40 protein-coding genes (1 of these 40 cut by a window edge) are annotated in these 40,704 nt (G+C 46.3%); 31 read left to right on the top strand and 9 right to left on the bottom strand.

Annotation, left to right across the window (positions count from 1 at the left end; translation table 11 throughout):
* Nucleotides 1-273 precede the first annotated feature (273 nt).
* The 11 genes from FGT79_RS11950 to FGT79_RS11900 all read left to right on the top strand — a co-directional run bounded on the left by FGT79_RS11950 (nt 274) and on the right by FGT79_RS11900 (nt 12,807).
* A complete protein-coding gene (locus FGT79_RS11950) occupies nt 274-1,227 on the top strand; it encodes an ABC transporter ATP-binding protein (protein ID WP_138752861.1) in 954 nt (317 codons plus the stop codon).
* Nucleotides 1,220-1,999: an ABC transporter permease gene (locus FGT79_RS11945; protein WP_246096289.1), complete on the top strand. Its 780-nt coding sequence runs from the start codon at nt 1,220-1,222 to the stop codon at nt 1,997-1,999. Before FGT79_RS11950 ends, FGT79_RS11945 begins: the two co-directional genes overlap by 8 nt.
* Nucleotides 2,000-2,042: 43 nt before the next feature.
* A complete protein-coding gene (locus FGT79_RS11940) occupies nt 2,043-2,417 on the top strand; it encodes a GntR family transcriptional regulator (protein WP_138752860.1) in 375 nt (124 codons plus the stop codon).
* A 13-nt stretch (nt 2,418-2,430) separates the two neighbouring features.
* Entirely contained in the window at nt 2,431-3,129 is a 699-nt protein-coding gene (locus FGT79_RS11935; RefSeq protein WP_171056187.1) for an ABC transporter ATP-binding protein, read from the top strand.
* Nucleotides 3,126-3,881 carry a hypothetical protein gene (locus tag FGT79_RS11930; protein ID WP_138752858.1) on the top strand — a complete coding sequence of 252 codons (756 nt, stop codon included), beginning with the start codon at nt 3,126-3,128 and terminating at the stop codon, nt 3,879-3,881. Before FGT79_RS11935 ends, FGT79_RS11930 begins: the two co-directional genes overlap by 4 nt.
* A 137-nt stretch (nt 3,882-4,018) precedes the next feature.
* A complete protein-coding gene (locus FGT79_RS11925; RefSeq protein ID WP_138752857.1) occupies nt 4,019-5,770 on the top strand; it encodes a sensor histidine kinase in 1,752 nt (583 codons plus the stop codon).
* Nucleotides 5,763-7,376: a helix-turn-helix domain-containing protein gene (locus FGT79_RS11920; RefSeq protein WP_246096287.1), complete on the top strand. Its 1,614-nt coding sequence runs from the start codon at nt 5,763-5,765 to the stop codon at nt 7,374-7,376. The genes FGT79_RS11925 and FGT79_RS11920 overlap by 8 nt, the downstream gene beginning before the upstream one ends.
* Nucleotides 7,377-7,494: 118 nt before the next feature.
* Nucleotides 7,495-8,472, top strand: coding sequence for an ABC transporter permease (locus FGT79_RS11915; RefSeq protein WP_138752855.1), 978 nt, complete (start codon nt 7,495-7,497; stop codon nt 8,470-8,472).
* A gap of 51 nt (nt 8,473-8,523) precedes the next feature.
* Complete coding sequence (locus FGT79_RS11910) at nt 8,524-9,462, top strand: carbohydrate ABC transporter permease (protein ID WP_138752854.1); 939 nt, start codon at nt 8,524-8,526, stop codon at nt 9,460-9,462.
* 84 nt (nt 9,463-9,546) lie between these two features.
* Nucleotides 9,547-11,091: an ABC transporter substrate-binding protein gene (locus tag FGT79_RS11905; protein WP_138752853.1), complete on the top strand. Its 1,545-nt coding sequence runs from the start codon at nt 9,547-9,549 to the stop codon at nt 11,089-11,091.
* A gap of 153 nt (nt 11,092-11,244) precedes the next feature.
* Nucleotides 11,245-12,807, top strand: coding sequence for an ABC transporter substrate-binding protein (locus FGT79_RS11900; RefSeq protein ID WP_138752852.1), 1,563 nt, complete (start codon nt 11,245-11,247; stop codon nt 12,805-12,807).
* A gap of 68 nt (nt 12,808-12,875) precedes the next feature.
* Here the strand turns inward: FGT79_RS11900 and FGT79_RS11895 are convergent, their stop codons facing one another.
* Nucleotides 12,876-13,424: a C40 family peptidase gene (locus FGT79_RS11895; RefSeq protein WP_138752851.1), complete on the bottom strand. Its 549-nt coding sequence runs from the start codon at nt 13,422-13,424 to the stop codon at nt 12,876-12,878.
* A 262-nt stretch (nt 13,425-13,686) separates the two neighbouring features.
* Here FGT79_RS11895 and FGT79_RS11890 point away from each other — a divergent pair, with 262 nt between their 5' ends.
* The 6 genes from FGT79_RS11890 to FGT79_RS11865 all read left to right on the top strand — a co-directional run bounded on the left by FGT79_RS11890 (nt 13,687) and on the right by FGT79_RS11865 (nt 17,833).
* Nucleotides 13,687-13,983, top strand: a complete 297-nt coding sequence (locus FGT79_RS11890) for a LiaF transmembrane domain-containing protein (protein ID WP_138752850.1) — start codon at nt 13,687-13,689, stop codon at nt 13,981-13,983.
* 174 nt (nt 13,984-14,157) lie between these two features.
* Complete coding sequence (locus FGT79_RS11885) at nt 14,158-14,844, top strand: PspA/IM30 family protein (protein ID WP_138752849.1); 687 nt, start codon at nt 14,158-14,160, stop codon at nt 14,842-14,844.
* The gene (locus FGT79_RS11880) at nt 14,832-15,299 is read left to right on the top strand and encodes a PspC domain-containing protein (protein WP_171056186.1); all 468 of its coding nucleotides are present in this window, start codon (nt 14,832-14,834) and stop codon (nt 15,297-15,299) included. Before FGT79_RS11885 ends, FGT79_RS11880 begins: the two co-directional genes overlap by 13 nt.
* 1 nt (nt 15,300) lies before the next feature.
* On the top strand, nt 15,301-16,008 hold the full coding sequence (locus FGT79_RS11875) for a PspA/IM30 family protein (protein WP_138752847.1): 708 nt from the start codon (nt 15,301-15,303) through the stop codon (nt 16,006-16,008).
* Nucleotides 16,009-16,123: 115 nt separating this feature from the next.
* Nucleotides 16,124-17,125: a sensor histidine kinase gene (locus FGT79_RS11870; RefSeq protein WP_171056185.1), complete on the top strand. Its 1,002-nt coding sequence runs from the start codon at nt 16,124-16,126 to the stop codon at nt 17,123-17,125.
* A gap of 48 nt (nt 17,126-17,173) precedes the next feature.
* A complete protein-coding gene (locus tag FGT79_RS11865; protein ID WP_138753057.1) occupies nt 17,174-17,833 on the top strand; it encodes a response regulator transcription factor in 660 nt (219 codons plus the stop codon).
* A 7-nt stretch (nt 17,834-17,840) separates the two neighbouring features.
* On the opposite strand, the gene mobB is transcribed toward FGT79_RS11865, so the two are convergent.
* Nucleotides 17,841-18,341 carry a molybdopterin-guanine dinucleotide biosynthesis protein B gene (mobB, locus tag FGT79_RS11860; RefSeq protein WP_138752846.1) on the bottom strand — a complete coding sequence of 167 codons (501 nt, stop codon included), beginning with the start codon at nt 18,339-18,341 and terminating at the stop codon, nt 17,841-17,843.
* Nucleotides 18,342-18,464: 123 nt separating this feature from the next.
* On the opposite strand from mobB, the gene FGT79_RS11855 reads away from it, so the two are divergent.
* Entirely contained in the window at nt 18,465-19,940 is a 1,476-nt protein-coding gene (locus FGT79_RS11855) for a molybdopterin molybdotransferase MoeA (RefSeq protein WP_138752845.1), read from the top strand.
* Nucleotides 19,941-20,254: 314 nt separating this feature from the next.
* On the opposite strand, the gene FGT79_RS11850 is transcribed toward FGT79_RS11855, so the two are convergent.
* Both FGT79_RS11850 and FGT79_RS11845 read right to left on the bottom strand, forming a co-directional pair.
* Nucleotides 20,255-20,941 carry a hypothetical protein gene (locus tag FGT79_RS11850; protein WP_138752844.1) on the bottom strand — a complete coding sequence of 229 codons (687 nt, stop codon included), beginning with the start codon at nt 20,939-20,941 and terminating at the stop codon, nt 20,255-20,257.
* Nucleotides 20,942-21,082: 141 nt separating this feature from the next.
* Nucleotides 21,083-21,451: a hypothetical protein gene (locus tag FGT79_RS11845; protein WP_138752843.1), complete on the bottom strand. Its 369-nt coding sequence runs from the start codon at nt 21,449-21,451 to the stop codon at nt 21,083-21,085.
* Between the two features lie 104 nt (nt 21,452-21,555).
* Here FGT79_RS11845 and FGT79_RS11840 point away from each other — a divergent pair, with 104 nt between their 5' ends.
* The 8 genes from FGT79_RS11840 (at nt 21,556) to FGT79_RS11805 (ending at nt 31,391) form a co-directional block, all read left to right on the top strand.
* Nucleotides 21,556-22,389: a YwmB family TATA-box binding protein gene (locus tag FGT79_RS11840; protein ID WP_171056184.1), complete on the top strand. Its 834-nt coding sequence runs from the start codon at nt 21,556-21,558 to the stop codon at nt 22,387-22,389.
* Between the two features lie 138 nt (nt 22,390-22,527).
* Complete coding sequence (zwf, locus tag FGT79_RS11835; protein ID WP_138752841.1) at nt 22,528-24,084, top strand: glucose-6-phosphate dehydrogenase; 1,557 nt, start codon at nt 22,528-22,530, stop codon at nt 24,082-24,084.
* Nucleotides 24,085-24,124: 40 nt separating this feature from the next.
* Nucleotides 24,125-25,711 (top strand): peptide chain release factor 3, encoded by a 1,587-nt coding sequence (locus tag FGT79_RS11830; protein WP_138752840.1) that lies wholly within the window; start codon nt 24,125-24,127, stop codon nt 25,709-25,711.
* A 161-nt stretch (nt 25,712-25,872) separates the two neighbouring features.
* Nucleotides 25,873-26,940: an undecaprenyldiphospho-muramoylpentapeptide beta-N-acetylglucosaminyltransferase gene (locus FGT79_RS11825; RefSeq protein WP_138752839.1), complete on the top strand. Its 1,068-nt coding sequence runs from the start codon at nt 25,873-25,875 to the stop codon at nt 26,938-26,940.
* A gap of 198 nt (nt 26,941-27,138) precedes the next feature.
* Nucleotides 27,139-28,197: a LacI family DNA-binding transcriptional regulator gene (locus FGT79_RS11820; protein WP_138752838.1), complete on the top strand. Its 1,059-nt coding sequence runs from the start codon at nt 27,139-27,141 to the stop codon at nt 28,195-28,197.
* 102 nt (nt 28,198-28,299) lie between these two features.
* Nucleotides 28,300-29,463, top strand: a complete 1,164-nt coding sequence (locus FGT79_RS11815; RefSeq protein WP_138752837.1) for a Gfo/Idh/MocA family protein — start codon at nt 28,300-28,302, stop codon at nt 29,461-29,463.
* A gap of 59 nt (nt 29,464-29,522) precedes the next feature.
* On the top strand, nt 29,523-30,245 hold the full coding sequence (locus FGT79_RS11810; protein ID WP_138752836.1) for a ThuA domain-containing protein: 723 nt from the start codon (nt 29,523-29,525) through the stop codon (nt 30,243-30,245).
* A gap of 45 nt (nt 30,246-30,290) precedes the next feature.
* Nucleotides 30,291-31,391, top strand: coding sequence for a Gfo/Idh/MocA family protein (locus FGT79_RS11805; protein ID WP_138752835.1), 1,101 nt, complete (start codon nt 30,291-30,293; stop codon nt 31,389-31,391).
* Nucleotides 31,392-31,513: 122 nt separating this feature from the next.
* On the opposite strand, the gene FGT79_RS11800 is transcribed toward FGT79_RS11805, so the two are convergent.
* The 3 genes from FGT79_RS11800 to FGT79_RS11790 form a co-directional block, all read right to left on the bottom strand.
* Nucleotides 31,514-32,380 (bottom strand): glycine betaine ABC transporter substrate-binding protein, encoded by an 867-nt coding sequence (locus FGT79_RS11800; RefSeq protein WP_246096285.1) that lies wholly within the window; start codon nt 32,378-32,380, stop codon nt 31,514-31,516.
* A gap of 69 nt (nt 32,381-32,449) precedes the next feature.
* Entirely contained in the window at nt 32,450-33,286 is an 837-nt protein-coding gene (locus FGT79_RS11795) for an ABC transporter permease (protein WP_138752834.1), read from the bottom strand.
* Complete coding sequence (locus tag FGT79_RS11790; RefSeq protein WP_138752833.1) at nt 33,273-34,481, bottom strand: quaternary amine ABC transporter ATP-binding protein; 1,209 nt, start codon at nt 34,479-34,481, stop codon at nt 33,273-33,275. The genes FGT79_RS11795 and FGT79_RS11790 overlap by 14 nt, the downstream gene beginning before the upstream one ends.
* A gap of 241 nt (nt 34,482-34,722) precedes the next feature.
* On the opposite strand from FGT79_RS11790, the gene FGT79_RS11785 reads away from it, so the two are divergent.
* Nucleotides 34,723-35,280: a GbsR/MarR family transcriptional regulator gene (locus FGT79_RS11785; protein WP_138752832.1), complete on the top strand. Its 558-nt coding sequence runs from the start codon at nt 34,723-34,725 to the stop codon at nt 35,278-35,280.
* Between the two features lie 171 nt (nt 35,281-35,451).
* On the top strand, nt 35,452-36,657 hold the full coding sequence (locus tag FGT79_RS11780) for an alpha-D-ribose 1-methylphosphonate 5-triphosphate diphosphatase (protein WP_246096283.1): 1,206 nt from the start codon (nt 35,452-35,454) through the stop codon (nt 36,655-36,657).
* A gap of 3 nt (nt 36,658-36,660) precedes the next feature.
* Here the strand turns inward: FGT79_RS11780 and sspI are convergent, their stop codons facing one another.
* The gene (gene sspI, locus FGT79_RS11775; RefSeq protein WP_138752831.1) at nt 36,661-36,885 is read right to left on the bottom strand and encodes a small acid-soluble spore protein SspI; all 225 of its coding nucleotides are present in this window, start codon (nt 36,883-36,885) and stop codon (nt 36,661-36,663) included.
* 135 nt (nt 36,886-37,020) lie between these two features.
* Between sspI and FGT79_RS11770 the strand changes: the two genes are divergently transcribed.
* Both FGT79_RS11770 and FGT79_RS11765 read left to right on the top strand, forming a co-directional pair.
* The gene (locus FGT79_RS11770) at nt 37,021-37,686 is read left to right on the top strand and encodes a potassium channel family protein (protein WP_138752830.1); all 666 of its coding nucleotides are present in this window, start codon (nt 37,021-37,023) and stop codon (nt 37,684-37,686) included.
* A 7-nt stretch (nt 37,687-37,693) separates the two neighbouring features.
* Nucleotides 37,694-38,518: a TrmH family RNA methyltransferase gene (locus FGT79_RS11765; RefSeq protein WP_138752829.1), complete on the top strand. Its 825-nt coding sequence runs from the start codon at nt 37,694-37,696 to the stop codon at nt 38,516-38,518.
* Nucleotides 38,519-38,658: 140 nt separating this feature from the next.
* Here FGT79_RS11765 and FGT79_RS11760 read toward each other — a convergent pair whose 3' ends face one another.
* Entirely contained in the window at nt 38,659-39,837 is a 1,179-nt protein-coding gene (locus tag FGT79_RS11760; protein WP_138752828.1) for an IS110 family RNA-guided transposase, read from the bottom strand.
* A gap of 538 nt (nt 39,838-40,375) precedes the next feature.
* On the opposite strand from FGT79_RS11760, the gene FGT79_RS11755 reads away from it, so the two are divergent.
* A protein-coding gene (locus FGT79_RS11755; protein WP_138752827.1) for a DNA-methyltransferase crosses the window boundary here: on the top strand, nt 40,376-40,704 show its 5' portion. The gene runs 130 nt beyond the window's last position; only the first 329 of its 459 coding nucleotides appear in the window; it begins with the start codon at nt 40,376-40,378; its stop codon lies off the right edge, out of view.

Here is a 40,704-nt window from a genome sequence, read left to right as displayed (position 1 = left end):
GTGGCGGAATGGCAGACGCGCGCGACTCAAAATCGTGAGGGAAACCGTGGAGGTTCGAGTCCTCTCATCGGCACCATATTTTAAACTCAAACTCTTAAGATCATTATGATCTTAAGGGTTTTTTTGTGTTTATACAGCTAAGTACCTAAGACGACACTACTTACAATCATAAACAGAACATGTCCGTAAAAAATATGTAAAATACCGGTTTACAATACTATTCATCTAGTGTACTATGTAACTATAACACAAGGACACTGGAGGCGGAAGTAGATGAATCCAACTATAAAGAACAATGATAAAGAACCTGTTCTTTCCATGAAGAATGTAACGAAACGTATTGGAAGCAAAGCGATAGTAGATCGTTTGTCATTTGATATTCATAAAGGACAGATCGTAGGTTTGCTTGGCCCCAATGGAGCAGGCAAGACGACAACGATTCGTATGATAGTCGGCCTCATTCAAATGACAGAGGGCGATGTGATCATACAGGGAAATAGTATTAAAAATGAATTTGCGAAAGCAATTAGCCATATAGGAGCTATTATCGAGAATCCAGAATTCTATCCCTACATGACAGGGAGAGATAATCTGAAACAGTATCAGCGGATGTCAGCAGGTGTAACCGATGAGCGGATCAAAGAAGTTGTTGAGCTTGTAGGTTTGGAATCAGCGATGAACAAGAAGGTGAAGGCTTATTCACTTGGCATGAGGCAGCGCCTTGGTATTGCTCAAGCTTTGTTAGATCGTCCATCTTTGCTTATTCTCGATGAGCCGACGAATGGTCTTGATCCAGCAGGAATCAGAGAGATGAGACAATATTTGCAACAGATAGCAAGTACAGAGGGAATCTCCATTCTTGTATCAAGTCATCTGTTGTCCGAAATGGAATTGATGTGCAGCAGGGTAATCGTTATCCAGCAAGGGAAATTTGTTACCGAGCGTGATTTGAACGAGAAGATCGAACAAACTCAAAACATTTCAGTTGCGCTTCGTGTGGATGACGTTGAGCGGGCATCACTTGTAGCTGCCAAGATAGAGGGAGCACAGATCGTCCAGAACATAGAAAAACATAACGACCTTATCCTCTCTCTCCCGAATGAATTAATTCCCGATGTTATCGCGCGGTTAGGAAATGAACAAATTAAAATTTATCGCATTATAGAAACGAAGGCAACGCTGGAAGATGAGTTTTTGAAATGGACTGGAGGTAGTCGAATTGCTTAACTTTGGGGGATTAGTACAAAATGAATGGCTGAAGATGTCAAAAAAACGCAGCTTTATGATCGCATTTGCGGTTATGCTCATTGCAATTGTAGGTATTACTTTTCTAATATGGAAATTATCCGTGGTGGAATCTCCGGATCTAGTCATAGAGGAGCAGTTTAAATCTGTACTCGATTTCACAGCAAGTATGATGTCTGCCACTGGACTCGGTATGGTGATCACGATCATCTCCATTATTTTTACAGCAGGTATTGTGGCTAAAGAGCATCAGCTAGGTACGATCAAGTTTTTGCTGATTAGAGCGCATGGCAGAAACAAGATATTAGCTTCAAAATATGTGGCTGCTCTACTTTTTGTTAGCTCCATTATTGTATTCTCGTTAGTGGTATCTTTCATATCAGGCGGATTTGCATTCGGATTTGATACGAGTACAGGTCAAGAGACATGGAGTGGTGTGGCCGAATCGGTATGGTATCAATCCGTTTACACTTTCATTTATGTGACATTAACGTTTATGGTCAGTATCTTGACGAGATCCTCCGGTGCAACAATCGGTATTGGAATGGCAGCAGTACTTATTGAAGGACCCTTACAAATGTTATTATCAAGATATGATTTCTCAAAATACTTGTTATTTATGAATACGAACTTATCCCAATTTTCTGAATCGGGGTCAAATGGAGGCATCGCCTTTCCCAGCCTAGTCTGTGCAGCCTATGCGGCTTTGTTTCTAATCATTGGTTTCGTTGCTTTCAAAAAAAGGGACATATAGCCGGAATGTTTTTCATTAAGGCACAGAAGGGAGCATTAGTATTATGACAATTGAATTTGATAATAATCTACCGATCTATTTGCAAATTATGAATTATATAAAAAAAGAAATTATTACCGGAAAACTGAAGGCTGGCGATAAAATACCGGCGGTACGGGAGTTAGCGTCAGAGCTGCAAATTAATCCGAATACCATTCAGCGTACCTTTCAAGAGCTGGAGCGTGAACAAATCGTTGAGACCAAGCGGGGACTTGGCCGATATGTAACCAGTGAGGAGTCGAAAATTATGGAAATCAAGAAGGAAATGGCAAGTGATCTGCTCGGCCGATTTATACATGGCATGCAGGAGCTTGGATTCGCCAATCATGATATCGTCAACATCGTATCGAAAGCAGTGGAAGAAAAGGATAATGAATAGGAGTGAATTAACCGTGGAGAACATATTGCAATTGAATGATGTATCCAAATCCTATGGAGGAAAAAGAGCGTTAAACCAGGTGTCGCTTCAATTGGGGCCGGGCAAAATAATCGGCTTGCTTGGCAGCAATGGCAGCGGTAAAAGTACAATTATGAAGCTTGCTGCAGGCCTTATACATCCAGCCTCAGGTACCATTCAAGTTGATGGCAAGCCAGTGGGTTTAGAAACAAAAAAGATAACCTCCTTTATGCCAGATCGTCCGTTGACGGAGAATTGGATGCGAGTTGAGGATGCGTTATTATTTTATCAGGAGTTTTATGCAGACTTTGATAAGACGAAAGCAGAAGACATGCTAGGCTTTATGAAATTGAACAAGAGGGATCGTGTTAGAGCATTGTCCAAGGGAATGAATGAGCGTTTGCAGCTTACGCTTACGTTGTCGCGAAACGCTAAGCTTTATTTGCTGGATGAGCCAATCGGCGGTGTTGATCCCGTAGCAAGGACAAAGATTCTAGATGCGATCGTTAACTATTATAACGAGGAGAGCAGCCTAATCGTCTCGACCCATCTTGTACGTGATATTGAACGGATTTTTGATGAGGTGGTTTTCATACGTGATGGAGATATCGTTCTCCATGATGAGGTGGAGAATATCCGTCTCAAGCACGGAAAAGGCATCGATGAAATGTTCAAGGAGGTATTCGGAGAATGATTAAGCTGCTGAAATATGATTGGAAGAGAAATAACGACGGTATTCTTAGTACATTAGCGATATTAGTTATTGTGCAAGCAGTGTTCAACATCGTCGGATTCATGAAACACTGGGACGAAAGTGTCCTTTTAGGTTTTAGCATATTCGGTTACGTACTTGCATTTATGTTATTAGTTATCCATTGCTTCAGGACATTCGACAGCAATCTGAAGTCGTACAGCCGCAGGTTGCTTCCACAGCATCCCATAAAGGCAATAGGGGCATCTATCCTGCTCTGTTGGATCGTTTTGGGCTTGATTCTGGCTATAGTAGCTATCCATATCCCCATATTTGCAGCTTTTTCAACTATAGATTTTTCGTTCTTTAGAGACAATGTTAAGTTTGAAGGAGCAGCTAAAGGCATTGCAATTCTAGAAATCGTATGGGCCTATACAGCATTCATAATCTCCATTCTCGCATCGATTGCCGTTGCAGGATGCTTCCGGTTTAAGGGAGCAGCATGGATCGGAATTGTTTTCTTCTTTGCTAGCCAAACCTTAGCCGTATGGATTGATAACTTATTGTTTGGAAGCAATGATAGTGATTTAGGACTTGTATCGATTATTGGTGAATTCGGAGAATCGAGCAGTGTAACAGTAAGCACGAATTTGGATATTGGTTATTTATTCGGACCTTTCTTGCTTCAGCTTGTGTTTATGGGAGCTTTCTTGTATCTTACCGTCTATCTAATGAATAAAAAGGTAGAGATTTAGTAAAAAGCATAGTTGAAAGGCGCTTAAGGAATGAAATCCTAGAAGCGTCTTTTTGTTTTTTAGAATAGGATTTCACGTAAGCGCTTAAAATGGTAGAATTAGACAAGATACGTTATGGGTTGGGAGGAGGGCGGTACGTGGGGTTTGGCAAATCGATCAGAACTCGCCTCATTATTGGGTTTATGGCAGTTATGCTGCCGGTTGTCGTATATATGTTGATCAATAATAGCTATTCGCGTGATATTGTAAGGGAGAAGGTTTCGGAAACCTATCGAAATACGCTCGATATTTATGTCGGCCAAACCGATCATAATTTGTCCCAAATCAACGATTATCTATACAAAATGTCTGTTCTGGATACCGACGTCGGACTGCTTATGTCGTTTCCTATGGACAGTGATGGCTACACACTTACGAAAATACGGATCGATGCGAAGCTGAATAGAGATGTCGGCGTTTATAATTTAATTGATGCCGTTTTTTTATATCACCCGGATGACATTATTTTCGGAACGGAAAGCATATACAACGATACCAAAAAAATAATCAAGACGCATATGGATACGCTGACATCGGAAAATAATTTATTGCATAATGATCAGCATACCTGGGAGGTGCGAGAGGATAACCGCATGCCTGGGAAATTTTTTCTCATTAATTACATAAAAGTTTCGGATCGTTTGTACGTAGGGGCGATGATTAAGGTACAAGAAATCAATTCCATGCTGTCCATCCAGTGGAGCGATGGAGATATCGGCCACAATGGCATCTATTTGCGAGAGGGAGATCAGCTGGTGGCACCTCTCACAGAGAATACAGCGCCGCTCGAGCTGAGCTACAAATTATCAGAAAAGCCCTATGAGTCATTAACAGATCGTGAGACAGGAGCTAGCTATCTGGTGATGAGCCGGATGAGCGACATGGTCAATATTGCGTATCGTGTCGTTATACCGGAGGAAACGCTGCTGCGTAATCTGTTGTTTTTCAGAAATGCTACGTTGTTTGCTCCAATTGGCTTTTTGGCCATTTTGCTTATTTACTTGTTTTTTATGCGAAACATGCTCTTTAAACCACTGCATGAGCTTATTCTGGGTATGAAAAAGATATCGCTGGGTATGCTCGATGTGAGGTTGAAAAAGAATAAAACATTGGAGTTTGAGTTTCTGGGCAATACGTTTAACGTGATGGCTGAGCAAATAAAAACGTTGAAAATTGATGTTTATGAGGAGCAGCTTCGTGTGAAGCAAGGCGAGCTTAAACAGCTGCAGGCGCAGATTAATCCACATTTTTATATGAACAGTCTTAACATCATCTATAATTTAGCGGCGCTTGGCGATACGGATTCAGTCAAAAAAATGTCACTTCATCTAGCTGACTATTTCCGCTTCATCATGAAAGCCAATCGTGATACGATTTCACTAAAGGAAGAATTGCTGCATATTGAGAATTATTTGACGATCCAAAAAATTCGTTTTCCTGATAAGCTGCAATGCCATTTCGAAGGCATGGAGGAGCTGATGGAATACCCAATTGCGGCATTGACTATCCAACCCTTCGTGGAAAATTGTATCATTCATGGATTCAAAAATAGGCGTCAGCTGTTTCAAATGAAAATATCGGCAATACGCAATGAAGATAACGGTTTTACCTTAACGATTAGCGATAACGGGATCGGATTTGAGCCGATGGTACTGGAGAAACTGCGGAAAAAGGAGCCTCTTCAAGAGGGTGAATCAAGCAGACTTGGGATTATGAACGTCATACACAGGCTGCAGCTGCTCTATGGAGAGCGAACCTCCATTACATTTGGGAATCAAGCAGAAGGCACCGGGGCTATCATTACGATTGTATTTCCAGGGCTTACGGAAGGAGCGAGAACGGTTGTATAACTTATTGGTTGTAGATGATGAAGAAATTGCAATTCGAGGAATCGTAGAAGGAATTGATTGGTCTACGCTGCCTATTGCGAATATTTATACTGCGATTGATGTAGAGGAAGCACAGGCCTTACTGAGTGAGAACACCATTCACATTATGGTCTCTGATATCGATATGCCCAACCTTAGCGGTATCGATTTACTGGAATGGGTTAACGAGCATTCTCCCTCAAGCGTTACGATTTTTCTGACTGGACACGCGGATTTCAAATATGCGCAGCAGGCTGTTCAACTGGGCTGTTTCGACTATTTGCTAAAGCCCATTGACCATAATGCGTTGAAGGCATGTGTGAATGAAGCGCTCAGCAAAGTAAAGGAACTTGAGCAGCTTGCCAAAATCAAAGACACGTACAGCTTGTTTTATGAGCAGTGGAGCAAGCAACGGCCTATTCTCATCGAGCGCTTCTGGCATGATGTGTTGCATTATCGATTGTCTGCCGCGCCACTGCAGCTAGATGCTTCCTTGCAAACTTATGCCTTGCCGCTTCAGTCGAACAGCCCGCTGCGGGTAGTCCTTATTAGTATCGAGCAGTGGCGTGAAGAGTGGTCAGCACGTGATGAGGAAATTATGACTTACGGTATCAAAAATGCAGCTGAAGAGCTTGTACTAGATGGAGAACCAGGACATATCGTCCAAGACGTGAGTGGAATTCTTTACGTTCTATTCTACGGAACAATGGATAATGAGGGACAATCGGCCACCATTATAGCAGAGCGATGTGAGACATTCATTAATCGGTGCAAGATCATGCTGCATTGTTCGCTTTCTTGCTATATTGGAGAGCTTTCGCAAGTGAAGCAGCTAAGGGAGTGTGTACAAGGACTGTTATCTATGGAGCGGAGCAACGTAAGCAATACATGCTCGGTACTTCTAGAAAAGGAGCATTCTCATGAGCAGGGAGTAAACATTCCGCAGGCAGCACCATTCTCAGATTGGTCGTTGCTGCTCGAATCGGGCAAGCAAACTGAACTGGCACAGCGGGTGGATGAGTTTTTTGATCATATGCAGCAATTGAAGGTTGACTACACCTACATGGCATCATTTTACTATGGCTATATGAATATGCTCTTTCAATGGCTTAATAAGAAATCGGTACAGATGACGGATGTGTTCAAGAATAGAGAGTGGGAAGTGAGTGAGAACGTCCTCAAATCACTGCCGCGGATGAGAACGCTCACGCAGCAGTTGAGTCTGCAGGTAGCAGAATATGCAAACCAGAATGGGAAGGACGTTTCTCAGGTGGTGGAGAGAGTACAGCGTTATATGGAGGAGCATCTTGGCGAGGAATTCAGCAGAGAGCAGGCGGCAGAGTCTGTCTATTTGAATCCTGCTTATTTGTCACGCTTGTTCCGCAGAGAGACAGGGTATTCTCTGACAGATTATTTGGTGCGGCTGCGAATTACAAAGGCAAGGATCGAGCTTGAGAAAACAAACAACCGCGTCAGCGATGTTGCGATTAACGTAGGATATGGAAACTTTTCGCATTTCTCGAAGCTATTTAAGAAGACGACAGGGCTAACTCCACAGGAATATCGCAAAAAATTTCAAAATGTATAATCGAAAAGTCATTTGACCGTTAATGCGGTCACGGCGCCGACAGCTGTCGGCGTCTTTTTTTTGTACAATCAGATCAGAGAAAACAACACAGTGTGTTAGAAAGAGGAGGGGGAAGGCGATGGCAAAAACTACGACAGAGACGGTTGCAGCTGCCTATATTCCAAAGAGATCAGTAAAAAAAATAACGCAAATTAGTATTATCAAAAAATATTGGATGTTCTATCTCATGATGCTACCTGCTATTGTATTGCTGATCCTAAACAATTACATTCCGATGTTCGGAATTATGATTGCGTTCAAAAACATCAATTATGCGGACGGTATTCTAGGAAGTCCATGGAGCGGTTTAAAAAACTTTGAGTATTTGTTCAAAACATCAGATGCGTGGATTATTACAAGGAACACCCTATTGTACAATTCAGGATTTATTGTTCTTAATCTTTTCTTCCCGCTCGCATTCGCGATCATGCTGAATGAAATTAAGAACCGATTTGTTGCAAAGCTCCACCAAACCGTAATGTTTCTTCCTTACTTTCTATCTATGGTCGTTATCAGCTATCTAGTATTCGGGTTTCTGAGCGACGAGCATGGTTACTTGAACAGCTCGCTCCTTCCGGCGCTTGGGCTTGAGAGTGTACAGTGGTATTTCACTAAGGAAGTATGGCCGTACATCCTGCCGATCGTAAACACATGGAAGAGCATGGGTTACTTCACAGTCATTTATATGGCAGCGATCATCGGAATAGATGATGAGTATTATGAAGCCGCAACCATTGACGGAGCAAGCAAATGGAAGCAAATGACGAGTATTACAGTACCGCTAATTATGCCTGTTATCACGATTATGACACTTCTTCAAATTGGTAAAATATTCAATGCAGACTTTGGTCTATTCTTCCAGGTACCGAGGGAATCAGGAGTATTATTCCCAGTCACGAATGTTATCGATACGTATGTATATCGAACCTTTCTAACGGTTGGTGATATTGGTCTCTCATCTGCTGCAGGTTTGCTGCAATCAGTCATCGGATTTGCACTCGTATTCTTATCCAACTGGGTGGTTCGACGTCTGAACAAAGAAAATGCACTGTTCTAGTTTTAGTAGCATGACCGTTTATTCTTACGAAAATATGATGGAGGTGACCCTATGGAAGCAAAAGAGGTCATAGCATCCGGAGCCGGATCTAATCCCAAAAACCAATTGTCTACGCCAGCTTCTCTAGGTATCAATGTATTCTTTATTATCTATTCCTTACTTTGTGTTATCCCGCTCGTATTAATTGTAATGGTATCCATTACAGACGAAACGGCTGTCGTGACCAATGGCTATCAATTCATTCCTGCTAAGTTTGATCTTGGAGCTTATCAATTTCTATTCAAAGATGCGACCCAAATTTTACGTTCTTACAGCATATCCATATTCGTGACGATCGTTGGAACGACGCTCAGCCTCGTAATCATGGCATTGTATGCGTATCCAATATCGAGATCAGATTTCCCGCATGCCAAGTTCTTCACTTTCTTTGTTTTCTTCACGATGTTGTTCTCGGGCGGACTTGTACCTTGGTACCTCGTTTATGCACAGACGCTGGGTCTGAAGGATACATTGCTCGCTCTGATTATGCCGCTTCTCGTGGCTGCGTTTTTTGTCCTCATTATCCGTACTTTTTTCCAAACAACGATACCAACTGCGATCCTTGAGTCTGCGAAGATTGACGGCGCAGGAGAGCTTACTATCTTTCTGAAAATCGTACTGCCGCTTTCACTTCCCGTATTAGCGACAGTAGCGCTCTTTCAAACATTGACGTATTGGAATGACTGGTTTCTAAGCCTTGTGTTCATCACAAAGGATGGCAATATTACGGTTCAATATCTCATGTACAAAACGATGCTGAACATCCAGTTTCTTGCTAACAACAGTACAGCGGCAGCGGCGATTAAGGCAGCCGGCGGTACGTTCAGATTTCCGAGTGAGACAGTACGGATGGCGATGGTGGTTGTCGGAATTGGGCCAATCATATTCGCATATCCATTCTTCCAGAAGTATTTCGTCAAAGGACTCACTGTTGGTGCTGTTAAAGGTTAAGTACAAGGTCAATTTTTCGTTTGGCTGTAGCCGGTATTTCCGGTTTAGCATATAAACCTAATTTTTGAGGGAGGTCCACCCGCTATGAAGCAAGTTAAACAAAAAACATCTATGCTTCTACTTTTGATGATGTCCATCGTACTAATCGTGTCTGGATGCTCAGGAAATGGCAACAAAAACAATGCAGAGCCTACTAAGGAACCTGCAGCAGAGACCGAAAAACCGGCAACGACAGAAGAAGCGCCTTCAACTGAATTGGCGCCTTATCAAATCTCACTCGTGTACCCTGGAACGCCGCAAACGGATGAGAAGAAGATCGAAGAAGCACTGAACAAAATCCTTACTGAAAAAATTAATGCAACGATCGATCTTAGACCGATTGATTGGGGCGCATGGGATGACAAAATCAACCTGATGGTTGCTTCGCAAGAAGAAGTAGACATCGTGTTCACGGCACAATGGAATGGTCATGCCAAATATGTAGCAAAAGGAGCATTTCTTGAGCTAGGCGAGCTTCTTGAGCAATATGGCAAAGGCATTACGGAGTCTCTAGATCCTGCCTTTATCGAGGGTGCCAAAATCAACGGTAAAAACTATGCGGTTCCAACCAATAAAGAGCTTGCAGCACTTGGTGGCATTGTTTACCGCAAAGACGTGACAGATGAGCTTGGCATTGACATGTCGAATGTGAAGACACCTCAAGATCTCGATGCTGTCTATGCGGTCATTAAAGCGAAAAGACCTGACTTGACTCCACTGTACACAACAGGTGGCGCGTTCAACTCCCACTTCTTCGCTAACTATGATTTCCTAGGTGATTCGACAATTCCAGGTGCGATTCTCAAGGATGCGGACGGTACAACGGTATCGGCAGTTGAGCAAATCGAGCGCTACAAGGAATATTTGAACCTAACTCGCGATTACTTCAAAAAGGGTTACATTAATGCTGACGCAGCAACAACTCAAGTATCCTCTTCAGATGCTTGGAAAGCAGGTACAGTATTCTCCACATTGGAGCCATTGAAACCAGGTAAGGATGCTGAAGTAGCGAGCGCGGCGGGTCTATCGGGTAAGCTTGCACAAATCTCGATGAGCGAGAAAACAGTTGCAACATCAGAAACAGCGGGATCAATGCTCGGTATTTCTTTCACATCGAAAGACCCTGCTCGTGCGATGATGCTGATCAACCTTCTTCACACGGACAAAGATATTAATAACATTTTGAACTTCGGTATTGAAGGCGATCACTTCACGAGAAATGGTGAAATCATTACGGCAACAGGCAACACAGCAAATTATAACCCAGGCTCCGCATGGATGTTCGGCAATCAGTTCCTTAACTACGTATGGGATACTGAGGATCCAGAGAAATGGGCGAAATTTAAAGAGTTCAACCAAAATGCTAAAGTATCTCCAGGTCTTGGATTCGTATTCGACAGTGAGCCAGTTAAAGCAGAGGTTGGCGCATTGGCAAACGTAATTCGTCAGTATCAAAGAGCTTTGGAAACAGGTTCAGTTGATGTTGACAAAACGTTGGTAGAGTACGACAAAAAACTCAAGGATGCAGGCGTAGATAAGGTAGTTGCTGAGAAACAGAAGCAATTCGACGCTTTCATTGCAAGCAAATAATACACATGCCATTCTAAAATAAGATCAAAAACCCGTGCCATCAAATGGCGCGGGTTTTTGCGTTGTATATACTTGTGCTTGCTTTTTTTTGTGTATTCTTTACAATTAAGCTAACAAATTCAAATAAACATCGCACGAGGGGGAAATTCGATAATGGCACGAAGGAAGCCTATATGGATTCGTACAAAGAAGCTCTTTCTTGCTTGCGTATTTCTACTAAGCGCATGTTCCAATCACGAAGGGACAGGAAGCCCATCTTCAAGTTCGGCTCCGGGCAAAGGGTTTGAAAGCGCTTCACCATCAGCGCAGAAGTCAAAAGCAAAAGATGAATATCTGCTAAAGAGCTATACGCTGAAATTCGTATATATAGGTGCTCAGCAGAAGGATGAAGCAGAAATAGAATCAGCAATCAATGAGTATCTGTTGACCAAAATAAATGCAAAAATCGACCTTTTGCCGATAGATTGGGGTTCTTGGGATGATAAGGTTAACCTAATGATTGCTTCCCGCGAGAAGGTTGATATTATATTCACAGCGCAATGGAACAAGCATGCGATGAATGTGTCGAAAGGTGCTTTTCTAGAGCTCGATGAGCTGTTGAAGCAATATGGGCAAGGCATACTACAAACGCTTAACCCTATATTTCTGGCAGGTGCAAAGATTAACGGTAAAAACTATGCAGTTCCGACTAATAAAGAGTTGGCCGCTCAAGGTGGAATTGTTTATCGCAAGGATATCGCTGAGGAGCTTGGCATCGACATGTCGGAGGTAAAAACACTGGGGGACTTAGATAAAGTCTACCAGATTATACTGGACAAGAAACCGGGTATGATACCGATTTACATGAAGCAGGGAGAGACATTCAATGCTCATTATGTTGGTAACTATGATGCATTCGGTGATACGTCGATTCCAGGCATTATTCTAAAGGATGGACAAGATACACGAATCAAACCGACTTACGAAGTAGAACGTTATATGGATACGTTACGGACTACGCGACAGTTTTTTTTGAAGGGGTATATTAACAAGGATGCCACTACGAATCAAACGATGAACACTGATGCACTGCGTTCAGGTGACGCTTTTTCGATCACATCAGCATTGAAGCCAGGAAAGGATGAGGAGCTTGCGATATTAACAGGGCTGACAGGAAAGCTGGCACAGCTTACGTTGAATGAGAAAACAATCGCAACTTCGGAAACGGCTGGTTCGATGTTGGCAGTCTCTTCAACTTCGCAGGACCCCGTACGTGCGATGATGTTTATTAATATGCTGCATACGGATGTATATTTGAATAACTTGCTTAATTACGGAATTGAAGGCAAACATTACGAAAAACAAAACGAGAATGTCATTGGTCCAACTGAATATACGAAAGGATATAATCCAGGTACCAATTGGATGTTTGGCAATCAGTTTTTAAACTATGTATGGAATAGTGAAAACGAGAATAAATGGGATCTTTTCAAACAATTTAATGAAAATGCGAAGGTTTCCCCTGGGTTAGGATATGTATTCGATGGAAGTCTGGTGAGAGCAGAGGTAGCCGCAGTCGTTAATGTCGATCGACAATACCAAACTGCGCTGGAAACCGGTTCCGTTGATGTTGATCAGGTACTGCCTGAGTACATAGAGAAGTTGAAGGCAGCTGGCATTGAGAAGATTATTACCGAGAAGCAGAAACAATTCGATTACTTTCTTGCTAATAAATAAAAATATGGTCTGTGGTGCCGGCTTAGCGCAAATCGCTTTGCCGGCATTTCTTATTTCTCTGCATTCAGCTATAGAGCGCTTCCGCCAAACAAGAAGCGGTATTCCCATTGCTTGTTATCAATACTGTCGATCCGAACGCCGCCGCTCTCTTTGGAGAAGGTATTAATCATCTTGCCATTACCTAAATAAACACCGACGTGAGTAACGGTTTGCTTCGATTTGGATAACTTGGCATAGCTAGCGGAGCCGGTTCCGCGATAGGACATAAAGAACATGAGGTCTCCCCGTTTCAAGCTCGTCCAATTTGTTTTTATGGTGGATTTCTTTTTTACATAAGCAGCTTGTGCTGCGGATGTTGAAGGAATTGTAATGCCAGCTGCAACCTTAAATATGTGCTTAGTGAAATCAGAACAGTCGAATGTTTTCGTTGTGCTTCGGTTAGAACCGAATTCATAAGGTGTTCCTAAGTATTTCATGCCAGTCGAAATGATTTTCTCTGTAGTAGACGCTGCAGCGTAAGCATGCTGATTCACAGGTAGTATTCCTGTTCCTGTACTAAATAGTGCGATAGCTACTATTCCTGCTGTGAGATACTTCTTAATGGATACGTTTTTCATTGGCAGCGTATACACCTCCTGTATTGGTATTAACGTACCACAGGGATATTCCTACTTTAAGCTGTAATATATGGTAACCATGGCGCATTTGCCCCTCAAGGCGGGTATCCGACTCGACCAAAGTCCAGTGCCAAAACCGCCGAAAGTCCGTTTTAACAAAGGAGAAATTGATCTAAACTAAGTACATAAGCAAGAGCAGCACACGCAAGGCACGAAACAAAAATGAAAAAATTCTAATAGACGAAAGGAGATGGAATTGGAGATGAATGGTAAAAACGCTTTAGGTATACTGCTGGTCATCGTCGGCAGCATCGCGGTACTTAATTTTGTAGGTGTTCATTTCGGAGCAATATTCGGATTCTTGCTTCCGTTCATACTGATCGGATTCGGTATCGTAGGATGGACGAACAACAAGAAATGGATTGGGGGCATTCTTGCTGCAATCGGCGGATTGATGCTTCTCAGCAAGTTCGGCGGCTTCCTTGTATTGTTGCTTGCAATCGGCTTGATCATTGGCGGAGTTAGCCTCTTTAAGAAAAATAAACGCAGCGCTTACTAATAGCTGTGAATCAAGGTGAAACGGCTGTTGCCATCCTTTGGTGGCGCAGCGCGTTTCAGTCCGAGAAATAGAAGCGGAATATAAGGGTGAAACTTATAAATTCTTATATTTGAACATAGTAGTGTCGGCAGATTGGAATGGTTTTGCACCGTAAAACGTTAAGGAGGACATGGTATGAGTATTATGAAGCGAGTTCGCGACATTACAGTTGCTACATTAAATGAACGTCTTGAGAAATCAGAGGATCCAGTTCGTATGATTGATCAATTTCTCTGGTCAACGAGAGAAGATATAATTCAAGCGGAGAAGCTTTACCAGCAATATGCTGGTCATAGCAATCACTTGAAAGCCCAGTGGCTGCAAGCCGAAGAGCAGAAGGAACGTAGAGAGAATCAAGCGCTGACTGCTTTGAAGGCAGGCGAAGAGCAATTGGCTAGAATCGCATTGCATGAGAAGGCAGGCTGCGAAGAGCGCTCTATTCAATATCGTGAGCTGTTCGAGCAGAGCCGCCAGAATACATTGGATCTGGAAGAGCAGCTGCGTGAGATGCGCAGCGAATACCAATCTGTGTATGATAAACGTGAATATTATGCAGCCCGCATGGAATCATTGAGATTGCAGCAGCGTATGAACAGCCGATATGCAAACGGATTTGGCGAGCATGGTGCACAATCTGGCGCGGCTTTCAGAAGGCTGGAGGACCGGATCAGCGGTATGGAGCATGAAGCCAAGAGCTTGCGCGAAATCCGCAGAATGGGGCAAGAATTCGTAACGGAAGCGGGCAATTCCGTACAATCCGTTATAGAACGAGAGCTTGAGCAGTTGAAGCGAAAGCTTGAGAAAGAAGGATGGACGTCTTGAAGAAATTTTACCGCTCATCACGCGACAAGAAGTTATTCGGTCTATGCGGCGGATTGGCAGAAATGTTCAATGTTGATGCCACGCTGCTGCGGATTTTACTAATCATTGTTACGGTTATTACTGGTGGCGGCGTTATCCTTGTCTATATTCTTGCAGGCATGGTCGTACCCAAAGAACCGCCGGTTTACTCGAACTTCGGTCCTAACGGCTACGGCAATGGATACGGCGGTAGTTACAACCCTGGATATGGTCACCAGCCAAACGTATCGTTTGGTGGGCCTTACAAAAACCCGCCACAAGCACAAAGCACATGGAATACACAAGGACCTGCGCCACAGCCTGCACCGTCCTCGCAGTTTGACAGTATGATGGATGATTTAGAGAAAAAGGCGTTACGTCGTGAAATAGAAGAATTGAAAGCCAAAATTGCTAAATACGAGAAGGGAGATTTTTAATATGGGAATTTTCAAACGCATGAAGGATATGACGAAGGCATCACTGAATGAGGCATTGGACAAAATGGAAGACCCGATTGTAATGTTGAATCAGTACCTGCGTGATATGGAGTCCGAAATCCATCAAGCTGAGGTGACAGTAGCCAAACAGATGGCTAATGAGCGCCGTATGAAGCAGCGCTTGGAAGAAACAGTACGCAGCGCGGCTGACCGCGAATCCAAAGCGGAGGCAGCACTTCGTGCAGGCCAAGAGGAACTTGCACGCAAGCTGTTGGAAGAAAAGCTTTATTTCGACCAAAAGGTTTCGGAATACTTCGATCTTCATGGACAATCCAAATCACAAGCTGAAGAATTGATGCAGCAGTTGCACACGATGAAGGAAGAATTCTACCAGCTGCGCAACAAACGCAATGAGTTGGTTTCTCGGGCACAAGTAGCCAAAGCGCAAAAACAAATGGCTCAGCTAACGGCAAACCACACGATCGACAGCGGTTCTGCATCACGCGGCTTCTACCGCATGGAGGAGAAAATCATGCAGCTTGAAGCGGAAGCGGATGTCCTGCGTACTCCTTATTCATACAGTGGTACGAAGAGCAGCTTCAATGCGGCTGACGCAGAGAAGCAGATCAAGGTTGATGAGCAACTACAAGCGTTGAAGAACAAGCTGAATCCTACTCCTTCACTGGCGAAGGATTCGACTGAGGAATAAAAGCTTAACCAATGGGAGAAGCGGACCGGATAACGGTCTGCTCTTTCATATGTTTGGTCCACTTACATAATCATACGATAGAGGTTAGAATAGTACATATAAGGAAGTGAGCCGTGTGGAACAAGGCAAAAAAACAGACCAGCCAAATCATGCGGCCCGCCGGCGCAACGTAGCGGAGACGATTCTGTGGCTGCTTATTATTATCAGTCTAGTCGTCATTGTGCTGCAGGGGATCGGATACGTTGAGCTCTTCACACTTCAAGGCAAATGGGCAGTCGTTGGACTGACGATTGTCGGGGCAGGTCTTGCAGCCGCCACGTTTAACGGTTATTTGCAAAATTCGAAGCTGAAGGAAACGCTTAAACGAATGACGGAGCAGCAGGTGAAGCGGCGTTTTACCGTAACATTAAGTAATGGTGAGAAAACGGACAATGAGATCTCGGAACAGGAGCAAGTTGACCCGAACTGGACAGAGAAAGTAAAGTTCACAGCAGTAATCGAGGAACGTCAACGGCTCGCTCGTGAGCTGCATGATGCGGTCAGCCAGCAGCTGTTTGCGATTTCGATGACGGCAACGGCAGTCAGCCGTACCATTGACCGTGATTGGGAGCGAGCGAAGCGTCAGGTGCAGCTCATTGAAGAAATGGCCGCCGTAGCACAATCTGAGATGCGGGCATTGCTGCTTCATCTTAGGCCTGTCCATCTGGATGGGAAAAATCTCGGACAGGCGCTTACCGTCTTGGTTGATGAGCTCAAGCAGAAGGTTCCGATGGCCATTATGCTGGAGGTTGATGAGTCAATTGTACTCCCGCCGAATGCAGAGGATCATTTGTTCCGAATTGCACAAGAGGCTTTATCCAATACGCTGCGTCATTCGAAAGCAGAAAGTATGGACATTAGGCTGGTTCGCTTAAACAATCAAGTATATATGAGCTTGCAGGATAGCGGGATCGGTTTTGATCTCGAAGCGAAGAGACAAACCTCATATGGTCTGCTTACGATGGAGGAACGAGTTCTGGAATTGGGAGGATCATTGCAAATGATCTCTAAACCTGGAGAAGGGACGTTTATCCAGATTTGGATACCTGCGGACGGACATCGAGAAACGAAAGCATAATATGAAGCTTAATCTTTTATACAAAAGGCGGTGTAAGACTTGGAAGCAATGGAGCAATTAACTGGGCGCATTAAGGTGCTGCTTGTCGATGATCATGAAATGGTGCGTATAGGGCTTGCTGCGGTGCTGGATACCGAGGATGGCATCGAGGTTGTCGGAGAAGCGAGCAATGGGATGGACGGAATCCGTCTGGCACAGGCGTATAAGCCGGATGTCGTACTGATGGACTTGGTGATGGACGGAATGGACGGAGTAGAGACGACAGCTAAGCTGCTGGAGCTTTATCCCGAATGCAAAGTTATTGTGCTAACCAGTTATTTGGATGACAGCAAGCTTTATCCCGTAATTGAGGCAGGAGCGTTCAGCTATTTGCTCAAAACGTCACGTGCGACGGAAATTGCGGATGCGATCCGTGCGGCGGCGCGTGGACAATCAGTATTGGAGTCACAAGTGGCAGCGAAAATGATGAACCGCTTCCGGCAGCCTAAGCAGAAGGAGCAAGCACCACTGCATGATGAGCTGACAGACCGCGAAATGGATGTACTGAAGCGGGTAGCACAAGGGAGATCGAATCAAGAAATTGCCGATGAGCTGTTTATTGGCGTGAAAACGGTGAAGTTTCATATTACGAATATTTTCAACAAGCTTGATGTTGATGACCGCACGCAAGCGGCCATCTATGCGTTAAAGCAAGGAATCGCAGAATAGCGGTCCGTTATGGTGAAGTAAGCAGGCTTTGTATTTTCTTGTAAAGCTGCTCAGTCTGATTAATCTCGAATGCAGGAAAAGAAGGAATGTCCGAAAAGAATGTACTGGCCTCGGGCCAGAAGGCGGCGGCAAGCGGATTGTCTAGCTGGTGGAGCAAATCGATGTCACTCGCCGTACGAACCATTATAATTTTGGGATAAGAGGCATCCTTGAAGCCCTCTACAAGAACGATATCAACCTCCGACATCTGGGCAAGCAGCTGATCCAAGGACTCTGTATGCGGCTTTAGAATTGCTGTACGCTTGGTGGAAGTAATTGCCGTAATATCTGCTCCGGCAGCTTGATGCTTCCACGTATCAGTTCCGGGCGTATCCATCTGGAAATCATGCGCATCGCGCTTAATCGTACCTACTTTATAACCTGAATATTTGAAATGTTCCGTTAGCCGGCAAACCATAGTGGTTTTGCCGGTATTTTTGTATCCGACAATCTGGATAATAAGTGGCATCGTTGTCTCCTTTATGGTGAAGAACTGCTGTAATTGCCAATAGTTTAACATACATTATAAAATAAATGCTGAATATGCTGTCGATAACGAAAGGCAGACGGCTCATAGGACGGGTGAGTAGGGATGAAGAAGAATGTGAGCGAGAACGTGAGCGGAGAGGGCGAGCGGGAGGAACGGGAGAACGCGAGTGGTGAGAGCGAGCGGGAGGAACGGGAGAACGCGAATGGTAAGAACGATCGGGAGGAGCGGGTTAGCCGTTTTAATCGGCGTGCGGTGCGGGTGGAAGAAGCGCAGCGGCGAGTACTTGATGCCGCAGCGGGGCAGGTTGTCGGCAGCGAGCTTGTGCCGCTGCACGAGAGCGGCGGCCGCAGGCTTGCGCAGACGATAGTTGCGTCAAGCGACTGGCCGCGCTTCGCGCGCTCGGGCCTCGACGGCTATGCCGTGCGCGCGGCAGATATCGCGGAAGCAACGCCGAAGAAGCCGGCGCTGCTCCGCGTCATTGATTCGGTCGCGGCTGGCCAAGTCGCCATCGCGACCGTGCAGCCAGGCACGGCCGCGCGCATTATGACCGGCGCGGCTGTGCCTGAAGGGGCCGACGCGGTCGTCATGCTTGAGCAGACGGCGGAGGCCATGCTGGCTGACGGCTCGCACGCGGTGCTGATTAAGCACGCGGGCGCCGCAGGCCAGCACATAGCGCCCCGCGGCGAGGAGTTTCGCAGCGGGGGCGTGCTTGCAGAGCCCGGTACGCTTATACGGCCGGGCCATGTTGCACTGCTCGGCACCTTCGGCTATGCCGAGGTGGCGGTGCAGAAGCGCCCGCGCGTAGCGATCTTCGCGACAGGCAGCGAATTGCTGCCTGTTGAGGCGCCGCTCGCGGCGGGTAGGATTCGCGACAGCAACAGCTATATGGTGGCGGCAATGGTGCAGCAGGGCGGTGCGGAGCCGCTGATGCTTGGCAGGCTGCCGGATGAAATCGATGCTGTTGAAGCAGCGATCGCTAAAGTGTGGGAGCAGGCTGATATGTTCGTGACAACAGGCGGCGTATCCGTAGGCGACTATGATGTGATGGCTGAGCTTATTCGATCCATTGGAAACAGCGTAAACTTCGATTCATGGGGACAACAGACAGCATGCTCGCTGCGTGGGGAGCGATTTGGGACGAGTAGTCCAGCTGTAGAGCTTGCTGCAACACGAGTATTATTCGACCGTGTAGCTATGCGGCCTGGCAGTCCGACATCTGCTGCGCTTATAAACGGCAAGCTCCTGCTAGCACTGTCAGGTAATCCTAGCGTGTGTTTTGTAGGCTTTGAACTATTCGTTCGTCCGGCGCTGCTCAGGATGCAAGGTGTGCAGGAGGCATGTCCAACTATTTTGCGAGCAAAGCTGCTAACGCCGATTGAAAAGCCAAGTCCGCACGACCGCTATGTTCGTGCACGTCTTGTCAGAGGGAATGACGGCATATTACTGGCAGATCCCCTTTCATTCGCCAAATCAAGCATGATGGCATCACTCGCTGAAGTAGAAGGGCTGGTTGTTGTTCCTTCAGGTTCAAAAGGAGCAGAAGCAGATGAGATAGTAGACGTTATGATGATACCGTAACAAAGAAACAATGGATTTGATGAGGAGTTAGTGAACGCAATAAGCAATTAGTGAACTTGGTGAGGGATTAATAAACTTTTTTGGAAGGAAATAGAGGTTGAGGCGACGAATATTAATGACAAGCAAGTTTTACTCTAACCTACTATCCGGTTCTAAAATAAAAGCAATTGTAAACAAGTTAAACGAATCAAGCAGCAGCGGTAACAACGTTCGGAGGGTTAGTTCATATTTAATTTTTCTGTCACAGCAGAATAGAGCCCATTGCCCTGTCAAGCTTTTAGGAAATTGGGCTCGTACGATGCACATACCATTTGTTATAAATATTGATTGATGATAAGTCCGACATACGGCACTGGTGTGTAAGTTTGAACGGAATGATAATAAGCGGCATAAGGCAAGGTTGAGGTCAGCTCCGGTTGAAGCAGGTCTTCCGGTTTTTGTTGCTCGGTATAGGCTAACGCGACCTTGATGTCAGTCAGCAATCCGCTTGTTCCTACTAAGAGACGCTTCATGCGTTCAGCATTGACTTGTGGCAGACCGGACGTCTCAGGCGATGGGTGCTCGATTGTCCATTGCAGGGTCTTCACATCTCGGTGCATACCGATCTCCGTAATGGCCGGATGGCGCAACGCCTGCTCGATGCCTGACCACAGCTCAGGGTTTAAATCACGCTTTCCGCGTTTATATTGGTTTTCTAAGTCATTGACTAGGGTAGCCAGTTGATCTAAGCTGTCTTCGATAGGCTGTTCATTCTCTAGCTCACGGACAAGCTTGTTGGATAGCTGATGTAACGCTAGCTGGGATTGCCTCGCTGTTTGCAGCCAAGCTGCTGCACTGCTCGCAGCATGATGGAACATACGGCTCCATTCGTCATTGTGCTCTGGCTGCTGCTGAGGCTCGCCGTCACGGTAAGGATAGAAGGCGTAAGGGCTGACGGCTTGAACAGGCGTATATGCAGAAGATCGTTCAATGCTTCTGATGGAACGAATAGATGAGTTCATAGGTCATCTCCTCTCTAAATTGTTAAACCACTCCAGCGAGAGCATACTATATAGCGGATGAAAAGGTTGGCGAAATCTGTCAGGCAGATGAATGAAAATGAAAAAAGCGGCCTCACTTGATAGGGTAAGCCGCTTTGATAATTACAACAGCAGGAATAGAAAGGCGACAAGCGCGAAATCAAGCGCCAGCGCTCTGCCCCATGGATAATAAGGCTGCGGCGCGTAGTAATAGGGATCGTAAGGATAAGCCTGCGTTTGCGCCTCGGGTAGTGCAGCCTTCGGCTGAAGCTCTTTCTTACCTTTACCGCCTTTTTTCTTTTTTGAAACAGCCGGCTGCGTTTGCGTTACATTGACCTCATGCCCGCCTGCTTCTGCATTAAGCAGTACTTTGCCTCCAGTACAGGAGCTAAGTATGCCTACATGACGGGAACCGTCATTCATAACAACACATACGGGATACCCGCAGAAGCGGCTGACGACTTCCTCATGCAATGGAAAAATAGGTTCCATCTGCTAATGACACCTCCATTTAATCCTTCCTGCAACCAGTGTATTCACCTACAGGCTAACGTGTATGGATGTTTACCCATTCCGAGAGGACAGGAGCGAAAATCATGTACATTCCGAATCAAAACGTACCAGTGAGACATCGTATGTCAGCAAAGGAGCGTGCTAAGCGGACAAAAAGAGGCGTTCTGCTTGCACTGCTCGTTATTACCGCGTGTGCAATATGGGCGATATGGCAGGCAGATCGAGCGCCAGGGGAAACAACCCCTTCCGAGCAGCTTTTGCAGCATGATTTGAAGGCTCTATGGGAATGGAGCGATGATCAGTTGAAGAGCGGCTCTTCTGGTGCCGCCTGGTCGATCCGCTGGAACGTGACAGGCAAGGTCGGGACGATGCGGGAGCTAGTGGACAAGCTATTTATAGAGGAGCAGGGAGAAGTCGTGAATAAGGTCGTACGTAACGAAGGGAAGACGGTATCCGGAACGGTTAATAAGTATGGCGGGAACATCGCTGTACACATCGTCCAAAATGGCAATCAAAGCGAGCAGCTTATGATCCTACTGGAGACCACTCCTAACGCGAGCCTACAAAGAAACAGCCTGCTGCAGCAATCAGCCGATATTTCATCACAGATTGCGCTCATTTCGCCTGCTTTCACAAGCAGCATGAAGGTACAAGGTTATGCGAAGCATGAGCATACATTACTAAGGCTGAGCAGACTTACGGATGCAAAGGCTGTTGACCGCTACGAGGATACGGGCACAATCAGTGAAACCTTATATACCCCGATGCTGCATTCCGTAATTGCTGTCGAAAATGGCAAATCTGCCAATTTGCAAGTGGCCTTGCATAAAGATACCGATACCGATAATACGGAATTAACAATCGGAATACCTGTGATAACAGGTGAGTATAGCGTTTCCACGGTTGAAAATGACTGAAAACGACTTTCTGATTAGAAATAGTAACGGAACTTATCAGTATTTTTTATGCCGAGTAGAATAGCGAATTATAGTTGGATATGCTAAACTACATAACATGTGAAGCTGTATAAAATACATAGGGAAAGAATGAGGCAAATGACATATACGAATACTCTAGAATCCGTCTCCGCAGAGGGCGCTGTTTATTATCTGTTCGGAGCAACGGGCGATTTGGCTCGGCGCAAGCTGTTTCCAGCCCTTTTCAGTTTATATAAAGAAGGCAAACTTTCTGAGAACTTTGCAGTAGTTGGCCTTGCAAGACGTCCACGCACAAATGAGCAATTCCGCGAGGACCTGTATGAATCAATCGTAGAATTTTGTCGTTATAAAGCGGATGATGCTGAGCTATGGAATCGATTCGCTGAGCATTTCGTCTATATGTCGTTAGACATTAACGATGTGGAAGGATTCCGCGAGCTTAGCCACTTGTCTGAGCAGCTTGATGCCAAATTCAACATTCCAGGCAACCGTCTGTTTTATTTAGCGCTTGCTCCATCGCTGTTTGGTCCGGTATCATTCAACCTTCGCGACGGCGGTTTGCTTGAATCAACGGGTTGGCACCGCGTCGTCATTGAGAAGCCTTTCGGTTATGATCTTCCTTCTGCACAGAAGCTGAATGAGCAAATCAACCAAGTATTCAAAGAAGAAGAGATCTACCGGATTGACCATTATCTCGGCAAGGAAATGGTTCAGAACATTCAAGTCATTCGTTTCGCGAACGCATTTTTCGAGCCGCTGTGGAATAATAACCATATTGCTAACGTTCAAATTACGCTTTCAGAAACGGTTGGTGTAGAGGATCGCGGCGGTTATTATGACAAGTCAGGCGCTTTGCGCGATATGGGACAGAACCATATGCTGCAAATGCTGACGATGATCGCTATGGAGCCGCCAAGCCGTTTGCATGGTGAAGATATTCGTGATGAGAAGGTAAAGGTACTCCGCTCTCTGCGCAACTATAAGACGAGTGAAGAAGTACGCGATAACGTTGTGCGTGGACAATACAGCGAAGGCAGCCATCATGGGAAAGATCTTCCTGGCTACCGCCAAGAGGATTCAGTCGGCGAGGATTCTACGACTGAAACGTATTTCGCTGCCAAAGTATTCGTTGATAATTTCCGCTGGGCAGGCGTGCCGTTCTACATTCGAACAGGCAAGCGTCTTCCAGTCAAAACAACGGAGATCGTTATTGAATTCAAATCCATGCCGCAGAATGTATTGTTCGCACAGCGTCATGATTTGGCACCAAACCTGCTCGTTATTCGCGTAAATCCGCTTGAGGGCATATATATTAAAGTAAATGCAAAAACGCCTGGTGAGAACAACTCTGTTCAACCAGTAGCGATGGAATTCTGCCAGAGCTGCCAAATCGGGCTGAACACGCCAGAGGCTTATGAGCGTCTGATTCATGATGCAGCACGCGGAGATTCAACTTACTTCACACGCTGGGACGAAGTGTCGCAAGCGTGGGCATTCGTTGATCGAATCGCACAGGCTTGGCGCGAGGAGAAAAGCGATTTGAAGCTATACCCTGCAGGATCATGGGGCCCGGATGCAGCGAATCAGATGCTGAAGGAAGATGGCTTCCATTGGTGGCCGGTTAACGGACAAGAGGAAGATAAAGTTATTTGGGTTTCGAACAGCGGCAAATAACCGCTGCCCGCATACCTTACGTAATGAAGGGAAGTCAAGCATGAGCCAATCGTTAAGTGAAGAAATAAAACAGGAAGTCGATAAGCGCCGCACGTTCGCGATTATCTCTCACCCTGATGCTGGGAAAACGACCCTAACTGAGAAGCTCCTCCTATTCGGAGGAGCCATTCGGCTTGCAGGGTCAGTCAAGGCGCGTAAAGCGAGCCGACATGCAACATCTGACTGGATGGAAATCGAGAAGCAACGGGGAATATCTGTAACGTCCAGCGTGATGCAGTTCGATTATCTAGACCATCGCGTTAATATTCTCGATACACCTGGTCACCAAGATTTCAGTGAAGATACTTACCGCACGCTTACCGCAGCCGACAGCGCCGTCATGCTTATTGACGTTGCCAAAGGTGTGGAGGCTCAGACGATTAAGCTCTTCCAGGTTTGCCGCAAGCGGGGCATTCCGATCTTCACCTTCATCAACAAGCTTGACCGCGAAGGACAAAGCCCGTTTGAGCTGATGGAGGAGCTGGAGCGGGTACTCGGCATCCGTGCCGTACCGATGAACTGGCCGATTGGGATGGGACGCGAGCTATGCGGCGTCTACGACCGTATGAAAACCCAAGTCGAGCTGTTCCAAGGCAATGACCATTCAACGATAGAGGTTCGTTCGGTGAGTGATTACAACGATCCCATTATCCGTGAGATGGCTGGCGATTATTTGACCGACCAGCTTATCGGTGATTTGGAGCTGCTTGACGTTGCCGGCGATCAATTTGATTTCGAGAAAGTACAGGCAGGAGAACTGACACCTGTATTCTTCGGAAGCGCCGTTAACAACTTCGGCGTGCAGACGTTCCTTGAGAACTTCCTGCAGCTGGCGCCAAAGCCAACCTCGCGTAATAGTACGACTGGACAGGTAGAACCGACGAATGAGAAGTTCACAGGATACGTGTTCAAAATCCAAGCAAACATGAATCCGGCGCACCGCGACCGTATTGCTTTCCTTCGGATTTGCTCGGGCAAATTCGAAAGAGGCATGAGCGTTCGCCATGTGCGCAATGGCAAAGATATTAAGCTGGCACAGCCGCAGCAATTTCTTGCGCAGGATCGTGATATTGTCGATACAGCCTATCCCGGCGATATTATCGGCTTGTTCGATCCCGGTATATTTCGAATCGGCGATTCCTTATCGCAAGGCGGCGAGGTCGTGTTCGATGAGCTGCCGACGTTCTCTCCGGAGATATTCGCTAAAGTTACCGTCAAAAACGCACTGAAGCATAAGCAGTACCAGAAGGGCATAGACCAATTGACAGAGGAAGGCACCATTCAGGTGTTCCACTCTACGGGCAACTTCGATGAGACGATTCTCGGCGTTGTCGGTCACTTGCAATTCGAGGTATTCGAGCATCGGATGAAAGCGGAGTACGGCGTGGACATTCAATTGCATCGCATGCAGTTCCAATTCGCACGTTGGATTGTCGACGATAATATCGATCCCGGCAAATTCCGTATTAATACGACGCTTGTTAAGGACAAGAAGGGCAATTTTGTTGTCTTGTTCGAGAATGAATATGCGATGCGTACGGCCATTGACAAAAACCCGACATCCAAGTTTTTGGAAACTGCGCCATAAGCGATCCACAATAGTAAGCTGACAGCATCCTCGGTCCTTCGCGCAGCAGCGTGAGGCGCTGAGGATGCTTTTGCATGTAAGAATCCATATGATTTTCAGTGCTAAAAAACAGGTTTACCCGTATAATAAATGGATAAAAAACGATAGGTGGCTAGTCATTCATGAAAACAATCATGTTCACCGGTGGAGGCTCAGCCGGACACGTTACCGTTAATTTGGCCTTAATCCCGCGGTTTTTGGAGGAGGGCTGGTCAGTCCAATATATCGGGTCGGAGAGCGGCATTGAACGCCAGCTGATTGCGACGATCCCGCAGGTCAAGTACTTCCCTATTTCGACTGGCAAGCTAAGAAGGTATATTGATATGCAGAACATTAAAGACCCCTTCAAGGTCGTAAAGGGGCTTTTTCAGGCGTATCGTCTTATTAAAAAGAATAAACCGAGTGTGATCTTCTCCAAGGGAGGCTTCGTGTCCGTACCCGTTGTGCTGGGCGCTTGGCTGAACAAGGTGCCTCTGCTCATTCATGAATCGGATTTGACGCCGGGGCTTGCTAACCGCATTTCGATTCCTTTCGCTACAGGAGTGTGTACGACCTTCCCTGAGACGGGAGGCATGCTGAAGGCTGACAAGAGCAGGCATGTTGGAGCTGTTATCCGCGAGGAAGTAAAGCAGGGCAACGCAGACCGCGGCAGAGCCTTCTGTGGGTTTACGAGAAGCAAGCCGATTATATTGATTATGGGCGGAAGCCTTGGCGCACGAAAGATCAATACAGCGGTAAGGCAGTCACTGACAGCTCTAACCAAACAATTTCAGATCGTACATTTATGCGGCAAAAATCAAGTTGATCCATCGATTGTGATGCCTGGTTACAAGCAATTCGAATATGTGAACGAGCAATTGCCTGATTTGCTGGCCATGACCGATCTGGTCATTTCACGCGCAGGCTCCAATTCGATTTTCGAGTTTCTTTCGTTGAAGAAGCCGATGCTGCTTATTCCGCTAACGAAGGAGCAGAGCCGCGGCGATCAGATTCTGAACGCGCAGTCATTCGAGAAGTCAGGATTCGCCGAAATTCTCTATGAAGAGAAGCTCACGGCGGTGACGCTCGAGGAGCGCGCTGCCCTTGTGTATGCTAACCGTGCGGCATATATCGAGCGGATGAACATGAGCGAGGAAGCAAATGCCCTCTCTGCCGTATTCGATTGGATTAATGAGATTGCCAAGAAGTAAGACTGTGGTAAGAAAGGCTTTAGTGATCATGACCTCATCTGTGGATTTCGCGGACGGGGTCGTTTTGCGTTGTGTGTAAGTAGCTTGGGTCCGAGCCTATTGTTGAAATCAGGATTGACGATGAAACGTTTTCATGACATAATGTACGCGTGTACATTAAATGCGAATAGACATCATAAATAAGTCAGAACATAGCAGATGGAGAAATGCCATCAAAGCCATTTCAGGAGGCAATCCGTTATTAGCAGGAAAGAAGTAGCGAAGCTGGCCGGTGTCTCAGAGGCAACCGTGTCTAGGGTGTTGAACAATGTTGGCCCTCTGAAAGAAGAGACGAGAGAACGGGTACTGCAGGCAGCAGCGGTGGTCGGATATGTCCCTAATGCGCTTGCACAGCAATTTGCTAGACGTAAAAGTGGAAATATTGGCGTTATTTTACCATTCGTACCTAAGGTGCATCTATTCTCCACTTATTATTTCTCTGAGATATTGAGTGGAATCGGTGAAACAGCAAAGCGCTGCGGCTACGATCTGCTGCTTATCTTCAGAGAGCCGGATGGAGCTAGAGATTATGCGAAGCTTTTTCGGACGCAAAAGATCGATGCTTGCATCGTGCTCGGCTCACAGGATGTGCCGGAGGAACGTGCTGCGCTGGCAGAGCTGAAAGCAAGCGGTTACCCCTTCTGCTTAGTTAACCAGCGGTTCGAGGAAGCTGATTATGCAGCTGTGGATGCGGACCATAGGAATGGAAGCAGGGAGGCTGTCCTGCATTTGATTGATCGGGGCTGTAGAAGCATTGCCTTTCTCAATGGACCGCTGCAATACTCGAATAGTGCAGACAGGCTTGAAGGGTATAAGAATGCGCTTGTTGAGAAGGGGATCGCTTATGTTTCCCAACTAGTTTATGTTGGGAATTACAGCCGCAAGAGCGGCTATGAATTAGCTGAGCAGCTTGCCTTACAGATTAGATCGGGTGTCGTGGATGCCGTATTCGCAGCAAATGACCGGATGGCGATCGGCTTGATGCAGGGCTTGCGGGAGCGTGGACTTGAAGCGGGCAAGCAGTATGCGATGGTCGGATATGATGATTCAGACGGCTCCCGTATTATTAGTCCACGACTCTCAACGGTTGCTGTACCCTTCTATGAGATGGGTAAGCTGGCAGCGGCGAAGCTGCTTGATGGGGAACAAAGAGCAGATGCAGTTAGCAGCCTGCTGCCCGTCCAATTGATGGTTAGAGAAACATCAGGGCATGAATGAACGCTCAGTACAAAGGAGCGGAGCTCCACTTCAGTTCGAACGCGAAACGGCAAGCAGCGTAAGTGCAGCTTACCCGTTTACGCTTATGAGAGGCGGTAGGTTATGGATAAAGTAAGAGTTGGCATGGTTGGCTACAAGTTTATGGGCAAGGCACACAGCAATGCATACCGCGCGCTTCCGATGTTCTTCCCGGATTCGATCAAGCCGGAGATGACGGCAATCTGCGGTCGTGATCCGCAAGGTTTGGAGCAAGCGCGTGCTCAATTCGGCTGGCAAAGCTCCGAAACCGATTGGAAAGACCTTGTTAAGCGCGAAGACATTGACTTGATTGACATTAACGCGCCGAGCGATGCACATAAGGCGATCGCGCTTGCAGCTGCTGCCAATGGCAAACATATCTTCTGCGAGAAGCCGCTTGCTTTGACGCTTGAGGATTCTCGCGAAATGCTTGAAGCAGCTGAGAAAGCAGGTGTCAAGCATATGGTTGGCTTCAACTATCGCTTCGCGCCAGCGGTACAGCTTGCCAAAAAGCTCATATCTGATGGACGTCTTGGCGAAATCTATCATTTCCGTGCTGTGTTTCTTCAGGACTGGATCATTGATCCAAACTTTCCGCTCGTTTGGCGCTTGCAGAAGGAGATTGCAGGTTCAGGCTCCCATGGCGACTTAGGAGCACATCTTATCGATATGGCACGCTTCCTTGTAGGCGAGTTTGAAGAAGTGATCGGTATGAGCGAGACGTTCATCAAGGAGCGGCCTATTGCTTCGACTATGACTGGACTAAGCGCCAAAGGCAGCCAGGACGGACCACGCGGCAAGGTTACCGTTGACGATGCGACGTTGTTCATGACTCGATTCGCAGGAGGGGCGCTGGGCAGCTTCGAAGCTACACGCTTTGCGGCAGGCCACCGCTGTACGAACGCATTCGAAATCAATGGCAGCAAAGGCAGCATCAAGTTTGACTTTGAGCGGATGAATGAGCTTCAGGTCTATTTCACGGATGATGCTGAGGATGTACAGGGCTTCCGCCGCGTACTTGCGACCGATCCGTCACATGCTTATATGGATGCCTGGTGGCCGGCAGGGCATACAATTGGCTATGAGCACACGTTCACGCATGAGATGCACGAGCTGATGCAAGCTTTTGCCGAGAATCGCCAGCCAGTGCCGAACTTCGTGGATGGCGTGAAATGCCAAGAGGTGCTCGAAGCGGTAGACCGTTCAATCGCGGAGCGCCGCTGGGTTTCAATAAACGAATTAGGATAGTAAACAAGCATAGATTGGATGCAGAAGGCGTAACGCCAAGGAGAGGTAGGACGGATTCGATGAAAAAAGCATTGATCGTATGGGGCGGCTGGGATGGACATCAGCCGAAGGAAGTAGCTGAAATCTTTCGCGAGGTGCTGGCTGCTGAGAACTTCGAGGTTGAGGTATCGGATACGCTGGAAGCATTCGCAGACGCTGAGAAGCTGAAAGGGCTCGATTTGATCGTACCGGTGTGGACAATGGCGCGTATCGAGCAGCAGCTGGTGGATAACGTCTCGGCTGCCGTTCAAAGCGGTGTAGGCTTGGCAGGATGTCATGGCGGCATGTGCGATGCTTTCCGTGAAAATGTAGATTGGCAGTTTATGACCGGCGGGCAGTGGGTCGCACATCCAGGCAATGACGGTGTGGAATATACAGTGAATATTACGAATTCATCAAGTCCGTTAACAGATGGCATTGAGGATTTCATGGTAAGCTCCGAGCAATATTATTTGCATGTGGATCCTGCGGTTGAAGTGCTGGCTACGACAAGATTCCCGATTACGTCTGGTCCTCACTCGCTGAACAAGGCTGTCGATATGCCGGTTGCTTGGACGAAGCGCTGGGGTGTAGGACGGGTTTATTACAATTCACTCGGCCATCAGGCGAACATTATAGATATTGCAACGGTAAAAGAGCTAATGCGCAGAGGTTTCTTATGGTGCGCAGAAGGCAAGGCAAATGCGCTTGCAGCAGGCACAGTGTCAGCCGCATATAGCGGCATGGCAGATAATCAGCTTTAAGCACACTGAATAAAATTGAAGTCATGGGACGAGGGACGGAAGACAATGGAGAAAATCAAAGCGGGTATTATCGGTACAGGAAATATTAGCGGCATTTATTTGGAAAATGGAAACCGCTTCGACGCGCTTCAAGTTGTAGCTTGTGCGGATTTGGACGTAGAACGTGCTGTTGCACGCGGCGAGGAATTTGGTATTCGTGGATGTTCGGTTGATGAGCTGCTTGCTGATTCCGAAATTCAATTGATTATTAATCTAACGATACCACAGGCACATGCATCGATTTGCTTGCGCGCACTGGAAGCGGGCAAGCATGTGTATGTGGAGAAGCCGTTTGCGGTAACACGCGAGGAAGCACAGGAGGTGCTTGAGCTTGCAGAGAGAAAAGGCCTTTTAGTAGGAAGTGCGCCCGATACGTTCCTCGGCGGGGGCATTCAGACGAGTATTAAACTGCTGGAAGACGGATGGATTGGCACGCCAATCGGGGCTACGGCATTCATGGTTGGAGGCGGACACGAATCTTGGCATCCAGCGCCTGAGTTTTATTACCAAAAGGGCGGCGGTCCCATGTTCGATATGGGTCCATATTACTTGACGGCGCTAGTTGCGCTGCTTGGGCCGATTACACGCGTTACGGGCTCTGCACGGATTTCTTATCCTGAGCGTACAATTACAAGCAAACCGAAATACGGAGAGAAGGTTAAAGTTGAGGTTCCGACGCATATCGCAGGCATTATGGACTTTGCTTCCGGTCCGATCGGAACGCTGCTGACGAGCTTCGATGTGAAAGGCGGTTCTACATTACCGCGGATCGAGGTGTACGGTAGTGCAGGCACCTTGCTCGTACCGGACCCGAACAGCTTCGATGGTCAAATTAAGCTATGGCGTGCAGGCTCCAATGAATGGTCGGACATTCCACTTGCATACGGCTATACTCAGAATGCACGCGGAGTTGGTGCAGCGGATATGGCCAAAGCGATTCAAACCGGTCGGAAGCACCGTGCGAATGGAGAGCTTGCTTATCATGTACTTGAAGCGATGCATGGCTTCCATGATGCATCCGAGAACGGTGTTCATTACGACATGAAGAGCACCTGTGAGCGTCCGGCGCCATTGCCGCTTGGCTTGCAGCCATTCTGCTTAGACTAATCACAAAAACAGCGCTTGTGCCAGAGATGAAAGTCTCTCCGCAAGCGCTGTTTTTGTATCATGTGCATGTAAGTTATTGTGTTTTGGCTTGTGCTTTAAACCCTGTTTCAGTTATTCCCGAATTATGATTTTAGCCAAGCCTCAACCTTGTCCGCATTCTGCTCCACCCATGCTTTGGCAGCATCCTCAGGCGTTTTGCCTTCTTGAATGTCAATCATTACAGCTGCCATATCATCGGGCGTCCAGTTGAACTTGTCGAGGAATGTAAATGCTTCTGGCTGATCCTCTTTAAGGCCTTTGCGAGCTATCGTATGGATCTGCTCGTCTCCGCCGTACACATTGCTTGGGTCCTCCAAATATTTGAGATCCATCTTGGCGAACATCCAGTGTGGTGTCCAGCCGGTTACGATGATCGGTTCTTGCTTCGCATAGGCTTTCTCAAGCTGCTGCGTCATCGCTGCCGATGAGCTCTCCAGCAACGTCCACTTGTCGCGAAGCTTATACTCGTCAAGCACCTTCTCTGTCGACATCATGAGACCGGCACCGGGCTCAATACCAATAATCGTATAATCCACGGAATCCCCTACTGCACCATTCAACTCCTCGATGCTGTTGATATCCATGTATTGCGGTACGACAAGTCCGACCTTAGTACCTTCAAGGTTTTGTCCGAGATCCTCGTACTTTCCGTTATATTTGGAAATATATGAAGCATGTGTAGTTGGCAGCCACGCTGCAACCATTGCGTCTGCGCTTCCATCCGAAATCCCAGCCCACATCGGGCCAGCATCTACCTGTAATAGCTCAACTTCATAATTTAGCTTTTGTTCCAGTACTTCTTTGACAACATAGCTGCTTGCAATCTCAGAATCCCAAGCGACATAGGCCAAGGTTACTTTCTTCTTGCTGCTCCCACTTGAAGAGCATCCTGCGACTAAAGCGATCACCAAAACAGCGGCTGCAATAATAGATAGACGATTGAATTTCAAAAAATCACTCCTTAATTGGTTTCATACCTATAACGAAGGTAGGGAGGTAGGGTATACTACTGTTTACAATTACGTCGTTTTGCTTTTACGAATAATCTGTTGGGTCAAACGATCCAAAATAATAGCTAAAATAACGATGGCAAGGCCGGCTTCAAAGCCTACTCCGGTATTACCCTGCGTTACAGCGCGATAGACATAAACACCGACCCCTTGTGCACCGATCATCGAGGCAATGACAACCATCGACAAAGAGAGCATAATCGTCTGGTTGATACCAGCCATAATAGTCGGCATAGCAATCGGGAGCTGAAGCTTGATCAGCTTCTGGTACGGCGTAGAGCCGAAAGCGTCTGCTGCTTCGACAAGCTCCTCTGGAACCTGGCGTATGCCAAGACTTGTCAGTCTTATCGTCGGCGGAATCGCAAATATAATAGATGAAATGACGCCCGGTACAACGCCAAGAGAGAAAAAGGTGACTGCAGGAAGCAGATAGACGAAGGCAGGCATCGTCTGCATGAAATCCAGCACCGGTGTAACGATCTTCTGAACGCTGCTGTGTCGTGCGCATAGAATGCCCATTGGCACGCCAATCAGCACCGATATGAAAGCCGAAGTCAAGACGAGCGCGAGTGTCTGCATCGTTTGGCTCCATAGGCCGAGATTCTCAATAATGAGCAGACCAATAAGCGTAAATAATGCCATTCTCCATTTGCCGATAAACCATGCGACAAGCGTGAATAGTAAGATGAGAACGAGAGCGGGGAACCAGTTAAGCGCTGTTTCCAGCCCGTTAACGGTTTCGCCGACTAGCAAACGAATGAGTTTGAAGAAAGGCTCGAAATGAGTCTCAAGCCACGTCTCAAGCCATTCAATCCAATCCGCTAATGGAATTTTAGGCAGATTCATGACTAGCACCTGCCTCTAATGATGAATTTCCAGACAATGCGGCAAGAACCGCACCTTTTATGACAATACCTTTTAGTCGACCGTTGTCATCGATAATCGATACAGGAAACTTGGATAAGCTCATTAATTCGAATAAATCATTAAGCATCGTGTCAGGCGAAGCGAAGGGTGCCTCTCGCTCCATGGCATCTTCAAGCTTTAGCCCGTTTTTTATTGCATTCGCCGCGTCCTCAGCTGTTACAACACCAAGCAGCCGCATGCCCTTATCTACGACATATAAGCTGGAAACACCTCGATCACGCATGAACTGCAAGGCTACGCGTGGACCTTTCTCAATGGTGATTGTCTCAGGCTTGATCATGACATGCGAGGCAGTTAGTACCTTGGATAGATCGACGTCTTCAACGAAGCGTTCTACATATTTGTTTGCAGGCTGCATCAATATTTCTTCGGGAGACCCGATCTGTACGATGCTTCCATCCTTCATTAATGCAATTTGGTCACCAATACGCAGTGCCTCATTCAGATCATGCGTAATGAATACAATTGTTTTTTTCATTTTGGATTGGAGCTCGAGCAGCTCGTCCTGCATATCCTTGCGAATGAGCGGATCGAGTGCACTGAACGCTTCGTCCATGAGAAGCACATCAGGATCATTAGCAAGTCCTCTTGCCAAACCGACACGCTGCTGCATGCCGCCGCTCAATTGATCGGGATAGCTGTCTTCCCAACCTTTCAGTCCGACCAGCTCGAGTGATTCCATGGCCATTGCTTTGCGCTTCTTTTTGTCGATGCCCTGCACCTCAAGTCCGTATTCAATGTTCTGAATGACGGTGCGGTGGGGGAACAGCGCAAATTTCTGAAATACCATGCCCACGTTTTTTCTTCTGAACGTTCTTAGCTGCTCTGCAGACATCTTCAAGACATCCGTTCCGTTGAATAAAACTTGGCCTATCGTTGGCTCAATGAGCCGGTTGAGAAGCCTTACAAGTGTCGACTTGCCGCTGCCGGACAAGCCCATGATGACAAATATTTGTCCTTCTTCAATGGAGAAGCTTGCTTGGTTAACCCCAACTGTAAGCTTCGTTTCTGCAAAAATCTTTTCTTTAGACCATCCTTTATCCAGCAGCGGGATCGCCTTTTTCGGATCGGCTCCGAAAATCTTGGTCAGCCTCTTGGCTTCTATAATCGCCATGTTGTGCCCCCTTGTGGAATATTTCGACTCCCATAAGTTTAGTTGGTTATGTTTGTAATGGTCAAAAGGCGTAAGCCTGCGTATAATTCGTACAGTTATAACTTTACGTACTTTACATACAGTATACTCCATATAACTCCCTTTTTCGTCCCAAAGGCTTTCTTTACAGATAGATAGACCTTTGATTACAATAATCAATGTAGGCATGATAGGGGGCACGACACTCCTCAGGAGGAAAGAGATGAACGAACTTGCAGCATTAACCGAAGAGCAGCTAGCAAAGCTGCAAAACACACGCCGCCGTGTCATTGAATCAATCGGGAAAAACATGGACTTGTACGGTATTACATTATCTATTGGCCATTTATATGGAAATATGTATTTCAATCGCGAACCGGTTACGCTTGACGATATGAGCCAGACCATGGGAATGAGCAAGACGTCGATGAGTACAGGTATGCGGACGCTGCATGACCTGAAGATGATTAATAAAGTATGGGGCAAGGGCTCGCGCAAAGATCTGTATGAAGTAGAGCCGAATTGGCATCAGAACTTTACCGATTTCTTCTCAATTAAATGGAGAAAAGCTGTAGAGCAGAACATGAGTGCCTTAAATCGCTCCATGAAGGAAATTGAAGCGTTGAAGCAGCAATATGAAGGAGATCAGCCTTTCCTTGATGTTTTGACGAACGATGTAGAGAAGATTGACGAGGCACTGAGGTACTACAGATGGCTGGATCGTTTAATTGATTCTTTTGAAACGGGCGACATTTATACCTTTATACCGAAAGAGGAATAGCAGCTGTTATAACAAGATTCGCAGCAGTATGATGTGCGGTGGTCTAGGCGCGAGTGCCTAGGCCTTTTTTTCTATTTCTAAAGACAATTCAAGCGAGGTAAGGGATGAAATAGATGCCCGCGATATGATAAGCTTGATGGTAGAACGATAGGGTAAGGAGACGACCAACCAATGGACAATCACTTACGTACGGAACAAGTGCCTATGCTCATCCTTAATGGAAAAGTAGTGTTGCCGGAAGAGGTTACAGATACTGCAATCGCTGTGGTTGAAGGGAAAATCGACGCATTCCTGCAAGGAGAAGATGATGTGAACCATTGGCTTAGTCAGCATGCGGACGCATCGGTTATCGACGCAGGAGGGCAGTATGTGCTGCCGGGGTTCATTGATATTCATTGCGATGCGATTGAGAAGGAAGTACAGCCGCGTCCAAACACGTTGTTTCCACTTGATATGGCTCTAGTCGAGTTCGAACGGAAGCTGCCCATACACGGTATTACGACAATGTATCATTCCTTATCGCTTGGTGTTGGGCTTAGTTTGCGAGGTGATCATTTGCTTACAGGAATGGTCGATCATATTATTAACTATCGGAGCAAACGATCAGTTGTTCGCAACCGCATTCATTTGCGGTTTGAGGTATCACATCTCGCTGGAATGCCGATTGTTGAGAGTCTATTGAATGAGAAAATGATCGATTATTTATCCTTCATGGATCATTCACCGGGACAAGGACAGTATAGGGAGCTAGGCTCATTCGAGCGCTATGTGATGAAAAACCAAGGTGTTAGTCAAGACGAGGTTAAGGTAATCGTTGAGGAATTGATTATGCGCAGGCAGCAAGTCAATGCTGATCAACTGATACAACTAAGCAAGCTTGCTGCGAAGCAAGGTATTGCGATTGCATCGCATGATGATGATTCTGCTAAGAAGGTGGACGAATCGGTCGGATATGGTGTATCCGTTTGTGAGTTCCCGATTAATATGGAAACGGCTAAGTATGCGATGGAGCAAGGTTTGCATGTGTGCGTGGGAGCTCCGAACGTAGTTAGAGGGGCATCTCACGACAAAAATTTGCGTGCTGTCGATGCGATTACAGCAGAAGCTGCGGATATTTTATGCTCGGATTATCATCCCTCATCGATGCTTGCTGCCGTGTTCAAGCTTGCGAAGCTAGAAATAGCTGCTTTGCCTGCTGCGGTGAGGATGGCGACGCTTCATCCAGCACAAGCGTTGGGCGTTGCGGATGAGCTCGGTTCAATCGAGCTAGGCAAAGCAGCAGATCTTATTGTTGTTGATCATTACGAGGAAATGCCCTTGGTAACGAATACAATTATTGGAGGACATATCGTTTACCGCTCATCTGTACGCTATTAAGCCCTAGTTAGCCTGCTCGGAGTGATGAAGATGCTTGAATAAAGATTCGACCATTCTGCCTTGCTCTGGCTCTGAGGATTCTTGCCAAATCATCTCGAATAGAACGCCAAGACCGGGCAATGCACGCTCATCGGCACCTACTGAATCTTCAATCACCTCAGATAATTCTTGAGCTGAATTGTCTTGCACACGCCTTACAATCGCTTGGCGCAAATCAATAACTTCCATACGTAATAACCTCCTGGCACATTCAAATTTACTTATATACTATGTCCATCGGCGGCTGCTTTCATTCGAATAAGCAAGCTATGGTATACTGTGTAGAACACTTTAGCAATCATCCGGTAAGGAGGGTTTGGTAAGATGGCTAAGAAGCAGTACGCGGTAATTGGGATGGGGCGTTTCGGCTCAAGCGTCGCGAAAGCGTTGACGGATATGGGCTTCGAGGTGCTTGCGATTGATTCGAATGAGCAGCGTATTCAAGAGGTTGTGAATACAGTAACGCATGCGGTATCTGCCGACTCGACAGACGAGGAAGCGCTTAGAGCACTAGGCATTCGTAATTTCGATGTTGTCGTAGTTGCGATTGGTCAGGACATTCAATCCAGTATTCTGACGACGCTTATTCTCAAGGATCTTGGCGTCAAAACTTTGATCGTTAAGGCACAGAATGAGCTCCACGGCAAGGTCGTCAATAAAATAGGCGCCGATAAAGTCGTATTCCCCGAGCGGGATATGGGTTTGCGGGTTGCACATCATCTGGTATCGCCAAATATACTTGATTATATTGAAATCTCAGATGATTACAGCATTATTGAAATTAAGGCTCCAGCTCCTATGATTGGACAGAGCTTGAAACAGCTTGATATACGCGCTAAATATAAATGCAACGTCATGGCGATCAAAAAAGGCTCAAACATGAACATCGCTCCTTATGCAGACGACTTAATCAATAAGGACGATATTCTGGTCATCGTTGGCAAAAATTCGGATTTAACAAATTTAGAAATCGCATATTCGGAAGGTTAATGACAATATGAATGAAAATTTCGATCCATTGCTCTCATCGGTTCAGAATGACAAGGTAAAACAGTGGGCATCACTGCTCGACAAGAAAAACCGCGATCGCAGCGGGCAATTCCTTATTGAAGGCGTTCACCTCGTACTAGAGGCGCTTCATGGAAATGCAAAAGTGCTGACAATTGTATATGATACGGAACGTGGTATTCCTGCGGAGCTCATGGTGGAGAGGGAAACCAATGATTCTGCTGCAACACTTGGACTCGAATGGGTACAAGCCTCACCGCAAGTCATGTCAAAATGTACAGGAACAGACACTCCGCCACCTGTATTCGCTATATTGTCCAAGCTATCTTATGACCAGTCTGCACTATACCGGAAAGGTGGACTTGTCGTGGTGTTGGACGGAGTGCGCGATCCGGGCAATGCGGGTACGATTATTCGCAGTGCTGATGCGGTTGGCGCAGATGCCGTAATTCTCGGCAAAGGCTGCGTTGACCTCTATAATCCAAAGACCGTGCGATCAACGATGGGCTCTATATTCCATTTGCCGATTATCGAGGCAGATCTGAAGGAGCTTCTCCCGCAAGCGAAAGCTAAAGGCATGAAGCTGGTCGGCACCAGCCTGCAAGCAAAGCATACATGCTACGGTTATGATTGGACGCAAGGGACTTGGCTGCTAATGGGGAGCGAATCCGAGGGACTCTCGCCCGCTGTTCGCGAGCTGATGGACGAAGCGGTCATTATTCCGATGACGGGGCAAGCGGAGTCTCTTAATGTTGCAATGGCGGCCACGGTGCTGCTTTATGAGAGTTTGAGGCAGCGGCGGTTTAGTAAATAAACGCGTTTAGATGTGGTTTATAACAACAATTGAGACTATTTATAATCGTAATTGAAACAAATTATAACGTCTGCAAACGACTGTAACTCTTTGTATATCAAAGGTTTAAGAGAAATTAGTTCTAATAGAAATCAATTTTATTATAAGGCATACAACCAATGAACTAACTTATTTGCACACGCCACAAGAGCTACCTTGTGAGGTTTTCCTTCAGCTCTTTTGCGTTCGTAAAACTCTTTTATCCGCGTGTTGCGAGAGCGGATCAGGCCGCACTGTACCGCCATTACAAGTGCGTATCTAAGCTGCCTGGAACCACGTTTGGTGATTCGATTACGTGTTGCTGTAAACTTGCCAGAAGCAAAAACACTTGGGTCTATTCCTGTAAAGGCTACCAGTTTCTTTGGATGATCAAACCTGTCGACTTCTCCAATTTCCGCTAAAATTGTTGCAGCAATTTTAGGACCAATGCCGGGAATCGACTGGATTAAATCATACTCTTCAATCTTAGAAGCCAGGGCATCTATGGTCTGTTCCAACACAGAAAGATGCTCTTGGTACTGAAGGATAAGGCTGATCATGATCTTAAGATTAATTAATTGGCTCTCATACATCGTTTGCTGAAATGGGTTTCGCTTTGCAGCTTCCATCAACCGTTGAACTCGTTCATTTATCCACTTTTCTGATCGTCCACGTTTTGAAGTTAAAAGAGCATTGATTGTGATTTTAAGCTTCTCTTCACTGACTTGTAGGACAGAGGTTGAAGTCGGAAACTCTAGTAAGAAGCGAAGGGGAACGTTAGAATACATAGCCCCGAAAACACCTTTGTACGCCGGTAAAACTTGATCCAGAACGACTTGGAATTGAAGCTTCGTCTGGACGCACATTTTGGAGAAGGACTCGTGTTGACGCGTCAGATAACGCATATTAAGCAGTTGCACACCTCTTTTTTTGAATGGCTCGAATTCCTCCCTATAGTAAAGCTCGCCCAGAAGATAAGCGTCAGCAGCATCTGTTTTCACTTTGCGAAGATTGGTTTTTCGAAGCCGATTAGAAATGAGCGGATTGAAAACGATAAATAAATAGTGATGCTCCTCTAGAAAATGAACAACAGGGCTTTGATAGTGCTCGGTTGCTTCCAAAATCAATGTAGGTCGATGACCCGATTCATGTTCGATGACATGAATAGCTTGAAGCAATATTTCGAGACCATCCCGTGTATGTTCGAAATGGAATATCCCTCGGTATGGTTTTCCGCGATCTAAGAAAGCCTGTCCGTGGCTTTCTTCTTTAGATATGTCTAGCCCTATAACAGAGTTCATTTTATCTCTCCTCGAAGTAGATTTACCGGAAGCCCCTATGAACCTCCTTGTCGCTCCATAGCATCGCATGTGATACGGGATCTATGTCCCAACCAGCCTCAATCATGGTCATGACAAGTAGGGGTGAACATTATAGCGCTCGGGATCAAGTCCCACGGGCAGGTACGTTCGACCCGGCTACTCTAATCCTCTAAGCAAATGCAAAAAGAATCAACCAGAAAGAAATGGTTGATCTCATAATACGAACGGGCAGATTACGTTAATGAAGGAATTATAGGAGTTCATCCCAATTTATGAGCTATACCACTAGAAAGCAGGTTTATATATGAAAAGTGATCATTTGTTAAAACTTCTGCATGATGAGAAATTACATACCGTTGGTCCATTTCAAGGAATGTCTCTACAATTTGATTTGATTCATATTCGATCCAATCTGCTGCCATATCGGGATCCATGTTACCATGTACCACATTTCCGATAACACTGTCTAATTCAGTTGACGCTTTGTCTAGCTCATTGACTCTTTCAGGCACACCGAGTGTTAAAGCCTGGTCGACATATCTATGTTTGTATTGATTGGCGTATGTATGCGGATATGGTCATGTGGCTTCGAAATACGGGGTTTATTGTTAAGAATTGCATTGTGTGGGACAAGGAACATATGGGTATGGGCTGGCAGTATCGATTTCGTCATGAATTTATCATATTTGCAGTAAAAGCAGATAAACGTGTTAGAAGGATATCTTCCCGAAAACAGACGGATATATGGCGTATACCACGGATTCACGGGAACAAAACGATTCATCCAACTGAGAAACCTGTGGCTTTACTAAAGGAGATGATTGTGAACAGCACCGAACCAGGCGA

The sequence above is a fragment of the Paenibacillus sinopodophylli genome (assembly GCF_005930355.1).
GTDB classification, from domain to species: Bacteria; Bacillota; Bacilli; order Paenibacillales; family Paenibacillaceae; genus Pristimantibacillus; species Pristimantibacillus sinopodophylli.
The sequence above is the reverse complement of the archived record's forward strand: the minus strand, read 5'-3'. Positions and strand labels throughout refer to the sequence as shown.

Bases quoted from the DNA above. Each gene is read 5' to 3' on its own strand.
- FGT79_RS11950 (WP_138752861.1), top strand. From the start codon at position 274: ATGAATCCAACTATAAAGAACAATGATAAAGAACCTGTTCTTTCCATG.
- FGT79_RS11940 (WP_138752860.1), top strand. From the start codon at position 2,043: ATGACAATTGAATTTGATAATAATCTACCGATCTATTTGCAAATTATG.
- FGT79_RS11930 (WP_138752858.1), top strand. From the start codon at position 3,126: ATGATTAAGCTGCTGAAATATGATTGGAAGAGAAATAACGACGGTATT.
- FGT79_RS11915 (WP_138752855.1), top strand. From the start codon at position 7,495: ATGGCAAAAACTACGACAGAGACGGTTGCAGCTGCCTATATTCCAAAG.
- FGT79_RS11910 (WP_138752854.1), top strand. From the start codon at position 8,524: ATGGAAGCAAAAGAGGTCATAGCATCCGGAGCCGGATCTAATCCCAAA.
- FGT79_RS11905 (WP_138752853.1), top strand. From the start codon at position 9,547: ATGAAGCAAGTTAAACAAAAAACATCTATGCTTCTACTTTTGATGATG.
- FGT79_RS11900 (WP_138752852.1), top strand. From the start codon at position 11,245: ATGGCACGAAGGAAGCCTATATGGATTCGTACAAAGAAGCTCTTTCTT.
- FGT79_RS11895 (WP_138752851.1), bottom strand. From the start codon at position 13,424: ATGAAAAACGTATCCATTAAGAAGTATCTCACAGCAGGAATAGTAGCT.
- FGT79_RS11890 (WP_138752850.1), top strand. From the start codon at position 13,687: ATGAATGGTAAAAACGCTTTAGGTATACTGCTGGTCATCGTCGGCAGC.
- FGT79_RS11885 (WP_138752849.1), top strand. From the start codon at position 14,158: ATGAGTATTATGAAGCGAGTTCGCGACATTACAGTTGCTACATTAAAT.
- FGT79_RS11880 (WP_171056186.1), top strand. From the start codon at position 14,832: ATGGACGTCTTGAAGAAATTTTACCGCTCATCACGCGACAAGAAGTTA.
- FGT79_RS11875 (WP_138752847.1), top strand. From the start codon at position 15,301: ATGGGAATTTTCAAACGCATGAAGGATATGACGAAGGCATCACTGAAT.
- FGT79_RS11865 (WP_138753057.1), top strand. From the start codon at position 17,174: ATGGAGCAATTAACTGGGCGCATTAAGGTGCTGCTTGTCGATGATCAT.
- mobB (WP_138752846.1), bottom strand. From the start codon at position 18,341: ATGCCACTTATTATCCAGATTGTCGGATACAAAAATACCGGCAAAACC.
- FGT79_RS11855 (WP_138752845.1), top strand. From the start codon at position 18,465: ATGAAGAAGAATGTGAGCGAGAACGTGAGCGGAGAGGGCGAGCGGGAG.
- FGT79_RS11850 (WP_138752844.1), bottom strand. From the start codon at position 20,941: ATGAACTCATCTATTCGTTCCATCAGAAGCATTGAACGATCTTCTGCA.
- FGT79_RS11845 (WP_138752843.1), bottom strand. From the start codon at position 21,451: ATGGAACCTATTTTTCCATTGCATGAGGAAGTCGTCAGCCGCTTCTGC.
- FGT79_RS11840 (WP_171056184.1), top strand. From the start codon at position 21,556: ATGTACATTCCGAATCAAAACGTACCAGTGAGACATCGTATGTCAGCA.
- zwf (WP_138752841.1), top strand. From the start codon at position 22,528: ATGACATATACGAATACTCTAGAATCCGTCTCCGCAGAGGGCGCTGTT.
- FGT79_RS11830 (WP_138752840.1), top strand. From the start codon at position 24,125: ATGAGCCAATCGTTAAGTGAAGAAATAAAACAGGAAGTCGATAAGCGC.
- FGT79_RS11825 (WP_138752839.1), top strand. From the start codon at position 25,873: ATGAAAACAATCATGTTCACCGGTGGAGGCTCAGCCGGACACGTTACC.
- FGT79_RS11820 (WP_138752838.1), top strand. From the start codon at position 27,139: ATGGAGAAATGCCATCAAAGCCATTTCAGGAGGCAATCCGTTATTAGC.
- FGT79_RS11815 (WP_138752837.1), top strand. From the start codon at position 28,300: ATGGATAAAGTAAGAGTTGGCATGGTTGGCTACAAGTTTATGGGCAAG.
- FGT79_RS11810 (WP_138752836.1), top strand. From the start codon at position 29,523: ATGAAAAAAGCATTGATCGTATGGGGCGGCTGGGATGGACATCAGCCG.
- FGT79_RS11805 (WP_138752835.1), top strand. From the start codon at position 30,291: ATGGAGAAAATCAAAGCGGGTATTATCGGTACAGGAAATATTAGCGGC.
- FGT79_RS11795 (WP_138752834.1), bottom strand. From the start codon at position 33,286: ATGAATCTGCCTAAAATTCCATTAGCGGATTGGATTGAATGGCTTGAG.
- FGT79_RS11790 (WP_138752833.1), bottom strand. From the start codon at position 34,481: ATGGCGATTATAGAAGCCAAGAGGCTGACCAAGATTTTCGGAGCCGAT.
- FGT79_RS11785 (WP_138752832.1), top strand. From the start codon at position 34,723: ATGAACGAACTTGCAGCATTAACCGAAGAGCAGCTAGCAAAGCTGCAA.
- FGT79_RS11780 (WP_246096283.1), top strand. From the start codon at position 35,452: ATGGACAATCACTTACGTACGGAACAAGTGCCTATGCTCATCCTTAAT.
- sspI (WP_138752831.1), bottom strand. From the start codon at position 36,885: ATGGAAGTTATTGATTTGCGCCAAGCGATTGTAAGGCGTGTGCAAGAC.
- FGT79_RS11770 (WP_138752830.1), top strand. From the start codon at position 37,021: ATGGCTAAGAAGCAGTACGCGGTAATTGGGATGGGGCGTTTCGGCTCA.
- FGT79_RS11765 (WP_138752829.1), top strand. From the start codon at position 37,694: ATGAATGAAAATTTCGATCCATTGCTCTCATCGGTTCAGAATGACAAG.
- FGT79_RS11760 (WP_138752828.1), bottom strand. From the start codon at position 39,837: ATGAACTCTGTTATAGGGCTAGACATATCTAAAGAAGAAAGCCACGGA.